Consider the following 48,443-nt stretch of genomic DNA (forward strand, 5'->3'; position numbering starts at 1 on the left):
AGGATATTTATGAGGAGGAGGTAATCTCCGTTCCTACTTTCATGGATCAGGAGGAAGTGGCAGAAATCATGCGGAAGTATGATTTGGAATCAGTGCCTGTGGTCAATGCAAAAAATAAACTCGTAGGTAGAATTACAGTTGATGATATCTTGGATGTTATCATGGAGGAAGCGGAGGAGGATATTCAGGCGATGACTGGTATTTCAGATACTGTGGATGAATATGATTCTGTTATAAAACTCTCAAAAGCTAGACTTCCTTGGCTTTTGATCGGTATTGTAGGAGGTCTTCTTGGAGCTGGATTTATAGGTTTCTTCGAGGAAGGACTTAGTAAAGTGACTGCTTTGGCATTTTTTATCCCTTTGATTACCGCGACTGGAGGAAATGTAGGAATTCAATCATCTTCCTTAGTGGTTCAGTCATTAGCGAGTAAATCTATTTTTGATGACTCCCTATCGAAACGATTTGTGAAGGTTTTTTTGGTTGCAATCTTAAATGGTCTGATTCTGGCGACCTTTGTTTTTGGCGTGGTGGTTTTGTTTTATCGGAGTGAAGTTGCCTTTGCTTTAGTGGTTTCAATAGCATTGTTTTCAGTTGTATTGCTTGCTTCTTTTATGGGTACGATAACACCTATCGTTTTAGATAAAATTGGTATAAATCCAGCATTGGCTTCTGGGCCGTTTATTACTACGGCAAATGATTTATTGGGCCTAGCTGTTTATTTCTTGGTCGCTATGTCCTTGCTGAATATTTGAGATTCTTATGAAGATTCTAATTATAGACCAAATGCATGAAAGCATTGTTCCGATGCTTGAATCTATTGGGCATCAGGTTACTTATTCACCTGATATCAAAAGAGATGAAATCATTCAAATTATTGGGCCTTACGATGGGCTTATTATCCGTTCCAAAACTCCAATGGATCGGGACCTACTCCAGAATGCGCCAAATTTGAAATTTATCGGAAGAGCAGGTGCTGGACTTGATCAGATTGATTTGGAATATATGGAGTCAAGAAGTATCAAGCTTTTTCATGCTGCAAAAGGAAATAGAGATGCGGTTGCTGAACATGCTTTGGGAATGCTTCTCTCACTTTTCAATCATTTAGGAAAGGCAGATTCGGAGGTGCGAAGAGGGATTTGGGACAGAGAGGGAAACCGGGGGCATGAATTAGCCGGTAAAACTGTGGGAATTCTGGGATTTGGAAATATGGGTAAATCTTTCGCCAGGAGACTTAAGGGCTTTCGCACAAATGTGATTGCATATGATAAATACAAAAAGAATCTGGGCGGAAAATTTGTCAAAGAAGTTTCCTGGGAAATATTGAAAGAAAAATGTGATGTATTGAGTATTCATGTGCCTCTGACTTCAGAAACGAGAGGATTTCTTACAATAAATGAACTTGAAAGTTTTGCTAAACCTTTTTGGCTAATCAATACTGCTAGGGGAGAAGTGATTACCTTTAAAACATTGAATGAAGCTTTAGATCGAGGCTTGTTAAAAGGCGCTTTATTAGACGTTTTAGAGAATGAGAAATTCAACAGTTTTTCTGAAGAGCAAAAAGAAGAATTTGAAATTTTGGCAGCAAGAGATAATGTGCTTTTTAGTCCTCATGTAGCAGGTTGGACCTTTGAGTCCTATGAGAAGATCAATAAAGTTCTCGTAAAGCAGATTAAAAAGGAGTTTTTATAAATGTGAAGGGCTATAATTTTAGCAAAACCGAAACTGTTAAATTTAATTCCCTGACATCTATTGGAATAAAAAAGGGAGCTTAAAGCGCTCCCTCTGGTGCTACGAATGTAATATTTTTAAATTCCATGGATTTTAAGGTGGTCGATTGACTACCTGTGCTGGTTACTTTTTCTGTTATACCGTTAATTCCTTCAAAGATTCCAACCAGAGTTCGCTTTCCCTGTTTGATTGCATCTTCTGTGATCTCGATTTTCATGGATCCTGAAGTTTCATCACTCGAAAATCGATGGAGTGTCGAACTGAAATTCCCTCCTGAGATATTGATTTCTTCCTCGAAAACCCAAAAAGAATTGGAGTTTACTTGATAGGATCCTTTCCCTGTGTACGGTTCTATTCGGATCAAAAGCTGCTTGCCATTAGAAGAAGGTTTATTGAAACCTTCAAAATCGCGGCGCATCACGATATAGGCTGTCTCTGAACCATTGGAAGAGGTTACATCTGATAGGATAACGGTAAAATCCACAGGCGCACCATTTAAAGTGCCTGATACTGTTGGGCTAGAGAGGTCCCCACTTTCCGATTTGTCGCAAGCAAATGCCAGTGAAAGTAAAGGAAGGAAATAATAAATTAGTTTTTTCATGTTTTTTTTCTCAAAAATATCTCTTGGGAAAAGACCATTCTATAAGGCAAACTGCGTATTCCGTTCCTTCTTTCTTTTAACATCAATAAATCATGAGTGGATAGTAATTACAGAAATCTTTAAAAAGCTTGTAGCTTTTGTTTTCTGATTAGAGATTTTCTATTTTTGCCTATCAAATAAGGTCAGATAAAAGGTAACGGTCCCGTCATGCGACCGTTATTTTGTTTTTAGTGGCTATCTAAAAGAATAAATTAAAATGGGACAAGTACAATACTACACTGAGGAAGGACTCCGCAAGTTGAAGGATGAACTTCAAGATTTGAAAAGTAGAGGAAGACAGGATATTGCAAAGCAAATCGCAGAGGCAAGAGACAAGGGTGATCTTAGTGAAAATGCAGAATATGATGCAGCTAAAGATGCTCAAGGTCATTTAGAACTGAAGATCGCTAAGCTAGAGGCAGTAGTGGGGAATGCTCGTATTTTTGATCAGTCTCTTATTGATACCTCTAAAGTGGGGATTTTGAGTACCGTAAAAATAAAGAATGTTAAAAACGGAATGACGGTTTCATATACTTTGGTTTCTGAAGAAGAAGCAGATCTGAAATCTGGAAAAATCTCTCTAGGTTCTCCGTTTGGAAAGGGCCTCGTTGGGAAGAAAATCGGTGAAATCGCAGAAATCAATGCTCCTGCCGGACTACTTCAATTCGAAATTCTACATATATCTTATTAATTCATATCCCGGTTTACTGGGATTTTTTTATTTAATTCTATGGCTACTATTTTCACTAAAATCATCAACAGGGAAATACCCGCAGAGATTATCGCAGAGGATGAGAATTACATCGCATTTCTTGACATAATGCCATTAGTAAAAGGTCACGTCTTAGTAGTCCCGAAGGTTGAGGTGGATTATATTTTTAACCTTTCGCCAGAAGCACTTTCAGGATTACATCTATTCGCACAGAAAGTAGCGAAAGCGATGGAAAAGACGATCAAATGTACACGTATTGGTGTTGCTGTGATTGGGTTGGAGGTTCCGCATGTACATGTTCATTTGGTACCCCTCCGTACGATGGATGACATTAATTTCACTCGTCCCAAATTGAAATTAAGTAAAGAAGAACTTGCGGAAGTCGCCGACAGAATTAGAGCAGGTTTTTGATTGAAATCCCACTTTGAATTTTAATCATACTAAGCAGATTATTATTCACTGCTCAACTGAATATTAGTGACATCATACTTTGGTGTCCCACCTTTTTGAGTAGCAACAAAAGCTCCAATTCTACAGGCGAAATCTAAGGTTTCTTCTATTGTCTTTTCCTCTAAGTAACTTTTAACGAATCCACTTAAAAAAGCATCTCCGGCTCCGATGCTATCTTGAACTTTTACTTTATAGCCAAGGTGAGAGGTTATCTTTCCTTTTTCATAGACCATCGCACCTTTTGATCCTTGAGTAATACAAATCAAATCCATGGGGAAATGCTTGTCAAGGTATTCGCAAACAGTTTCAATATTTGAGTCCAAATTGAAATAATCTGCAAATATTTCTAATTCATCCTCATTGATCTTTAGAATATCAGCAAAGCCTAAAAGGGTTTCAATTACCTCAAAATCATAAAAAGGAGGTCGAAGATTTGCATCAAAGACTCGAACTACTTGATAATGTAATAGTTTGATCAATGTGCTTAGACTCTCAGTATTTCTCACTCCAAGGGTGCCAAATACAAAAGCATCTGCATTTTTTACCGCTTCATCCATTTCAGCATTCCAATGGATAAAGTCCCATGCAACTGGGGAAATTATGGTGTATTTAATGTTTTCTTTATCCGAATCATCTACCAAAACTTTGGAGGTTTCATGGCTTTGACTCACTTGAATAAGATTCAAAGGCAAGTTAAAAGTCTTCAAAAAGTCAATTAGCTTAACTCCGTCAGCATCATTTCCTACAGCTGAGATAAGTTCGGAGTCTAAGCCCATCTGATGGAGATTTAAAGCAACATTCATTGGTGCGCCTCCGGGAACAGCACCTGATGGAAGGCAATCCCAGAGCATTTCTCCAAATATGACAACTTTGTTTTTCATATGATTAAAATTTGATTTTTAAAGGCCATATGGAATCTTCGCATCTATTATAATCATACCTCTGTGTGTCGCTACGGCTCATGCTCGATTTCATAGATCAGTGAATGTTTTGATGAATTTCTTCTAAAGACTTCCCTTTGGTTTCTGGCATCTTAAACCGTACCCACAGCAGTTGCCAAACCATCATAATTGCAAAAAATGCAAATATATAACCTGGGCCGAACTGGTTTGCAAAGAAGGGGAACACGTTTGCAATTATAGCTGCAAGAATCCAATGGGTAAAAGATCCAATGGATTGTCCATAAGCACGGAGGTCATTTGGGAACATTTCGGAAATGAAAACCCAAATCACAGAGCCTTGCCCAATGGCATGTGAAGTAATGAATCCAAAGACAAAAATAGGAAGCCAAAAAGAAGGAATCCCTGGACCAAGAAAGTTATAAGCCATAAGTGAAAGGGAAATGATGTAACCAAGGGATCCGATATACATCAGTTTTTTTCGTCCAATCCGATCTATTAGATAGAGGCCCAGAAAAGTGCCTAATAAATTAACAACCCCAATTCCAATAGTGGAAATCAAAGCATTCTCGGTGGAAATTCCAGCCATTTCAAATACTCGAGGAGCAAAATAGATTATCGCATTGATACCGGAAACCTGATTGAAAAATGCAATCATAATTGCAAGAATGGTTGTGGGTAGGAATCGTTTTGCGAAAATGGCCGAAAAGCTTCCTTTTTGTTTGATTTTCTTTTCCTCTTCGATTGCTAATCGAATAGCTTCATCGACACCCTCAGGGTCTGTACGAGTCAGAATTGCCCTTGCTTGTACTTGATCGTTGAATTTGGCTATCAGCCATCTTGGACTTTCAGGAATGCGAAAGATCATAGCTGAATAAATCAATGCAGGTATTGCCTCGACTCCAAGCATCCATCTCCATTCCTGTGCTATTTCGGCTGTTCCGATCAAATAGTTGGAAACGTAGGCAACGACTATTCCAAAGACAATGTTGAATTGATACAAAGCCACTAAAAGACCTCTGTTTTTCGCAGGTGCAATCTCAGAAATATACATCGGAGCTACCACGGATGAAGCGCCGACCCCTAAACCACCGATAAATCTAAAAATGGTAAAAGAAGTTATGTCCCATGCCATTGCTGACCCAAAAGCGGAGATAAAATATAAAAGGCCTATCCAGAGCAAACTCTTTTTCCGACCAAATCTATCAGCAGGAATGCCCCCGAATAAGGCACCGATCACAGTACCGTAAAGCGCTGAGGCAATCGCCAGACCATGAATCCAATCGCTCAGTTGCCAAACTTCTTGAATATCTCGCTCAGCTCCTGAAATTACGGCTGTATCAAAGCCAAATAAAAAACCGCCCAAAGCGGCTGTAATGGATACAAAGAAGGCGTAATTTTTAGAATTCATGGATTTTGGGCTTTTATACTTACGCTAAACTAACCAGATCCCGAATATTTTAAAATCTTCGTAAAGAAATCTCACTTTTTAAGGAATTAGATTGAAGGTTTTCAAACGCAAAATATTGGCGTTTTTTTAAGTTTTTGATCAATTGTAATAGCCAAAATCCACACTTTTCTATTAAGTATAAAATTTTGGTACCGCCGCAAATAATCCATTGACCGATCACCAAATAATATTTTGTTTTCTTACGAAATACTAAGGTCCGTCTTTTTGGAATTCTGTATATTCGCAAAGCTATTCCCAATATGAATTTCTCATTTGAAATTCACTTTAACTATCAAATAGAATAACCCAAATTCATGACTACTACACAGGAGATTTATAAACCCAAAAATCACATTCGAATTGTAACAGCTGCTTCACTTTTTGATGGGCATGATGCAGCTATTAATATCATGCGTCGTATCATCCAATCAACTGGTTGTGAGGTGATTCATTTAGGACACAATAGATCTGTACAGGAGATAGTGGACTGTGCGATTCAAGAAGATGTGCAGGCGATTGCAATAACATCCTATCAAGGCGGGCACGTAGAATTTTTTAAATATATGTATGATTTGCTTCGCGAAAAGGGGGCAGGTCATGTCAAAATCTTCGGTGGAGGAGGAGGGACTATTCTTCCTGAAGAAATCAAAGAACTCCATGAATATGGGATTAATCGAATTTATGCTCCTGATGATGGACGTGCACTAGGACTTCAGGGAATGATAAATGACTTAGTGAGTCAGTGTGATTTTGCTATTGGGGATGAGTTGCCAGAAGGATTTATTCTGGACAAGACTCACAAGGAACATGTTGGTCGAGCAATATCGGCTTTTGAAAACTTTCCTGAGAATTCTAAGGCACTTTTGGATAAAGTAAGAAAGGAAAGTAAAAATTCAGAAATCCCAGTTTTAGGAATCACCGGTACAGGAGGAGCAGGGAAATCATCACTGGTGGATGAATTAGTTCGTCGATTTGTAATGGACTTTGATGATAAGACTTTAGCTATTATCTCAGTAGATCCTTCCAAGCGGAAAACAGGAGGTGCGCTTTTGGGGGATCGAATCCGAATGAATGCCATTCATCATCCACGGGTATACATGAGATCTTTAGCTACACGACAGTCAAATCTCGCGCTTTCGAAGTACGTGCAAGATGCTGTAGACACAGTCAAGGCTGCCGGGTTCGACATGGTCATTCTTGAGACTTCTGGAATTGGCCAATCTGATACAGAAATCATTGAGCATTCTGATCTTTCCTTGTATGTAATGACTCCAGAATATGGTGCAGCATCGCAATTGGAAAAAATAGACATGCTGGATTTTGCAGATGTTATCGCTCTGAATAAATTCGATAAGCGAGGTGCTTTAGATGCGATTCGCGATGTTAAAAAACAATACAAGCGAAATCACAATCTATGGGATGTTGAGGACGATCAAATCCCTGTTTTTGGCACCATCGCTTCTCAGTTCAATGATCCTGGAATGAATCAACTCTATCGGGCTCTGATTGGCAAAATCAGCGAGAAACATTCCGGCTGGGAAAGTACCTTTGAGTTGACTGCAGGCACTTCAGAAAAGATTTACATCATTCCTCCTTCCAGAACAAGATACCTTTCTGAAATAGCAGAGGTAAATCGTAATTATGATTCTTGGGTAGAATCCCAAAAAGATATCGCGCAAAAACTTTATAGTATTTCAAAGTCGATCGAAGCCATTCAGAATTTAAAGGTTGATGATAAGGATCGATTGATCAAAGAATTGCAAGAAGTTTACGCTCAAGTTGAACTTGACTTTGATCCGAAAAATAAAAAGTGGATCGAGGAATGGGGAGAAGAAGTACAACGATATCAGGATGATTTCTATGTATTCAAAGTCAGAGACAAAGAAATTAAGATTCAAACCTATACTAAGTCTCTTTCTGATTCGCGTATTCCGAAGATTTCTTTACCAAAATATGAAGCTTGGGGAGATTTGTTGAAGTGGGGCTTGCGAGAAAATGTCCCTGGGAAATTTCCTTTTACTGCCGGAGTTTTCCCTTTCAAAAGGGAAGGCGAAGATCCTACCAGAATGTTTGCTGGAGAGGGTGGACCTGAGCGTACCAATAAGCGCTTCCACTATGTTTCAAAAGATATGGAGGCAAAGCGATTGTCTACTGCATTTGATTCAGTGACCCTTTATGGAGAAGACCCTGATTATCGTCCAGATATTTATGGGAAAATCGGAAATTCTGGGGTCAATGTTTGCTGCCTGGATGATGCAAAGAAATTGTATTCAGGATTTAACTTGGTCAATCCTATGACCTCTGTTTCCATGACTATAAATGGACCAGCTGCGACTATGACGGCATTTTTTATGAATGCTGCTATTGATCAACAATGCGAGGTTTACATCAAAGCCCATGGACTGGAAGAAGAAATAGATAGAAAAATTGAGGCGATCTATGCCGAGAAAGGTATCGAACGACCTAAATACAATGCTGAAATTCCTGCGGGGAATGATGGGTTGGGATTGATGCTTTTGGGGGTCACTGGAGATCAGGTTTTACCTGCTGACGTGTATGCAAAAATCAAAGCGGATACCGTAGCCAAGGTTAGAGGAACAGTTCAAGCGGATATCTTAAAAGAAGATCAAGCACAAAACACTTGTATTTTCTCCACAGAGTTTTCTCTTCGATTAATGGGAGATATGCAGCAATATTTTATTGAAAATGGGATTCGGAATTTTTACTCCGTTTCTATTTCTGGTTACCATATTGCAGAAGCTGGTGCCAACCCGATTACACAATTGGCATTGACCCTTTCCAATGGATTCACCTACATTGAATACTATGTAAGCCGAGGAATGGATATCAATCAATTTGCACCAAATCTATCCTTCTTTTTCTCCAATGGAATCGATCCGGAATATGCTGTCATAGGCCGAGTCGCAAGAAGAATTTGGGCGAAAGCCATGAAATTGAAATATGGCGCAAACGAGCGTTCTCAGATGTTGAAATATCATATTCAGACTTCGGGAAGATCGCTTCACGCCCAAGAAATCGACTTCAACGATATACGGACTACACTTCAGGCATTGTATGCGATTTATGATAATTGCAACTCGCTACATACTAATGCTTATGATGAGGCCATTACGACTCCGACTGAAGCATCAGTTCGAAGAGCAATGGCTATTCAATTGATTATCAATAAGGAATTGGGATTAACAAAGAATGAAAATCCTATCCAAGGTTCTTTTATTATTGAGGAATTGACGGACTTGGTTGAAGAAGCTGTGTATGTTGAGTTTGATCGAATTACTGAGCGGGGAGGAGTTCTTGGCGCTATGGAAACAATGTATCAGCGCGGAAAAATTCAGGAAGAAAGTCTTCACTATGAGATGCTCAAGCACACTGGGGAGTACCCAATAATTGGAGTGAATACCTTCCTTTCATCGGAAGGATCACCTACGGTTACGCCAGGAGAAGTAATAAGAGCTACCCAAAGCGAAAAAGAAGCTCAAATTAAAACACTTCAGACCCTACATGCTGCACATTCAGAAAAAGTAGCTGCTGAACTTCAAAAATTGAAAGCTGTAGCTGTAAGAAATGAAAATGTTTTTGCCGAATTGATGGAAGCAGCTAAGTATTGCTCGCTTGGTGAAATCACAAATGCCTTGTATGAAGTAGGTGGTCAATACAGAAGAAACGTGTAATTCATTCTTTTGAAGAAGTGAAATAAGAATCAAAAAAATAAATCTAAAAATATGTCAAAGAGAAATGTAACGGTTCGAATGAAAGCGGACTACGAGTATGAGTCTGTCAATCCACAAGGAAATGTTGTCCAAATTGACATGTATGATGCTCCTGAAAAGAAAGCTCAATCCCCGATGGATTTATTACTTTCTGCGCTTGGTGGGTGTGCCTCAGTAGATGCCGTGCTGATGATGCGAAAGAAGCGAAAAACAATCACTGACTTTTATGTGGAGGTTGAAGGGAATCGTAATGATGGCACGCCGGCATTTTACACAGATATCAAGCTGATGTTTACGATTGTTTCTCCTGATGCCAAAGAAGAGGAATTTATCAAAGTTGTAGCGCTATCAGTAGAGAAATATTGCTCTGTTGCTTCTTCCTTGAAATCAAAAATTAGCTTCTCAGCTCATGTAAAAAGACCATAATGCGAGTAGTTAAAGAGTTTATTATAGATGAAATTAGGATTAGTGTTTTCTCTTGGAACAATAAGTTCATCCTTAAATATGAGTTTGGTCCGATGGAGCAGACATTTAAGGTGAGTGAATTGGATATTCTAGAGGAAACTGATTTAGATTCCTTTTTGGAAGGGGAGTTTTTTGAAAAAGTTAAATTAAGGTTTGAAGAAATGGGAGATTCATTTCGTTCCGAAATGGAAAAATTATAATTTTCAGAAGAAACACTTCTATTTGGTATGGTTTTAAGAATTTTAGTTTTTTCTCTGCTCTCAATAATTTTTTTTGCTTGCACAATAAGCAATGAAAAAAGAGAATTGGCAGATATTTCTAAACTCGAAAGCTTTGTCCATGAGATGGAAGAAGAGTTATCCCTTCTAGAAAAGGAAATACTAGACCTAAGAGATTTTCATATATCTCTGCTTTCCAATCGAGAAACTATTCTTAAACAAGCTGATCGAAATAAATACAACTTTAAAAACGGTTTTTCTACTAATAGGCCAGGTAAAGATTCAACCTTGAGTTCGATTGCATTGCTGCGATCCGATGAGGACTTTAATAAAAGACTTTTAGATGTATTTCTAACCAATAGACTGGATTCTGCATTTAGTAAGATTTATTATAAATATGATTTCATAGCTCAGGTTTATACCAATTCTTCAAAGCAGATTTCTAGAGTTTTTCCAGCTTATGATATAGAGGATCTTATATCTCAAGATATAGACGTTACTAGTTTTAATTTTTATTACAAAGGGAATGCGGAAAATAACCCTACAAGAGGGCCTGTTTGGATTCCAGAAGTATATGTAGATCCTGTGGGCCGTGGATGGATTTTATCTTTGATTCAGCCGGTTTATCATAATGATAGCCTCTATGCTGTATTGGGTATTGATATTACCGTGGATGAAATCATCTCTAGGTATCTTGAAAAAGGAGATGAAGACTACCTTATCGTTACAAAAAATGGAGATATTGTCGCAGGAAATTCAGAATCAATCGAACTTTTGAGTTTTCCTCCACTAAGAAATCACGTATACAGGGAAACTATCCAGGAGGATAATTTCAGAATTTCTGACTTCAATCTTTTTAATAGTAAAAATCAGGAGGTGAGAGAAATGGCTGAAAAACTACTTTTTGAAGGCCAAAATCATTATTTTTTTAATGAGATTTTTAGTCCTTATTCGGCTTATAAGGTTTCATTTGACTTGTTAGACTGGATTTTAATTGAAATTAATCCAACTCCTCCATGAAAACATCTCAAAGCTATCGTAGAGATTTTTATTGGACAATTGGCCTAGGGTGCATCCTGATAGTATTGATTTTAATTTTAGGGGTAAGTTTTTTTAATGCCTTGAATAATACCCAGATTAATTCTAGAAAAGAATTTCTTAGAAAGCAGACAGAACTCGCTGCTATAGATTTAGAGATAGAAATAAGCCGTTTCATGGATTATGCCAATTCCCTAAGTGACTATTTAGAGGATTCGGATCTGGACGAGCAAGATTATAATGCTGATTTTACAAAATCCACCAAAAGAGTATTCATAAATTACTTTGGTCTGATTGATACCGTTTTAGTGGATTTTAAGGACTCCGTTATTTTCATGACTCAAACTCCCAGAAATGATTTTATAAGGGGTGTCTACAAATCAGATGTAGAATCTTTTAGAAATTCAGAATATCATTATGAATTACAGGGAAAAGAAATAGGGATTAGAATTATTTTTAAGTTGAACCCTGTGGCTTTTACCAAGGATTTTGTAAAAAATTATTACCTGAATCCAGAAGGGAATAAGAGTTTATTTCTTAATGGGAAATTCCAAAATATAAATCCAGGTGATGGGTTTTCTGATTTAGAAATAGATTCGGAGTCCTACCAAAAATTAATAGAAGATATTAAAATAGGGATTTTAGGAGTTTATGAACTGGGCTGGACTTATGAAAATGTTGAACATAGAGGAATACTAGCCCAGTACCCCTTTCGATTTGGAGATATTTCTCCAGGTTCCTCTTTATTATTTATGATTGAGTCTGAACCGATTACCGAAGGGGTTTATAGAACTTATTTTCTTTTGTTTTTGGGATTGGTTTTTCTGCTGGTGGGGATTATTATCCTATTTACTTTTTTCTTGCGTAATAGAATTAAATCCGAACGCCTATTGATCAAACGATCAAAAGAAATTTCAGAACTTTTTGATCAGCAGAATTTATTGTTGAAGGAATTACATGGATTCGTATTCTTTCATGATCACAAAGGCAAAATCATTCGAGTAAGCGATGAAGTATCAGAGGTGTTGGGGGTTTCAAAAGATCGCTTTATATCAGCTTTTAATGATAAAAAGGATCAAAAAGATGCAGGGAAAATTAGAGATTTAGTCAAAAAAGCACTCCATGATAAAGCCTCATATATTGATTTTGAATATGACTTTATTAAGGCGAATGGGAAAGTTATTTATTTAAGAATTTTCGAAAAACTAGTCTTTGATGACAATGGCAAATTCACAGGAGGAATTGGAATTTGTACTGATATAACAAGAAGTCATATCGCCCAGCAAGATTTGGTTCAAAGTGAAAAACGCTTGAGAATTTTAATTGAAAATATCCCGGATTTTATATTTATCTATGATAATGAGGGTTTTATCATAGATTATCAAGTCCAACTAATAGATGATTTAGTAAAGCCTGGTTTCAATCTTTTGGGGAAAAATTTCAGCGAAGTAATTCCTGAAAATCAAATTGAGCATATAAAGTCAGCTTTTAAGCTTGCACGAAAAACCGGAACGCTTCAGTCTGTAGATTTAAAGTCAAGAATTAATTCAATCGTGAAATATTTTGAAGTTAAAATATTTCCCCTTGATGAAACCAAAATGATGTCTATTTCCAGAGATATCACTAGTCAGCGAATTTGGGAGCAAGGACTTTTGGATGCTATGAATGCTGCAGATCAAGCAAATAGAGCCAAATCCGATTTTTTGGCAAATATGAGTCATGAGATTCGAACTCCTATGAATGGGTTGCTAGGGATTATTGACTTACTGGAGCAAACAAAAATGGATGATACTCAAAATGAATATCTGAAAATCATTAAAAACTCCGGGAATTCTCTTTTGAATATTATCCGAGACATTCTAGATTATTCAAAGATTGAATCCGGGAAAATTGAGATCCATAATTCGGTTTTCATTCCTAAAGATGAATTGGAAAAACAGGTTCAGATTTTATCTGGACTAGCACAAAAGAAAAAAATAGAGGTCAGTATCTCGTTTTCAGAAGGAACTGATCTTGCATTGGAAGGTGATATTGAAAAGATTAAACAGGTCTTTTTGAATATTCTTGGAAATGCTTTAAAATTTACTCCTGGACATGGGAAAGTAATAATTTCGGTATCCACAGAAGAGGTTTCGGATGACCTTGTTTTTCTGAATGTATCTGTAAAGGATACAGGAATTGGAATTCCCAAAGATTTGATTCCACATCTTACAGATCCCTTTTTTCAAGTCGATAGCTCAAAAACACGTTCTTTTCAAGGAACAGGTTTGGGACTGGCCATCTCTAAAAGAATTGTGGAAATGCTGGGTGGAGAGTTGAAAATAATAAGCGAAGACAGATTAGGCTCAGAATTTATTTTTAATGTTCTTTTAAAGATCTCAACAAATTCAGTTACTGACCAAAGCTCAACCTTCGATCAAAATAGAAAAAGTTGGATTGGAATGGCTAGTGAATATCCTCTTAGACTTTTATTGGCAGAGGATAATGACTTGAATCTTCAGTTGATGAATCTAATGTTAGAACAGTTGGGATATAGTTTTGACATCGCAAAAAATGGAAAAGAAGCTGTTGAATTAGTGAATTCCAATGATTATGACTTGATCTTAATGGATGTTCAAATGCCGATATTGAATGGACTAGAGGCCTCTAAATTGATTAAGTCAATGCCTTACTCACATCATCCTTATATAATAGGGCTTTCGGCTAATGTTTTTGATGAAGATCGAAAGATGGCTTTTGAATCTGGAATGGATGATTACTTGACTAAACCGATTCGATTGATTTCACTTGCCGAAAAGCTGAAGTTGTTTTCTACCCGAATTCAACAAGAAGAAAAATAAAAAAAGGCTGATTTTTTAAATCAGCCATTTTGATTACAATGATGTATTGATATCGAATGATTCAAGGTAGTCTGCGACTTTTCTGACGAACATCCCTCCCAAAGAACCATCCACTACCCGATGGTCATAGGAGTGAGAAAGGAACATCTTATGTCGGATAGCAATCACGTCACCTGTAGGAGTTTCTACCACAGCAGGCTTTTTGACAATAGCTCCGACGGCCATAATAGCAACCTGTGGTTGAGGAATAATTGGAGTTCCCATGACGTTGCCAAATGATCCCACATTAGAAACTGTATATGTTCCACCAGCCAGGTCATCAGGACTTAGTTTATTTATTCTAGCACGATTGGCTAAGTCATTTACTTTCTTTGAAATACCTACAAGGTTCAATTGATCAGCATTTCTAATGACAGGAACTATTAGATTTCCAGATGGAAGTGCTACAGCCATTCCAACGTTAATATCTTTTTTACGAATAATTCGGTCACCATCAACAGAGATATTGATCATCGGGAAATCCCTTATAGCTTTTGCTACCGCTTCGATAAAAAATGGGGTATAAGTGATTCCCTCTCCATACTTTGCTTTGTATGCGTCCTTGTTTTTATTTCTCCAAAGTACAATGTTAGTCATATCTGCTTCCACAAAGGAAGTTACATGAGCTGAAATCCTCTTGGATTCAATCATGCGCTGGGCAATCATCTTGCGCATACGATCCATTTCGATGATTTCATCAGAAGCTGAAATACTAATCTGAACTTTTGGGGCAGAAATAGAAGGTGAAGCAATTGCAGCAGAATCAGAAACGCTTTTGCTTCTTTTATCCAAATAAGAAAGCATGTCTTGCTTAGTGACACGGCCTTCTTTTCCAGTTCCTGGAATTTTGCCTAGTTCACTTTTTGAAATGTTTTCCGCCTTAGCAATGCTTTGCACAAGAGGAGAGTAAAAGCGATCATCCTCAATAGAATTATTCTGGACTTCTGAATTTTCAATTATGGAATTAGTAAGTGCTGGAGCTACTTCCAAAATCTCTTCTTTTGGATCCGGTGATTGTGTAGGAGTTACTGCCGGTTCAGAAACTTCACCACTAGTCTCAATAATTGCTATCGGAGCTCCAACAGCTACAACATCACCTTCTTTGACAAGTATTTTTTTTAATACTCCTCCATGTATAGTTGGCACTTCCGTGTCTACTTTATCAGTTGCTACCTCTAAGACGGATTCGTCTTGTTCGATTACATCTCCTTCCTTCTTCAGCCAGGTGAGCACTGTACCTTCTGTGATACTTTCGCCCATTTTGGGCATCAGCATTTCTACACTTGCCATGATTTTGATTTTATAATTAAATTGGGTTTATATTCAATCTTTAAAATTAAATTTTATCAAATACTATCCCAAACCTTTCAGTTAAAATTTTATTTGCTATTTATTCGAAATACAAATTCTCAGTAAATTTAATACGGCCACCCCTGTCAATTGAATATTTAACGCTCGATCCTGCGTCAATTGAAGTTTTTTTGTTTCTATTTGGTCGCCATAGGCACATGCAATCCAGACTGTTCCTACGGGTTTCTCATCTGAACCACCATCAGGACCGGCTATGCCACTACTCGATAATCCAAAATCTGCATTAAACTTATCTTTAACTCCTGCCGCCATCTCCCTCACGGTCTCTTCACTGACTGCACCATGTAAAGCCAAAGTTTCCTCTTTTACTCCTAGAAGCTCTGTTTTAAACTGATTGTGGTAAGGGACGATAGCACCCTGGAAATAGGTGCTGCTACCTGCAACACTGGTGATTAAATGGGATATATAACCTCCTGAGCAGCTTTCCGCTAAAGCTATGGTTTTCTTTTGATCCTTCAAAAGCTTAGCTATAGCAGTTTCTAATGTTTCAGAATCATAGCCATAGACATACTTTTCTATTTTGGGCAAAACTAGGCTAATTTGCTCTTCTATCGCCTTTTCAAGTTCGGACTTGGATGTTCCGAATCCAGTAAGTCGAAGCTTCACATGTCCAAGCGAAGGAAGATAAGCCAGTCGAATATTTTGAGGTAAAGCATTTTCCCAATCTGCTATTAAATCTGCCAACCAACTTTCCCCAATCCCTACAGTTTTAATAACTCTATGGAAAATCACCGGTAACGGGAAGATTTTTGGCAATTGAGGTAAAACGAAGTCCTTCATGAGCTTTTTCATTTCATGAGGCACGCCAGGCATGGACATCCAATACGTATCATTTCGTTCAAACCACATTCCAGGTGCGGTTCCAACCTCATTTGGAACATAGGTACAACAAGCTGGCAAATGCCCCTGAAGTACATTCAAAGGGGTCATTTCTCTACCCCTTCTTAGAAAAAAGTCAGAAACTGCTTTAACAGCCTCAGGAACTTCAACGATCGGACATGAAAAATATTCTGCAAGCAATGGCTTGGTTAGATCATCTCTGGTGGGTCCGAGTCCGCCCGTGATTAGGATAAGATCTGCTCTTGATTCGGCCGCTGAAAATGCAGCTAGGATATCCTTTCTATCATCTCCTACCGTCGTTTTTCGTACCACCTTCACACCCATCAAATCAAGCTCTTGACTTATCCAGTGACTGTTCGTATCGACGATTTGTCCGTAGAGTAATTCATCTCCAATTGCTATAATTTCTGCTCTGACGACTTTCATTAATTGAGTATTATCGGACATTTGATTTTCTGAGAATTTTTGAAAAAAGTGTGGGGAAGAAGCGCTTTAAATAGACCACATAGGTTTCTTTTCCTCCTATGTAAACTTCCTCCTTTTTGGAATTCAATGCTTTAAATATTGCTTTAGCACAATCTTCTGGACTCATGCCATTTGCCTGAGCTTCGTCCATTTCATTAAGTGCCGAACCATCAGCAGTAAGTGCGTTGATTGAAACATTGGTTTTTATAAATCCTGGGCAAATCATGGTCACAGTGACGTTTTCCTCAAAAAGCTCTGCTCTTAAAGATTCAAAGAATCCATGCAGGGCGTGTTTTGAAGCTGCATAACTGGATCTAAATTGAGTTCCAAACTTTCCTACGAGTGAAGTGACTACTCCGAATTGACCTGATTTATTTTGTATGAAATGGGGGAGAAGGGCTTTTGTTAATCCCACTGTTCCAAAGAAATTCACTTCCATCAATTTTCGGTCTACTTCCAGTGTTGTTTCGTGAATCAGAGATCGTTGACTGATTCCTCCATTATGAAGCATGATATCTATTTTTCCAAACGCCTGGATAGCTTCCTTTGTTTTTGAAGGAAAAGAACCCTGATCAATCAAGTCCAAAGGCAAGACATAGCATCGTTCTGGAAAAGTGCAAGACTTTTTGACACTTACTAATGCCTCTTCATTTCTGGCGGATAAGATGACATTGTATCCTTTTGAATTGAATAATTTAGCAGCTCCTTCTCCGATCCCTGAGGATGCACCAGTGATCCAGATAGTTTGATTAGGCATTTTCTTTTTGGATTCTTTCGTAGTTTACAAATGAAAATGAATATTGATGTTTTTCATCCTTTGGGTGAAATTCACGGAAAGTCTCCTTCCACTCTTCCCTGCTAAACTCAGGGAAATAAGTATCTCCTTCTGGAGAGACATCCACTTCGGTGAGTAATAATTCATCGGCAAGGTTTATAGTCTGATTGTAAATCTCACCACCGCCAATTACATAGAGTGTATCTATTTGTAGTTTGCTTGCAAAAATAAATGCCTCTTCTACAGTTTGAAAAACATAATGGCCCTCAGGAACGGTGTAATTTTTATTTCTGGTGACAACTAAGTGAGTCCGGTTGGGTAGAGGATTCCCAAGTGACTCAAAAGTTTTTCTCCCCATCAAGATGTAATGTCCTGAAGTAATAGATTTAAACCGTTTGAAATCTACTGGTAATCTCCAGACTAAATCATTTTCCTTTCCAATGACATTGTTCTTTGCCAAAGCTGCAATAAGTGAAATCTTCATTTTTTAATCTTATATGTCATGAAGATAACACGCCTCAGTGCTTTAAAAAATAATTAAAGTCAGAATTACTGTTGCTTCATACTTTGCATCATGTTTGGATAATCTGACATTTTGAAAGTCTTGGGCTGTGATGCTTGTATATCAATCACTTTCATCATTACCTCAGATCCATCTGTAGATGTGAAATCCATTTCCATGAAATTTCCTTTTGGCATATTTGCAAAATGGTCAGCATATTTTTCCTGCATTTTGCTACTTGCAAATGGACTGTTACTGCTCCAAAATGAATTTGATCCATTGATCAGATCTTCTGTAATCCAATAGGTACCTTGACCATCTTCACTTTTTACAAAATATTCGTCACAGGTATAGCCAAGGATTTCTTTTGTATTGCCTGTTTTTTCAATTTTAAAATTTGACTCTTCTACTGAGACTGCGGTATCATCTAAGACATCATCAAAATCCAATTTATAGGCAAAACTGTTTTTTGTCTCCTCATTATCCATCAATAGAATGGAAGCTTTATTTTCCATATCAAAGATCATGGTGGTAATGGTGCTTGGATTCTTTGGGTCTGAAATTTCCATACCTGTGTACTCCGAATTTTGACCTAAATAAGATTTCATAGTCATTGGATCCATAGATTTACCTTTTTCATCTTTTGTCTGAAGTTCCATTGTCACGAATCCAGTGAACTCATAAGAATCTGCTGTGGGCACTTCTTCTCCTATTCCAGCTAAAATCTTGTCCATATCGAAATTGACTGGAGCTCCCTGAGCATCCTCACCATAAAGTCCCGCCAATTGTTTTTCGAGTTGACGAGCCATCATCTTCTGAGCTTCCTCTTCGACCTTTTGTTCAATGGCATTTTCCATTCCCTGGGATGCCGCTTTCTTTAATTTCTTGATAAATTGAGCTTCTGAGGCAGTTGAAAGCCCAAATAGTGAGGAAAAAAGCAAAATTTTAATTCCAATAGTTTTCATAATGGATAGATTTAAAAGTGAATGAATAACAATTCAAGTTCTAAAAAATCAATTGAATATTGAAATAATTACGAATTTATCTTGCAAGCAAAATTATTTAAGCTGGCTCCTAAATCTCTAAACTTATTAGTAATCTCAGCTTGAAATTTAGTAGTTCGAGAAGTACTGATTAAAAATTATACCCTCTCAAAAAATCACCAATATTCATTCGCTTTTTTCCTTCCAATTGAAGCTCTAAAATTTCCAATACTCCATCTCCAGTTTGAAACTTCAGAAAGGTCTTTCCATCTGTGCTATAACCCCCAACTTCCGTTTTTGATAAATTGCTCTCTGACACTGCGGTTTTAAAAATCTTACAGTTTTTTCCATCCAAACTGGTCCATGCTGCGGGATAAGGAGAGAGTCCACGCACCAAATTGTGGATAGACTCTGCAGAATTCCCCCAATTGATTTCACAGGTCTCTTTGAAGATCTTCGGAGCATGGTGGATTGCTTTGGATTCGTCCTGAACTTGAGGAAATACTTTATTCTCGGCAATTGCTTCTACCGTCCTCAAGACCAGTTCTGCCCCTTTGGACATCAGTTTTTCATACACAGAGCCCAAATCATCTTCTGGAAGAATAGCTACTTTTTCCTGAAATATGATGCTTCCCGTGTCGATCTCATGCTTGAGGAAAAAAGTCGTAACACCTGTTTCTTTTTCGCCATTAATAATAGCCCAATTGATTGGTGCCGCACCTCGATAATCGGGTAGAAGGGAGGCATGTAAATTAAATGTTCCGATAGGTGGCATATTCCAGACGGATTCCGGAAGCATTCTAAAGGCCACCACAATTTGAAGATCGGCATCCAAAGCCTTCAATTCAGCCTGGAACTCTGGTGATTTAAGATTTGTGGGTTGAAGTACCTTTAGGCGAAGATTTTCGGCAGCTTCCTTGACAGGTGAAGGAATTAATTTCTGACCTCTTCCTTTGGGTTTATCGGGAGCGGTAATCACCCCCACTACATTCCAGCCATTTTTCACTAAAATTTCAAGTGAAGGAACCGCAAACTCCGGAGTTCCCATATATACAATTCGTAAATCCTTTTTCATATTATAACTTGAAACTGCTCCTTTTAATTTGTGTTTATACTTTAATTGATACTTTCATAAAAAATATAAAATAATCTGAAATTCAATTATTTATAAATCAGATATTTATTTCTCATAGCTTTGTATTCTTCGAGATCAGACTGCCAAGAAGCTTTGATTTCTGATTCAGTTTTCCCTTCCAAGATCATCTTTTTCAACTCATCTGTCCCAGCTAGAGTATTGAAATAATTTGTGAAAAAAGCTTTTCCTTTTCCTGATTTCTGAAAAGCATCCATTAGATATTTCAAAGTGAACTGGTGGCTGAGTGGTTCATTTCTTAAATCAACCCCATAGCAAAGTTTGTCCTGAAGTGGGGGTGTTTTAGACATCCCATCAATAGATACTGGAGTGAAAGTAAAATCGCCAAAAGCAGGATCAGGATAGCCATAAACCTGGAATGGAAAGTAAGTTCCCCTACCTAGCGAGACGATAGTTCCCTCAAAAAAGCATGTGCTAGGATACAATCGTATTGAAAGATCATTAGGAAGGTTGGGAGAAGGCTTTACAGGTAGGTTATATGTTTTATCATGAGACCAATTGGCTACTGGGATAACCTTAAGGTTTGCAGTCAACCCGCCTTTTAGCCATTTCTCACCGTTGATCATTTGCGCTAATTCACCCACCGTCAACCCGTGTACGACTGGGATTGGATGCATTCCTACAAAGCTTTGAAATCCTTCTTTTAATACCGGTCCATCAATGTAACTGCCATTTGGATTGGGTCTGTCAAAAATAATGACCTCTTTGCCATTTTCTGCTGCAGTTTCCATGACATAATGCATCGTAGAAATGTATGTAAAGAATCGTATTCCTACATCCTGTAAATCAAAAATGATCACGTCGAGATCCTTGAATTGTTCTGCAGTAGGTTTTTTATTATTTCCGTACAAAGAAATGATGGGCAATCCGGTTTTTTCATCAATCGTGTTATCGACTTTTTCTCCAGCATCGGCTTTGCCTCGAAATCCGTGCTCTGGAACAAATACTTTTTTAAGATCTACACCTTCCTCCAAAAGAAAGTCGACCACATGTTTTCCAGGTGTATTGGTAAGAATACTGGTCTGATTTGCAACGATTCCCACCTTTTTACCTTTCAGCAAAGGAAGGTAAAGAGATGCCTGGTCAGCTGCAGGTAAAATACTGCTTTGCTGCGCTGGATAATTGAAAGCTGAGAAAAATAAAGCGGTACATAAACCGAAAATGGAAATAAAGGATGTTAGTTTCATTTGCTTCATGCTATTTTGCGTTCAGATTAAACAAATTAAAGCAGTCAATTGAACCTTTCCTATTTCATTGCCAAAAGAATCAGCTTTAAAGGCTCTGGAGGGTTTTCGGTGACCATCCATCGGATCGCTGTCGGAAGTCTTGCTTTAGGGCTTGCCGTTTCTATTATAGCCTTTATGGTTCTTGGAGGTTTCCAAAATACCATTTCTGAAAAGGTTTATGGATTTACAGGGCATTTTCAAGTGCAGCGCTTTACAATGAGCAATGCTTTTGAGGAAGCTCCGTTTTCCCTTAATTCTGATTTTTTAAGAGATTACCCCACCTTATCTTTTATCAAAGGTGTTCAGTCTTTTGCTCATAAAGCTGCTTTGATCAAAGGAGAAGACGAGGTGGAAGGTGTATTGATGAAGGGCGTAGGAGCCGATTTTGACAGCCTGCGTTTCAAGCCTTATTTGAAAGAAGGAAGATTGCTTCAAATTCCTGATTCAGGAACTTCCAATGAAGTGATGCTAAGTTCTTTTATTGCAAATAAGCTAAATCTGAAAGTCGGCGATAGAATCACTTTGTATTTTGTACAGGAGCCACCAAGATATCGGCGGGTAGAGGTTGTGGGGATTTTTCAAACTTATCTTGAAAACTTCGATGAAAAGATCATCATCGGTGAAATCCAAACGATTCGAAATTTGAATAATTGGCAATCAGACCAAGTGGGAGGATTGGAGATTTTTGTAGATGATTTTAGAAATCGAAAATCTTATTTTACTGATATTGAGTCTATAATGGATTTTGACTTAAAGTTGATTGATAGTCAAGATAAGTTTGTTGAGATTTTTGATTGGTTGATATTATTGGATACCAACGTGTATGTGTTCATCAGTCTAATTGGCTTTGTCGCAATTTTCAATATGGGGGCTGTACTCTTTATTTTGATCATGGAGCGTACACAAATGATTGGGATTTTGAAATCACTTGGTGCATCTAACCGACAAATTCGTCGTATTTTCTTTTGGAATGGAATCAATATTTTACTCCGGGGAATTATTATTGGAAATGTAATAGGATTAGGACTAGGGTTTATTCAAGATCAGTTTAGGTTTATTCCACTTGATCCAAATAGTTATTACATGAATTATGTACCGATCGATTGGAATTGGCCAGTTTTCTTACTGATCAATATCGGAATTGTGATTTTGACAGCCCTAGTACTTTGGATCCCGGTAATGGTGATCTCAAAAGTTGATCCGATTAAATCGATTCGCTTTGATTAAGCTGATAGGGTGAAAAAAGGCTTTTTATTTTCATCCAAATTACCCCAAGAACAGCCTCTTTGAAGATGCCGCTGCTCATTTTTGAAGTGCCTTTAGTGCGGTCTGTAAAAATAATTGGTACTTCAGTTATTTTGAAACCAAGTTTCCAGGCAGTGAATTTCATTTCAATCTGAAATGCATACCCTATAAACTTAACTTCTTTCAATTTGATACCTTTTAAGACGCTTCTATGGTAGCATTTGAATCCTGCTGTGGCGTCTTTGACTGGTAGTCCTGTGATGAAGTTAACATAGACGCTGGCAAAATAGGACATCAACACTCTTCCTATTGGCCAATTGACTACGTTCACCCCAGTAATATATCTTGACCCTATAGCCAAATCATATCCTTGAACTGCACATGCTTCATATAGCCGGATTAGATCATCAGGATTGTGTGAAAAATCGGCATCCATCTCAAAAATATAATCATAATTATTCTTCAATGCCCATTCAAAACCAGTGATATAAGCAGTACCTAATCCTAGTTTTTCTGCCCGCTCGATTAGAAAAAGCCGGTTAGGAAACACCTTTTGAAGAGATTTGACAATGGTAGCAGTCCCATCTGGACTTCCATCATCAATGATCAGCAATTCAAATTCACCATCCAAATTCATCACTTTTAATATCATATCGCTGATATTTTCCAGCTCATTAAAAGTGGGGATTATAACGAGTTTTTTGTGGTTCATAGGGTTAAGCAAGCCCAAAAGTAAGGTAATGCAATCATTTTTTAAGAATGGTCCATATAAATTTTGGTTAAAGTTTAGCTTTGTCAAAAAATTGAACTATGCAAAAACCTGTTGCTATCGTCAGCTACTTTTCTGTTGGAGCCTATGATACGAATACGGTGGATGAGGATAAGATTCTTTCTCAGGTCCTTACCGAATTAAATATCCCTAATGAGATTGTTCCTTGGTCTACCCCAGACGAAGATTGGTCTCGGTTTTCTTTTTTGTTGATCAAATCAGTTTGGGATTATTTTGATTTTTATCTGGAATTCCTGGATTGGGTCAAGCACATAAAATCCTTGGATTTACCAGTGTTGAACGACTTGGATTCCATATTATGGAATTCTGACAAAACTTATTTGCTGGAAATTCAGGAAAAAGGCTTCCCGGTTATTGCTGGAAAATTACTTGAAAAAGGAACCAAGTTTAATGGTGAAGCTTTCAAGGAATCAATGAAATCAGATACCTGGGTCATAAAGCCCTTGGTAAGTGGTGGGGCTAAAAACACCTTAAAAATCAAAGCAAATGATTGGAAATCTCAGGAGAAAAAAATAAACGATCTTCTTCAAACAGAATCCTTTTTGATCCAACCATTCATCAAAGAAGTAGCTGAAGTAGGAGAGTATTCCTTGATCTTTTTTAATGGCAAATTTTCCCATACGGTGCTTAAAACTCCTGCAAAAGATGATTTTAGAGTCCAGCATTACTTCGGTGGGACTATCGCTACGATTCAGCCTTCGGCAAAAATGCTGGATTCCTGTCAAAAACTTGTCGATGAATTCGCTTCCGATAGCCTTTATGTCAGGGTTGATGGGGTAGAGGTCGATGGTGTGTTTCATCTGATGGAACTGGAGATGATCGAACCCTACTTATTTTTGGTTCTGGATGAAAAAGCTATTCCAAACTACAAGGAAGCTTTGAGAGAAAGATTGAAGTAAGAATTTAAAGGTATATCTGCAATTATACTAATAGGGAAATTTCATTGGATTTTTGGGCTGGAAGACAGATGACCGAAGACCGAAGTTTGCCAAAACGGAACTTCAATCGGACTTTTATCCCGTTAAATCAAGCTACTGTTAAGAAAGCTGATAATTATAAAGAATAATTTGGTTATCCACATTGATTCCAGTTGGCTTATTTTCTGGATATAAGACTAATGACGTAATGACAGCGGCCTAAAACCCAGAGCTTAATTTAATTATTTGTTGGGTTAAGACATTTGTTTGCCTAAAAGCGGATAAAAATTTAAATACAGACTTCAGCTTGGTTTCTAGCATACTCGCTGCCTTTTGAGGCGGCGAGTTGGAGGATTTGACAACCCGCATCATCACCCAGCTTTGCCATGCAATAGCCTTTTTTGGCAAGTGCCTCGATATGGTTGGGATTAGCCTTTAAAACAGCTTCAAAATCATCCAAAGCCCATTCTATATAGCCAGCTTTCATTAGCGCAAAACCTCGGTTATATTTTCCTACAGTATTATCCGGTTCTAACTGTACATAGGAATTAAACGAAGCAGCACAGCCTAGGACATCCCCTCGGAGCGCTCTCGCCATACCTTGATAATAATACACTTTGGCAAATTTTGGATTTAGATCTTTAGCCATTTCGAGAAAATTCTCCGCAGATTCATATTTTTCAAGCATCAGATGTGTTCTGCCAACTAAGTAAAGAATATCAAAATCTTCATAATCTAAGGTTGCCGCCCGAAGTAAGTACAGTTCGGCCTCTTTATATTTCTTTTGTTCAAATAGAATTTTACCCAATCCTGCAAAAGCTTGTGCATATTCAGAATCCAAATCGATGATTCGCTCATAATCTGATTTTGACTTTTCGATTTCACCAAGTTCCTCATAGGATCTAGCTCGAATATGAAGCGCTTTTAAATCTGTTACATGAAAAAATAGATAGGCATTCAATTCTGAAACAGCTTCCTCATAATTCCCCTTTTCATACAATTTTTCGATAGAATTGAGATCTTCTGAACAAGATGAGACTGTGAAAAGTAACAGCGATATAGTTATGATATGTAGAAGTCGTTTCATAACTAAATAAAGGCAAAAAAAAGACTCAGTAAAAATTATTGATGTTAAATTTTACTGAGACTGTTATATTTTAGAGTACTCCCTTGGTACTAGGCAGTTGATTGATATTTCTAGGGTCCCGCATCACCGCCATTTTAATAGCACGGGCAAGTGACTTGAACATTGCCTCGATCTTATGATGTTCATTATCTCCTTCTGCTTTGATATTCAAATTACACTTTGCCGTATCAGAAAATGACTTGAAGAAATGATAGAACATTTCAGTAGGCATATCTCCAACTTTTTCGCGACTGAATTTCGCATCCCATACGATCCATGGTCTTCCACCAAAATCTATTGCAACCTGCGCAAGGACATCATCCATCGGAAGAAGAAAACCATAACGGTAGATTCCCTTTTTATCACCAAGCGCTTTCAAATAGGCTTCACCAAGCGCTAAGGCAGTGTCTTCAATCGTATGATGCTCATCAATATGAAGGTCACCATTTACTTTAATTTCTAAATCTGTGCTTCCATGCTTGCCTAATTGCTCCAGCATATGATCGAAAAAGTGAAGTCCAGTGGAAATGTTACACTGACCACTTCCATCCAAATTCAATTTAATTCGGATATCAGTTTCAGATGTTTTTCGAATAACTTCAGCAGCACGAGGAGGCATTTTCAAAAATTCATAAATCGCATCCCAATCAGTAGTAGTAAAGTCTGCTTCCTCTGCCTGTTCACCAATGAAGATTGACTTTGAACCTAGATTTTTAGCAAGTTGAATATCAGTCAATCGATCTCCGATTACATAGGAATTAGCAAGATCATATTCTTCAGAGAAATATTGTGTGAGTAATCCTGTCCTTGGTTTTCGAGTAGGTGCATTTTCATGCTCAAAGGTTTTATCTACGTGGATAGCTTTGAAAATTATATTCTCCTGCTCCATCGTCTTAAGCATTTTGTATTGAGCTGGCCAAAAGTCTTTCTCGGGAAAAGAATCTGTACCCAAACCATCCTGATTGGTCACCATAACTAACTCATAGTCAGTTTCCTCTGCTATTTTCCTCAAGTTCGAGATTGCTTTAGGTAGAAACTCCAATTTTTCCAGACTATCTACCTGAAAATCTGTAGGTGGTTCCTTGATTATTGTGCCGTCTCGGTCGATAAATAATACTTTCTTCTTCATCGATATTTTATTTTTTGGAGGAAAAGATTTTAGAAAGTGCTTCAATCAAGCGCTCATTCTCAGTTCGGGTACCAACAGTGATCCGAAGGCAGTCTTCACAAAGGATTACTTTTGATCGATTCCTGACGATAACCTTCTGATCGATCAACTCATCATAAACCAAATTTGCATTTGGCATTTTAACCAAAAGGAAGTTGGCATCTGAGGGATAAATTTTATTTACAAAGTCCAAGGATTCTAATTTTGTTTTTAGAAACTCTCGCTCTACAAGAATGTCTTTGACCATGGCTTTTACTTTCTCATAATTATCCATCGCCGCCAAAACTGTCTCCTGAGTCAAGCCTGAAATATTATAAGGAGGCTTGATCCGGTTTAGAATCTTGATCAGATCTTTGGAAGCGAAAGCCATTCCCAGTCGGAGGGAAGCCAAGCCCCAAGCCTTGGAGAAGGTCTGCATTACGAGCAGATTCTTGAAATTCTTTAACTCTGTAGTGAAGCTTGGCTCATCGCTAAAATCACTATAAGCCTCATCCACTACAACCAATCCTTTGAACTTCTTCAAGAGATGCAAAATGTCTTCTCGATTGACCTTATTTCCACTTGGATTATTTGGTGAGCAAATAAAGATGATCTTGGTATGCTTATCTACTTCATTGAGAATTTTGTCAGTTCTAAGCTGAAATTCTGCTGTAAGCGGTACTTTTCTAACATCCACATCGTTGATCGAAGCACTCACTTCATACATCCCGTAGGTAGGAGGGAGAAGGATTACATTATCTTTTCCAGGATTACAAAAGGCTCTAAAAAGCAAGTCTATTGCCTCATCTGATCCATTTCCCAGGAAAATCTGCGAAGGTTTTACTTCCTTGATTTCAGCTATTTTCTGCTTCAGTTCCTCTTGATATGGATCTGGATATCGGTTGAAATCCTGATCTGTAATCGAACCAAAAGGATTTTCATTTGCATCCAAAAAGACCCCTTCTTTGCCGGTATATTCATCACGGGCAGAAGTATAAGCCTGTAAAGTTGCGATGTGTGGTCTAAGTAATTTCTCTAATTTGAAGCTCATTTTTTCTTTGATTTCAAATAATTTAATCGGATAGTAACAGCATTTTTATGAGCATCCAAAAGCTCATTTTCAGCCATGATTTCAACAGTAGGCCCTAGATTTCTAATTCCTTCTTCAGAAATTTTTTGATAAGTGATTTTCTTCAAAAAGCTATCCAATGAGACCCCACTGTAATTTCTTGCATAACCATAAGTTGGCAAGGTGTGGTTTGTCCCGGAGGCGTAATCACCTGCGGACTCAGGGGTGTAGTTTCCAATGAAAACTGATCCGGCATTGTATATTCCTTCTATCGCTTCTTCCTCATTTTCTACACTGATGATAAGGTGCTCAGGCGCATATTGATTAATGATTTCCAGAGCCATAGAGGTAGAATCCAAAACTACCGCTACAGAGTTTGAGAGGGCCTTTTTTGCAATATCTTTTCTGGATAGGGTTTTCAATTGTATCTCAACTTCCTTAAGTACTCTTTTAGCGAAGGACTCCGAGTTTGTAATCAAGACTACTTGAGAATCTACTCCATGCTCTGCTTGAGAAAGTAAATCAGAAGCTACGAAAGATGGAATAGCCGTTTCGTCTGCATATACTAAAACCTCAGAAGGTCCCGCCGGCATATCTATGGCCACACCATATTTGGTTGATAACTGCTTCGCAGCAGTCACATACTGGTTTCCAGGACCAAAGATTTTATCAACTTGAGGGACTGATTCTGTTCCAAAAGTCATGGCAGCAATAGCTTGTGCTCCGCCAGCTTTCACGATTTTGTCGATTCCGATAAGTTTTGCGGTATAAAGAATTGCTGGGTGAACTTTTCCTTCACGATTTGGAGGAGTACAAAGTACGATCTCTGAGCATCCGGCTAATTTGGCAGGAACGCCTAACATCAACACGGTGCTAAATAGGGGAGCGGTTCCTCCCGGAATATAAAGTCCTACTCGTTGGATTGGAACGCTTTTTCTTCGGCATACCACTCCTGGCATTACTTCCTGGATCAGTTCGGGTGTCGCTTGCGCTGCATGAAAGCGTTCTATGTTGTCTTTTGCCACTTGGATTGCAGTTTTCAATTCAGGGGAAACAAGCGCTTCACCTTCATTGATCTCTTCAGTTGAAACTAAAAGGGATTTTAATTGAATATGATCGTATTCTAAAGCAAATTTAAGTAGTGCTTTATCTCCATTTTGCTCCACTTTTTTCAAAATGGGCTTAACAATTTTATTGATAGCTTTGGTTTTAAAGGTTGGTCTGGCCAATTCCTTTTTCCAAGTGTTCTTTACCGGATTAAGTAGAATTTTCATACTTGAGAGATTCTGGTTGAATTTTTTCTGAAAGCTGAAATCAAATGATCATTTTTTCAATAGGAACTACTAAGATCCCTTCTGCACCGGCTTCTCGAAGCTCCTCGATATTTTCCCAGAATTGATCCTCCTGCAGAACCGAGTGTACGGAAGACCAACCTGGCTGTGCCAATGGTAGAATCGTAGGGCTACGCATACCTGGAATCAAACTGATGATTTTATCAATCGATTCATTGGGTGCATTTAATAAGACATACTTATTGCTTTTTCCTTTTTGAACCGCATTCATCCTGAAAAGGAGCTTTTCAACAATGGCCTTTTTCCAGTCAACAAGGTTTTTGTTTGCAATTAGTACTGCTTCAGATTTGAAGATTTCCTCGACTTCTTTCAGACCATTCATCATCAAGGTAGATCCTGAGCTGACGATATCACAGATCCCCTCAGCCAAACCAATGCTAGGGGCGATCTCTACCGAACCACTAATCTCATGAATTGCTGCGTTTATTCCTTCTTTATTCAAGTAGTCCCCTAAAATTTTGGGATAGGAAGTGGCGATGTTTTTTCCTTCGAAATAGGAAACGCCAGTATATGCCTGTCCTTTGGGAATGGCTAATGAAAGTCTGCATTTGGAAAAGCCTAATTTCTTCAAGGTGACAACTTCTTTGTCCTTTTCCACTAATTCATTTTCTCCTACAATCCCCAAGTCAGCCACTCCGTCGGCTACATAGCCTGGGATATCATCATCTCGAAGAAATAGAAATTCGATTGGAAAGTTGGTGGAAGTGGACTTGAGTTTCCCGGTTCCATTATAAAATTTGATACCACATTCTTTGATGAGGCTAAGTGAATCGTCGGATAGTCTGCCGCTTTTCTGCACGGCAATACGGATTATTTGTTCCATGTTGGCATTTACGCTAAGTATTAAAAGAGGTGAAGTAAATTTTGGCGAACCGCAGAATCCCTGTCATCGACGGCGCCGGGTAGTAAAAAACATTCCTTAAACGGAATGATGGAAATGATGCAGCAAATGCGATTGCTGGCAGCCAGATAAAAATACACTATTTCTAGTCTTGTTTTCCATTGTTGTTTGCAAATATAGGGATGGGGTCACAAGATACAAATCCATTCCTACTATAATTTGTTTGAAAAAATTGACGGGTAGTAAATAAATCCGATTTCAATATTCATATTTTTATTTCTGACCATTTCAGCCTTGGGCGGCTTAAAGAACCCATGACAAAACCATGCAAACTTCAAAAAGAACTCCTGTTTTTCTAGGCACAGTTGTATCCTGGATGCTTTTCGCCTTTATCGCTTTGGGCATGTGGGGTTGTCCTACTTACAATGTTTGGCAACAGGAAATGAGCGGAAGAGCAGAATTTGCCAAAGCAGAACAAAACCGTAGGATCCTAATCGAGGAGGCAGCTGCCAATCTGGAAGCTGAGAAACTCAATGCTCAAGCTGAAATCGAACGTGCCAAAGGTGCGGCCGAAGCTATCAAAATCGAAAATGGATCTATCTCCGAAAAGTATATCCAATACCTTTGGGTAAGGCAGCAGAAGAACCTTGGGGATAAGACAGTAATCTATATCCCTACAGAAGCAAATCTTCCGATTCTCGAAGCAGGAAGACTGCCAAAGATCCCGAACTATTCCGATCCAGAAAATTAATTTATTCAATCATAATAGGCTCAGATCTTCGGATTTGAGCTTTTTTTATTTACTACAAAGGCCACGAAGGTTGTTTTAACTGTTGGCTAATATAGGAGAAAACATAGCTTTATTTTCTATCTCGCTAGATAGCCATCGAGTCTCCCAATCTCTTTTCCTAAACCTTAATCCCTAATTACAAAAATACTTTTAACCATAATTTTCACGAAAGATTTTTGCTCCAAGAATTGTCTTGGTTAGTTTCTTCACAAAGCGAAAACCTGATAAAAAATTTTCTGAGATAGGAGCTAGTACTCCAGAAAATTCCATCCTTGAATTATTTTCCATATTTTAAGTTTTTGGAAAAGCTTGGAGAAAGGAGCAATTCAAAATTAGCCACTTAATTTTCTGCCTAGTTCTATCAACCTTTAGCTAAAAACCCAAAGATGACTAAAGCGAATTACATCGTGATGACCGCCCTAATTGTTGCATTAGGAGGTCTCCTAATGGGCTTTGACGCCTCTGTAATCTCAGGTGTGGTCAAGTTTATTGAACCAGAATTTAACCTTACTTCGCTTGAAATAGGTTGGTCTGTCAGTTCACTCACTTTGACAGCCACACTTGCCATGCTGTTGGCTGGTCCTTTAAGTGATCGATACGGTCGACGTTTGGTTTTGAGATATGCAGCAATACTTTATGCCATTTCTGCCATTGCCTCTGCATTAGCACCTACCTTTTGGTTTTTGGTAGTAGCTCGAATGATTGGAGGTTTTGGTGTCGGGGCTTCCTTGATTTTAGCTCCTATGTACATTGCTGAAATTGCCCCTCCAAAAATTCGTGGAAGAATGGTTTCCTTTAATCAATTAAATATTGTAATTGGAATTTCCCTAGCCTTTTTCACCAATTATCTGATTCTAAAATATGGTACTTCGGATGCTGGCTGGGCAAAAACATTGATGTTGGGAGAATACCAATGGCGCTGGATGTTAGGCTTGGAAACCTTACCAGCTGTGCTTTATTTTCTGGGTTTATTCTTCGTTCCAAAAAGTCCACGATGGCTCATTATGAAGGGGGAACTAGATCAGGCCAAAAAAGTAATGAGCCAATTTAATTCTGAGGAGCAAGTAAAACAGGATTTGGAAGCGATACAGCAAAGTATTGAGAAGGATAAATCCAAAAAGAAGGAATCCTTTGCCGAACTGTTAAATCCTACACTCAGGTTAGTCCTTACCATAGGAATAGTGGTGTCCGTGCTTCAGCAAATCACCGGGATCAACTCGGTCTTTTTCTATGCCCCCATGATCTTTGAGCAATCAGGAATAGGTACAGATGCTTCTTTTGTTCAGGCGATTTTGGTTGGTTTGGTCAACCTGGCGTTTACTGTATTAGCGATTCTTTTCATAGATAAACTGGGACGGAAACCTCTGCTTATATTTGGAGTGGCCGGGATTGTTATTTGCATGTTTATCCTAGCTTATGGGTTTAATTCGGCTACTTACACCCTGCCAAAGGATTCGCTGACTGAGTTGGTCGATGCTGAAAGTAAATTAAAACTGGAAAGCCTTTCAGAGATTACCTACACCGACGATACCGGCTTCAAAGCGGCCATCGTAGATGCGATCGGTAAGGAGAAAGCCACGGAATATTCGGCAGCATTGATTACCGCTGCGATCAAGATGAACCCAACCTTAATTCTTGCTGGAATCATTGGCTTTGTAGCCTCATTTGCGATTTCTATCGGACCAGTGATGTGGGTGCTATTTAGTGAGTTGTTTCCCAATTGGATCCGAGGAATTGCCATCTCTTTTGTAGGATTGATCAACTCAGCTGTCAGTTTTATTGTGCAGTTGGTTTTCCCTTGGGAACTGGAGGTGTTGGGAAGTGCGACGACATTCTTGATTTATGGGATTTTTGCACTACTTGGACTTGTGTTTATTATCAAAGTGGTTCCAGAAACCAAAGGAAAATCGCTTGAGGAATTAGAGGAGATGTTGGTATCAAAGTGATGATTTGATGGTTTTTTAACCACGGAGTTCGCAGAGGTTTTCACGGAGTTCGCATAGGATAGAATTCGAAAATTGAAAAATTCAGATAAACATCATCTTCATAGAAGCTCCAAAGTAGCGCTCTGTTTGTAGCCCCGGCCCCGATAGTTATCGGGGTCAACCCGGGGTAATCGAAATGCCAAATCTCCCCGTCTTCTCCGCAGGATTCGTTTTACTATGAGCTACGCCCATGGTCATGAATGGTTCAGTGCCTTCTGCACCGAGTACAAATTAGTTTTGAGTTAATTTTTCAATTTTCAAATCTTTCAATTTTTAAATTAAAAACCTTCGTGGTTAAAAAAATTCGTGGTTAAAAAAAACTATTCTTCACCTTGCAAATATTCCTTAATCCCTTCATATGTAAACTCAGCGATCTTTTGGTAGCCAAGGTCGGAAGGGTGGATGCCGTCAGTGGAGAAAAAGTCAGGGACTAAGTCCAAAGAGATTTCCTGGAAGATTAAGCGGTTGTTTTTTGAGGCGAGTTTTTTCATTTCATTTCTTAAAAACTCCCGCTGTCGGTACAAATAGCTTTTCATCAAGGAAGAAAATGCAGGGAAGAGATGAACTGGAGGAATATCAGCAAGGTATATCCATTTAGGTTCAAATTGGGTTTGAAGGCTTGCTACAAGACTTTGGAGCGATTTATAAAAAGCACTGGGATTGGTTAGTTTAAAGCAGTCATTGGCTCCCAAAAAAAGTAGAATTCCCTCTTTGGTAGAATTGAGTTCTGCTAAGTCAGACTTGAAATGTGGTAAAACTTCCCCCACTCGAATCCCATTCTTGCCCAAATTATAAAAGCTATATTTTTCTAAGAATAACTGATGGAGATAGCTTGAAAGTGTAAACCCAGCAGCGCTTGCACCCACGCCAGCGGCTGTGGACTCGCCTAAAATCAAGATAGATTGCTCTTGACCAGCTAGAAATACTTTTTCGGATTGAGGAGAGAGTTTAGGTCCAGTCTTGCTGATCTTACCTGCTTCATAGATTAGGTAGGGGAGCAAGGGAAAAAGTCGGGATTGAAAAAGTAAGTAGGAGGGGTTGATGCCAGCCATCAGCCCCCTGCTTTTTTGGCTTTGTATCCTTCTGCCTGAAGAATCTCAACCACCTTATCCCGATGATCTCCTTGGATAAGGATCTCGCCATCTTTGGCAGAACCGCCTACGCCGCATTTGTTTTTCAGAAGTTTACCGAGGAGTGCTAGTTCAATCTCGTTCCCAATAAAACCCTCGACCAAAGTAACCTTCTTTCCTGCTCTTGCTTTTTTATCCAGCATGACCTTGAGGTTTTGCTGATTTGGTGCTAAAGTTTCCTGATCTTCTGATGAAGGAGTTTGAAATTCGAACTCATCACTGGTCGAATAGACCATCCCGTCACGCTTTTTCCAGTCGTTATTTTTCTTCGCCATAGCTGATTGTTTGATACCCATTACGGTTGTCGGTTGTTAGTTGTCGATTATCCGTTGACTTTATTGACTATAACCTTCCAACTTTATACTTAAAACTTCCTACTTCCAACCTCCAGCTTCTTATTTCGTCTTAAATGTCCAAACAGGTCTTTTAGAATGATTTACCACGTCTTCGGCGATACTTCCCGTAATCAAATGTATAAATCCTGTCCGGCCATGAGTGGCCATAGCTATTAAATCGGCATTTACATCTTCAGCAAATTCGATAATACCACTTTCTTCTGAATTTGAATTATAGATCTCTGCTGTAACATCATTGAATCCATATTTATGGGCAAAGGCTCTAATTCTTTTTATGGAATCCCTGCTGGTTTCGAAATTTCCTGGGGTATTTACAATAACAAAATAAAGTTGCGCGTCCAAAAGATCCTGAAGTCGTTTCATCCGGGAAGCAACCTCATCATTATCTTCCCTAAAATCACTCGCAAAAACGATTTTATTCAAATCATCTGGGGCTACAGCTGATTTTATGGTGATGACTGGACAGGAGGCAGTGCGGACAATTTTTTCTGTGTTGCTTCCTATTAGAACCTCTTCGATTCCACTAGTTCCTTTTGAACCCATCACGACCAGATCTGGATTTTCCTCATTGATCGATTCTGAAATGTTTTTGAAGGCATTTCCAAGTTTGATTTTTGCAGAAAAGGTAAAAGCATCAGAGAGATACTTTTCTTTTAATTCATCAATTTGAGATTTCCTTTTGTTCATCAGTTCTATGAAGAAAATCTGATTTTCCATATCTGGCATCATTTCACCTCCTCCCATTGTACCTACTGTAGTTGAGGTTGGGACTTCCATGACATGTACTACTTCAAGATGTACGTTATTGAATTTCTTGGCGATGGCAACGGAAAAGTCTAACGCATAATTTGCCTGCTCAGAAAAGTCGAAAGGAATAAGAATCTTGGTCATAATTCTGGATTTTTAGTTTCTCCAAATTACCTGAAAATGGAGAACAAAAAAAGGATTTTTATCAGCTTTTGCCCAAATAAAAAAAACCGATCAATTCCAGATAAGGATTTAAATGGTACTTGAAATACAACTCTAAAAGCTAAGTCTTTGAGAAGGATTACTGACTTAGAGGTTAAAGTCTATTTGGATTTAAGAAAGAATTCTGTGTGGTCTTGTTTTCGACTTGAGGGTGAAAAAAATAAATTTTTAATTTTAGCCCATTACGTTTCGCGGCGACACGAACTGCGGCGAAATTAATTTTTTAATTTTCAAACCTTTCAATTTTGGAATTTTATCTTTTGTGTACTTGGCGATTAAAAAAAACTAGAAAAATATTAACCCTATTCCAAATAGGATTGTCCATAAAAGTGTGCTCAAAGCCATCTTTTTCAGATATGGATCAATGCTTTTAGAGTCTTTTCCTCTCTGTACTCCCAAACCTACTGCGATCATTATTGGTAAGGCCAGCAATGCTAAAAATGAACTCCATGATCCACTGCTAATTGCAAATATTCCAAGAGAAAGGTTTCCTCCCAGAATTAAAAACCAGTTGTATCGAATGGCAGCTTTCTTTCCAATTCTGACCGGGATCGATTTTTTACCGGCTGTAGAATCAGACTCTATATCCCTAATATTATTTATGTTGAGTACGGCAGTGCTAAATAATCCCAATGCTATGGCAATCCAAAGTGCATTAAAATCCAATGAAAGGCTATGAAGAAAAAAGGTGCCAAATACACCCAAAAGCCCAAAGAAGATGAATACGGATATGTCTCCCAAGCCGGCATAGCCATAAGGATTGCTTCCGGAAGTATAAGTGATTGCGGCCCAAATAGCAGCTAAACCCAAACCCAGAAAAATTCCAAAAAGCACCAGATTTTGAACTGCGAAGAAAAGCAATAGCAAACCAGAAATCAATGATAAAGCACCAAACAGATACATTGCTTTCTTCATTTCGGCAAGTGAAATCAATCCTGACTGTACGGCTCTGACAGGGCCTTGACGCTCTGCATGGTCGGCTCCATTTATTGTATCTCCGTAATCATTGGAGAGATTAGAAAGAATTTGGAGAAAAATGGTGGTCAATGAAGCTAATACCAGAATCTCCCAACGAAAGACATGGAGATTTGCTGCCAAAAAAGAACCGGCAAAAATACTAGCCAGTGCAAGTGGTAAAGTGCGAAGCCTGATTGCGTGCAACCAGGCTTCTTTTTTGGTATGAATAATAGCTTTCACTAAGTCAAATTGATCAATCAAACACCTACAAATTCAAGGATTTCTTCGTCCAAAGGAGCTACTGAAGAAGGCAAGAACTTGATTAATTCACCTTTCTCATCTATCAGATACTTACAGAAATTCCATCCTGGCTCTTTGTCATTCCAGCCATTCAGCTGAGGATCAGAAAGCCAACGGTAAAGAGGATGCTTGTCAAAACCTTTTACAGAGATCTTTTCAAACATTGGGAAAGTCACCCCATATTCTGTAGAGCAAAATTCTTTGATTTCTTCATTGCTGCCTGGTTCTTGGCCACCAAAATTATTTGCAGGGAAACCTAAAACAACAAGATCATCGCCATGAGCAGCATACAATTCTTGTAGGGCGGCATATTGATTAGTGTAACCACATTTGGAGGCTACATTGACAATCATGATTTTCTTTCCTTTGAAAGAACTGAAATCAACTTCTTTGCCGTTGATGTCTTTCATTTTGAAATCGTAAAAAGAGCTTTCCATTAAGTTTTCGGAATTTGAGGTGAGTTTGGAGTCCAGTCCTTCAGGACGAGTAGCAGGTTGCTGACACGCAAAGAAGATTGCCGAGATGATAATTAAGATACTTCTCATAGTTTATGGGCTTATAATTTTACATTCTTTCTGGTACTGAGATACCAAGTAAACTCATTCCTTTTTTGATTGTTTGAGCAGTAAGCTCGGAAAGTGCAACTCGGAAAGCTACTAGAGCCGGGTCATTTTCAAGGAAAATCGGAACATCTGCATAGAATCGGTTGTATTCTTTGGCCAAATCAAAAAGATATTGCGCAATGATGGAAGGAGAATAGGACTCTCCAGCCTGAGCAATTTTCTTTTCAAAATCATTCAAAAGGAAAATAAGTGCAGCTTCAGAATCTTCAACCTTGCTCACTTTAGAAAAATCTACCTGATTGTACTCAACGCCGATTTGCTTGGCTTTTCTTAAAATAGATGCGATTCGAGCATGCGAATATTGAATAAAAGGCCCTGTATTTCCCTGAAACTCGATGGATTCCTGCGGATTGAAAAGCATTCGCTTTTTCGGATCAACTTTAAGTAAGAAATACTTCAAGGCACCTAAGCCCAACATTTCATACAATTCGGTTGCTTGCTCAGGATTAAAGCCTTCGATTTTACCAAGTTCTTTGGTGTGGCTCTCTGCTGTATCCACCATTTCCTGCATCAATTCATCTGCATCCACGACAGTTCCCTCACGGGATTTCATTTTACCAGTGGGAAGATCTACCATTCCATAAGAAAGGTGAAAGAGTCCATCTCCATAAGAGCGTCCTAATTTCCGCATGATCTTATACAATACATCAAAGTGGTAATCTTGCTCATTACCAACGACATAAACAGACTTATTAATCTTGAAATCTTCGTACTTCAAATCCGCTGTTCCCATATCCTGCGTGATGTAAACCGAAGTGCCGTCACCACGCAGCACCAGTTTTTCATCTAATCCTTCTGCAGTCAAGTCTACCCAAACGGAACCATTTTCTTTTTTGAAGAAAACTCCTTTTTCAAGACCCTCTTCAACGATGTCTTTCCCTAAAAGGTAGGTGTCAGATTCATAATAAAACTTATCAAAATCGACCCCCATGCGCTTGTAGGTTTCATCAAAGCCAGCATAAACCCATTCGTTCATAAGTTTCCAAAGTGAAACGACTTCCTCATCATGCGCTTCCCACTTTCTTAGCATTTCCTGTGCTTCGAGTAGGATAGGAGCATTCTTTTTTGCGTCATCCTGACTTTGGCCTGAGGCTACTAATTCTGCGATTTGCTTTTTATATTCCTGATCGAAAATCACGTAATATTTTCCAGCCAAATGATCTCCTTTTAGGCCTGAACTTTCGGGAGTTTCTCCGTTTCCAAAGTGCTGGTAAGCAACCATGGACTTACAGATATGGATTCCGCGATCATTAACCAGATTGGCCTTGATGACCTCGTATCCATTGGCTTTCAGTATTTGGGAAACAGAATATCCAAGGAAATTATTTCGTAAATGGCCAAGATGGAGTGGCTTATTGGTATTTGGAGAGGAGTACTCAACCATTACTTTTTGCCCATTTGGAGGCAGTTGACCAAAGTTTTTATTGGAAAGTAACTCTTGAAAAACCCCGATCCAGATTTGATTATTCAACTCAAGGTTCAAAAATCCCTTTACGACATTGAAACCGGCAACCTCCGGGACATTTTCCTGAAGGTATGAACCGATTTGGTTTGCTGTATTTTCAGGAGTTGTTTGAGAGATTTTCAAAAACGGGAAAACCACAAACGTATAGGTACCTTCAAATTCTTTTCGAGTAGGGGCAAGTGCCAACTGATCCAAAGGAACATCAGCATTGAAGATATTCTGAAATGCCAGTTGTACCCCGGCTAGTATTGATTCTTGTATATTCATTTCATATAACCACTAAGGACACGGAGGTTTCACAGAGTCCACAGGGAGTTTAATTTTAAACTAATTGGTATTTATTACTCTTTTTATTCCGAATTTAAGTCTCGTTACATTGAAATTAATTATTAGCCCAAGCTTGAATTTTCCGAGTTTCAAATAATTCAATGTTTGTGCAAAATGTACTTCTGAAATACTTGAAACAGATTTTAATTCAAGTACTAGTTTTTTTTCGACTAAAATATCAACGGAATAAGCAGATTCAATTCTTAAGCCATCGATTATCAAAGGTATTTTCTTTTCAACTTCTATGAAAATACCATTTTGTTCTAATTTGTATGCAAGCACTTTCTGGTAAGCTGACTCTAAAAGACCAGGGCCCAGTTGGGAATGAATATCCATCGCAATGCCAATTACTTTAGTGGCTAAATCATCTTCTACGACTAAGTCCGGATCTCCCATTTTCAATTACTATTAAAAAAGCATTTATTGAATCTGATGATTTCATTTAATAAAGCCAATAGTTGGTATGATTTCATCTGATATCAATTTCGCTTTGTGTCCTCCGTGTATTTCTCCGTGAACACATTGGTTATAAAATATTTAGAAGTTTGCAACCAAAGAGTTGGTAGTGATTTCGAGGACTTCAAAGGCTGCTTCAGCCATGGTGTTTTCTGAATCGAGGGTTGGATTTACTTCTACGATTTCCCAGCAGCAAACCCGCTTATCCTTGATTAATTCGGCATTCAGAGTAATTGCTTCTTCCACTGTCAATCCATCTGGCACTGGAGTTCCAGTGCCCATGGAAATAGAACTATCCAAACTATCTACGTCGAAAGAAATATAAACCTGATCACAGTCTTTGAGGATTTCCAAGGTCTCTTTTGCAATCTGGGTGATTCCCTTTGTTCGGACTTCGCTTGTTTTGAAATTCTTGATTCCATATTTATCGATCAGGAAATTCTCAGGCTCTTCGGTATCACGAACTGAAATAAAAACGATATCGCTAGGAAGGATTTTCGGAAAGTCTCCTCCGATGGTTTTGATTTTTTCCCAATAGGTAATGGTATCTTCTGTTGGCTCATTTACCTTGCATTCTAGGTTATCCAACTGGCAAACCATTGCTAATGGCATTCCGTGCATGTTACCTGATGGCGTAGTATATGGGGTGTGTAAATCTGCATGCGCATCTATCCAAATGACTCCAAGTCGTTTTTTCGGCTCTGCTGCTTTGATTCCCATGATGGTACCAGCTGCGGTGCTATGATCACCAGCCAGGATGATGGGAAATTTCTTTTCCATTCGAAGTGATTCTACCGTAGAATAGACATTTTTTAAAACTTGGTAGACTCCGTCAATGTATTTGGCATTTGGGAATTTATTCCCTTTCCAGAGGTAATTATTGGCGTCTGGGACATTTATCGGGTCAAACTGGGTGAAGAAATTTGACTTTTTATCTAGGCTAGCAATCTTCAATGCATCTATTCCTAAGCTAGCTCCTCTTGTGCCTGCGGCGATTTCGGATCTGACTTCTACTAATTTAATATCACGCATTTTGGAGAAATAGTTAAGTTATATCTGGGTGTATTGTTGGCGCAAAAGTAGGGAAATTTGGCTGAAATTTAGGTTTTGACTAAAGTCGGATTTCAGCAAAAAATGAGGATTGGAGTCAATTTTTAGAAAAAAACTAAGTTTTGAAGGAATTCAGACTATTTTTAATCTATACTTTACCAATAGACCAAAAAATAGAAATCTATGTTGATTGAATCCAAATTACCAGAAGTTGGCACCACAATTTTCACCATAATGTCTAAGTTGGCCGCTGACCATCATGCAATTAATCTCTCTCAAGGTTTTCCTGGATTTAACGCTCCTCAAGATTTATTGGATTTGGTGACTACCCATATGCGTCTGGGAAACAATCAATATGCTCCTATGAGTGGGGTGCCTATTTTGAGACAGCGAATTGCAAAGAAGGTTCAGCTTCAAACTGGAATTCAATACAATGAAGAGGAGGAAATCACCGTGGTTTCTGGTGCGACAGAAGCGATTTTTTCAGCGATCACAGCTACGGTCCGTCCTGGTGACGAAGTGATTGTCTTAGAACCCGCCTATGATTTATATGTGCCTGTGATTACTCTTTCTGGCGGGGTTCCGGTTTTTGTTTCGTTGAATATGCCAGATTTTTCTGTGGATTGGGAAAAGCTAAAATCTGCTGTGACTAAGAAAACTAGATTGATCATGGTCAACACCCCTCATAATCCTGGAGGCTATATCTGGACTCAGGAGGATTTGGATAATCTGGCTGATCTTATCAAAGACAAAAATATCTTAGTAATCTCGGATGAGGTTTATGAACATATTACGTTTGACGGACGGCCACATTTATCCCTGATGGCCCATCCTGTTTTGCGAGAGCGTACTTTTGTTTGTTGTTCTTTTGGGAAGACCTTTCATGTGACGGGCTGGAAAGTGGGTTATTGTCTTGCTCCTAAGGAACTAACGGCAGAATTTCGAAAGGTCCATCAATTCGTTACATTTTCTACGCCTACACCTTTTCAATATGCCTTAGCAGATTTTATTCAAGATCCTGATACTTATTTGTCACTTCCGAAATTTTACCAAAAGAAGCGTGATTTATTTTGTGAGGGCTTAGAAACCACTGATTTTACATTTACACCAGCTCAAGGAAGTTTTTTTCAATTGGTGTCTTATAAGCATTTATCCGATGAACCAGATTTGGTCTTAGCCAAGCGGTTGACCACCGATTACGGAGTAGCTTGTATTCCTATTTCAGTCTTTTTCCAAGACAAAACCGATCACAAGATTCTTAGATTTTGCTTTGCAAAAAATGATTCAGACCTATTTGAGGCGCTAAACCGTTTGCTAAAGGATCCGATTTTTTGAAGTGATTAAAAATTCAAAATTGAAAAATTGAAAAAAACATCTGCCCTAAACACCCAAATTCAGGTTCAATGATTGGATCCTTGAACAAAAACAATCAAAATAAAAGAAGATGAACTTTTGGGATTTGTTCCCATTCATTTGAATAAACCTAATAAATAAGCAATTTTTGCACAGCATTAATTTTACACAAAACTACCTGAATGAATTCTTACAAAGACCTTATTGAGCAGACTTTTGATTTTCCTACCAAAGAATTTCATGTTGAGAATAATGAATTGTTCTTCAATGGAGTCAATCTAAAGGAGATCATTGATACTTATGGTACACCTTTGAAATTGACTTATCTCCCAAAAATCTCGGAGAGCATTCAAAATGCGAAGAATTTCTTCAATACAGCAATTGCCGCTCACGATTACAAAGGAAAGTACACATATTGCTATTGTACCAAATCTTCGCATTTCAGCTTTGTGTTGGATGAGGCTTTGAAAAACGATATTCATATAGAGACATCTTCTACTTTTGATATCCCTCTTGTAAGAAGTCTATATGAAAAGGGGAAAATCACTAAGGAGAATTACATTATCTGTAATGGTTTCAAAAGGGATTTGTATAAGCAATATATCTCTGAATTATTGAACGATGGCTTTGTAAATTGTATTCCGATTTTGGATAATATCTCAGAGATCGATTATTATTTGGAGCATGTCAAAGTCCCTTTTCAGGTAGGAATCCGGATCGCAGCTGATGAGGAGCCCAAGTTTGGTTTTTATACATCAAGACTGGGGGTTCGATACAATGATATCATCAGTCTCTATGAAGAGAAAATCAAGGATCATCCGTTAGTTAGTCTGAAAATGCTTCACTTTTTCATCAACTCCGGAATCCGTGATACAGCCTATTACTGGTCTGAATTAACTCGCTTTATCCAGAAATATGTTGATCTGAAAAAGGTGGCTCCTTCACTGGATACCATGGATATTGGTGGTGGCTGGCCAATTAAAACCAATTTGTTTTTCGACTATGACTACCAATACATGGCAGATCAGATCGTGAAAAATATCAAATGGATGTGTGCTAAAAACAATACTGTTGAGCCACATATTTTTACGGAGTTTGGAAGTTATACAGTAGGAGAAAGTGGGGCAGTGCTTTATTCTATCTTGGATGAAAAGCTTCAAAATGATAAAGAGCTTTGGTATATGATCGATGGTTCGTTTATCACTCAACTGCCTGATAGCTGGGGATTAAACCAGAAGTACATCATGTTGGCTATCAATAATTGGGATGAACCTTATCATAATATCTCGCTAGGTGGATTGACTTGCGATAGCATGGATTATTACAACTCCGAGGCCAATCAATACAATATTTATTTGCCTAAAATTGAACCTGGAAAGACACAATACATAGGTTTCTTCCATACTGGAGCCTATCAGGAGTCGCTTGGGGGATATGGAGGGATACAGCATTGCCTAGTTCCAGCTCCAAAGCATGTATTGATTGATCGTGATGAGGATGGAAATGTAAGGCATCGGCTTTTCGCAAAAGATCAAACGCAAGAGAGTATGTTGAAAACTTTAGGGTATTGATTCAAAAAAGATTGCTAAAAGAGAAAGGTTTGAATTTCATTTAGAGATTCAAACCTTTTTTTATTTTCTGTTTCATTGAGTTTTGATCAATGGTGAAACTTTCTGATTTCAATGGAGTAACTTTTAGAGTCAAATCATAAAATTCAAATTCTCCTGAAGAAAATATCATTTGTCCTTTTTTTCTACTTTTTCTCTTACGCATTTGTTTTTTCACAAGTATTGCGGGGGAAAATCATGGACGCCAAGACTGGAGAAGCCTTGCCTTTTACGAATGTGTTTATCAATAATACAACCATAGGGGCGATTACCGATTTGGAAGGGAATTATGAAATCAAAGGCAAAATCCCCTCAAATTTAGAACTAGTTGCATCTTTTGTGGGGTATGTGACTAAGGTAGAAGAAGTCATCGTAGGAAATAGAAACTCTGTTACTGTGAATTTTTCGCTGGAACCTCAACAATCCGTTCTTTCAGAAGTCGAATTGAAATCACGAAGAGACCGAGTTTGGGAGCGGAGTCTTAAGAGGTTTGAAGATGTCTTTATTGCTGTGCCCGATGATCCTATAGGAGGAAGGCTGGCCAAGATTCTGAATCCTTGGGTGATTGACTTTGAGCAGATCAAGGTAAATAATGGGGCCAATTATGTAAAAGCGACAGCTCAGGAACCGATTATAATTGATAATGATGCACTTGGCTATAGAGTTGAGTTTCACCTTCAAGACTACCGATGGTCAAGGACGAGTTCGCGCTATTATGGGCAGGTTTTTTATACCGAAAAAACGCCCAAAGATGAGAAAGAAGCTCAATTATGGCGGGATAATCGGGAAAGTAGCTATCAAGGATCCAGTCGCCATTTGATTCAATCCATCATTCTGAATCAAGCAGACGCACAAGGTTTTCGTATGTATGAGTCCGTCGAGGCTCCGTTGGGCAGGGAGCGTACTAATAGCTTTGATGTGGAATTTGGGGAAACCATCCTTCCATTTCCTGTTGATTCTGTTCGGAGGGTTTCACTTGAAAATGGGAATTTTCGTATTTTTTGGCCTCAGCGGGTCGAGATTCATTACTTAAAGAAATATGCACTCAATGAATATTATGTAGATTTCTATCATCCAATTAGTTGGATCATTGCTCCAAATGGTTATTTCGATGTGTATCGAGATGGAATTCCGGCACACCCTACTCAATTGGTTCTTTCAGGAAGAATGGGAAGGCAACGCGTGGCGCGATCGTTACCCTACAATTTTGTCCCAGATCTGGATTTTGATGATTTTGTAACTGAAGTGGATAGTACCAAACGGGCCTTCAATCAATGGAACAAACTCCGAGAGCAACCTTACTTCAGTACAAATAAGGATTTCTATTATCCCGGAGAAGGAGTCTGGTTAGGAGGTCGGATGATTTATCAAAATCAACTTTTAGCGGACTCGCTCAGCCGAGTAGTATATGTAGACTTATTGGATGAAAAATCCACTATAATTCAAAAAGAAATATTTCCGATTGTCTCAGGCCGGATTGCAGGAGGATTTACTTTACCGGATAATTTGAAAGCGGGAGATTATTTTTTACGAGCCTATACCCGATGGATGCTGAACTATCCTGAGCAGGATATTTTTCTTAGGCCAATTCCAGTTCTTGAAAAAGGTTCTGAAATTATTACTCAGGAGCTTAATGAGGTCGAATACTATGGGGATATAAACATCACACAGACAAATAAAAAAAAGGTAGTTCCCAAAGGAATTGAACTTCAGATCGATCTTTCTATCCTTGATGAATTGGATCAAGCAATAGGAGCGGAGTTTACGGTTTCGTTAACTGATGGGGATTTGGTTAGCCCTATTACAACTAGACCAACAATTTTATCTGCTTTGGAATGGCTCGACCAAGAAGAAAAGGACGATCAAACCTTAACAATACAGAATCAAATCGAATACGGGATAACCGTTCAGGGGCGATTTGTCAGCAACCGAAAGCGTGATCCAATAATTAATCCTATCACACTTGTATTGGATGACTTAGCAGATTTTGGCTTGGTAAATACTGACTCTTCGGGCTATTTCAGAGCTACAGGATTGAATTTTACAGACTCAGCCCGATTAGCAGCAGCTGCTTTGGACAAAAAGAAAAAGTCCTACGGGTCTATTGAATTGATCCGAGATTCCAGCCTGATTCATCGAGGTTCTTTCCCAAAACTAAGCTACCAACTGGCTCAAGCCAAAGTCGGAAATCAAATCTATGACATCAAAGGCGAATACATTTTGATGGAAGAATTCATCAAAGAGGATCTGAAGATTAAGCGACTGCAGGATTCCAATTACGGATATGGTGAGCCTGATCGGCAAGTGACTCAAGAAATGCTACAAAACTGGCCGGGATCAACATTATCTTCTATTGTTGGAATGCAGTTTGGGAATGGGAAACTTGGGAATTTCAATTATGGGATCAAGGCTGGAAATCCTTTGATTATTATCGATGGCTCGAGATACTTGTATGCCGAAGGTGAATCATATACCGATGTGTTGGATCGGTATATTACTGATGAAGTGACATCACTTTCAATTTATACCTTCAACGCTCCTGTATTCGGTATGGCAGGATTTGCCGGAGTGATTATGTTTGAAACGATACGAGGGGAGCGCTTTGGCCCCACTACTGAGACTAAGTTTGATAATACCGGTTTTCAAAGTTTCCGGATCCGGGGCTATTCTCCAGTTTCAGAATTTGAAAATTCAATCGCCAAAGATGCTCCAGTTCAAGTCCGACCCACTATTTATTGGGATCCAAAAGGGAAGGTGACGGCTGAAAACGGGGTGTATTCAATCAAAACTTTACTTTCTCGCGAGGTAGAAAAAGTCAACCTAGTGATCGAAGGTATCACCCAGGATGGACTGGGATTTGTAAAGACTTTTCAAATAAAAGTAGAAAATTAAGATTTGAATTTTCTTTTTAAGCTGGGGCTTAGAATAACTGGTCTAGTCTAGAGAAGCAGGAATTGCTTTTTTCATCGATTAAATGTTCAAAAAGGAGAGACTCAATTTTCTTTAAAACCGGGGCCTTTGACTGCTCTGCCAGGAAAAGCACCTGTATGTTCTCCATCTTTCAAGACCTGAGTGCCATTCACAAAAACATGAGAAATGCCAGTAGAATATGCGTGAGGCTTTTCAAAAGTAGCATTATCCTGTACTTTCATCGGATCAAAGATGACAAGGTCTGCGAAATAGCCAGTTTGGATTAAGCCCCGCTTTTTGATTTTGAGATTACTTGCTGGAAGGCCGGAAAGTTTATGAATTGCTTCTTCTAAGGAGATGACTTTTTCTTCTCGGACATATTTGGCCAAAAGTCTAGAGAAATTCCCATATGCTCTTGGGTGGGTGCTACTTTTCAAGAATACTCCGGAAGTTGACATTGAGGCTCCGTCAGAACCAAAGCTCATGTAGGGTAAAGCGATTTGCTTTTTCACATTCTCCTCAGTCATTAAAAAGTAAACTGTTCCCACCCGGCTTCCGTCTTGAATCACCAAATCCATTGCGGTTTCCTCTGGGCTTTTTCCGCGCATTTTGGAGACTTCAGTTAGTGTTTTCCCTGTTAAATATTTTAGGGAATCATTATTAAAACCGACTAAAAGTATGTTGTCTGTAGTTCCTGCTGCTTGCATCAAGCTTTCCCACTTGACATTGGGATCTTTCATCTCAGCAGCTACTTTCTTTCTGATTGCAGGGTCCTGAAGTCTTTTGCTCCAAGCTTCAAATCCACCTTCCTGAACCCATGGGGGCATAGCGGCATCTAATCCGGTTGCTCCCGCCACATAATTGTACATGTCTGTGGTGATGTGTAGACCAGCTTTTCTCGCAGAATCAATCTTTTGTACCACTTGATCATACTTTGACCAATTTTTTTGACCACTCATTTTGAGATGATAAACTTCAGCCCTGATATCCGCTTCAGCTGCAATTCGGATAAGTTCATCCAGACTTTCCAAAAGTCGATCTCCTTCACTTCGCATGTGAGAGATGTACATGCCGTCGTATTTAGAAGCTACTTTACAAAGTTCGATCAGTTCCTCAGTGCTGGAATAAAATGCCGGTGCGTATATTAAGGAGGAGCCAATTCCTAAAGCACCTTCTTTCATTCCCTTTTCCACCATGGCACGCATAGTATCCAACTCAGTAGGGGTTGCTTGTCGATCTTCAAAGCCAATCGTATTGATTCGAAGAGTGGTTGCGCCAAGAAAAGAAGCCACATTAGTGGAAACACCTTTTTGTTCCAAGAAATCCAGGTATTCAGCTAAGCTTTCCCAGGTGATATCATATTTAATATCTCCTTGAGAAGCAAGCAAAGCCTGCCTACTCACTTCCGTAAGAGGTCCTAAGGATTCACCTTCGCCAAAAACTTCTAAAGTCACTCCTTGTCGAATGTCACCTTCGGACTTTCCATCCTCGATTAATGATTCCACCGCCCAGCTAAGCATATTGATAAATCCCGGCGAAACTACCATTCCCTCAGCGTCGATTTCTTCACTGCCTTTTGCTTTACTCAAATCACCGATTGCAGCAATGGTATCTGCCCTTATACCTACATCACCCAAATAGGAGGCATCACCCGACCCATCTATGATTCTGGCATTTCGGATTAATATATCGTAATTCTCAGGACTGGAGCAGGATAAAAGGTAAAATGAAAAAAATGTTAGGCTGAGAAAAATTTGAGTTTTCATAGAAATGTTGTTTTTGAATAAAAAAAAAGTATGTATATCCGCAATCTTGCCAGTATGATTAAATCGAAGCAATAATGAGTCTGTCAAAGAGTTTTTGACCGAAATATCTTCTGTTGAGTTTGTAACAAAACTCGTCCAGGTAATTCTGCATCATTCGTTCACTGATCATATGGTAAGTTTGCAAGTGTTTCTTTAAGTTACTGATGGCAATGTGAACCCATTTGAGGTTAAAATTACCTTCCTCGGTTCCGGAGACCTCTCTGACATGAACATCAATACAATCACTCAGATCTGAGAAGGTGGTACTCTTATCTGTTTGAAGCACGGAGTTAGAATCAATGTATTCTTTGATCAAAGCCTGTGCAGTTTTAGCCTCCAAGTTCT

General features: G+C 38.6%; 42 protein-coding genes (1 of these 42 only partly in view). 16 read left to right on the plus strand and 26 right to left on the minus strand.

All coding sequences use genetic code 11. The features are described 5' to 3' along the window. Both mgtE and P8O16_RS03770 read left to right on the plus strand, forming a co-directional pair. A protein-coding gene (gene mgtE, locus P8O16_RS03765; RefSeq protein ID WP_300311009.1) for a magnesium transporter crosses the window boundary here: on the plus strand, positions 1–755 show its 3' portion. The gene continues 613 nt to the left of window position 1, outside the view; only the last 755 of its 1,368 coding nucleotides appear in the window; the start codon falls outside the window, past its left edge; the stop codon is at positions 753–755. A 7-nt stretch (positions 756–762) separates the two neighbouring features. Next, positions 763–1,692, plus strand: a complete 930-nt coding sequence (locus tag P8O16_RS03770) for an NAD(P)-dependent oxidoreductase (RefSeq protein WP_300311011.1) — start codon at positions 763–765, stop codon at positions 1,690–1,692. Positions 1,693–1,771: 79 nt separating this feature from the next. On the opposite strand, the gene P8O16_RS03775 is transcribed toward P8O16_RS03770, so the two are convergent. Next, positions 1,772–2,332, minus strand: a complete 561-nt coding sequence (locus P8O16_RS03775; protein ID WP_300311013.1) for a hypothetical protein — start codon at positions 2,330–2,332, stop codon at positions 1,772–1,774. Between the two features lie 256 nt (positions 2,333–2,588). On the opposite strand from P8O16_RS03775, the gene greA reads away from it, so the two are divergent. Together greA and P8O16_RS03785 are read left to right on the plus strand one after the other, a co-directional pair. After that, the gene (greA, locus tag P8O16_RS03780; protein ID WP_300311015.1) at positions 2,589–3,062 is read left to right on the plus strand and encodes a transcription elongation factor GreA; all 474 of its coding nucleotides are present in this window, start codon (positions 2,589–2,591) and stop codon (positions 3,060–3,062) included. A 39-nt stretch (positions 3,063–3,101) separates the two neighbouring features. Further along, the gene (locus P8O16_RS03785; RefSeq protein ID WP_300311017.1) at positions 3,102–3,494 is read left to right on the plus strand and encodes an HIT family protein; all 393 of its coding nucleotides are present in this window, start codon (positions 3,102–3,104) and stop codon (positions 3,492–3,494) included. Between the two features lie 41 nt (positions 3,495–3,535). On the opposite strand, the gene P8O16_RS03790 is transcribed toward P8O16_RS03785, so the two are convergent. Together P8O16_RS03790 and P8O16_RS03795 are read right to left on the minus strand one after the other, a co-directional pair. After that, the gene (locus tag P8O16_RS03790) at positions 3,536–4,414 is read right to left on the minus strand and encodes a carbohydrate kinase (RefSeq protein ID WP_300311019.1); all 879 of its coding nucleotides are present in this window, start codon (positions 4,412–4,414) and stop codon (positions 3,536–3,538) included. Between the two features lie 97 nt (positions 4,415–4,511). Next, positions 4,512–5,843, minus strand: a complete 1,332-nt coding sequence (locus tag P8O16_RS03795) for a sugar porter family MFS transporter (protein WP_300311021.1) — start codon at positions 5,841–5,843, stop codon at positions 4,512–4,514. A 353-nt stretch (positions 5,844–6,196) separates the two neighbouring features. Between P8O16_RS03795 and P8O16_RS03800 the strand changes: the two genes are divergently transcribed. The 5 genes from P8O16_RS03800 to P8O16_RS03820 all read left to right on the plus strand — a co-directional run bounded on the left by P8O16_RS03800 (position 6,197) and on the right by P8O16_RS03820 (position 14,174). Next, positions 6,197–9,574, plus strand: coding sequence for a methylmalonyl-CoA mutase family protein (locus P8O16_RS03800; protein ID WP_300311023.1), 3,378 nt, complete (start codon positions 6,197–6,199; stop codon positions 9,572–9,574). A 51-nt stretch (positions 9,575–9,625) separates the two neighbouring features. After that, positions 9,626–10,039, plus strand: a complete 414-nt coding sequence (locus P8O16_RS03805) for an OsmC family protein (RefSeq protein WP_300311025.1) — start codon at positions 9,626–9,628, stop codon at positions 10,037–10,039. Continuing rightward, positions 10,039–10,278 (plus strand): hypothetical protein, encoded by a 240-nt coding sequence (locus P8O16_RS03810; protein WP_300311027.1) that lies wholly within the window; start codon positions 10,039–10,041, stop codon positions 10,276–10,278. The genes P8O16_RS03805 and P8O16_RS03810 overlap by 1 nt, the downstream gene beginning before the upstream one ends. A gap of 105 nt (positions 10,279–10,383) precedes the next feature. Further along, entirely contained in the window at positions 10,384–11,316 is a 933-nt protein-coding gene (locus tag P8O16_RS03815; RefSeq protein ID WP_300311029.1) for a Cache sensor protein, read from the plus strand. Then, positions 11,313–14,174, plus strand: coding sequence for a PAS domain-containing hybrid sensor histidine kinase/response regulator (locus tag P8O16_RS03820; protein ID WP_300311031.1), 2,862 nt, complete (start codon positions 11,313–11,315; stop codon positions 14,172–14,174). The genes P8O16_RS03815 and P8O16_RS03820 overlap by 4 nt, the downstream gene beginning before the upstream one ends. A 33-nt stretch (positions 14,175–14,207) precedes the next feature. Here the strand turns inward: P8O16_RS03820 and P8O16_RS03825 are convergent, their stop codons facing one another. The 7 genes from P8O16_RS03825 to P8O16_RS03855 all read right to left on the minus strand — a co-directional run bounded on the left by P8O16_RS03825 (position 14,208) and on the right by P8O16_RS03855 (position 21,498). Continuing rightward, positions 14,208–15,503 carry a dihydrolipoamide acetyltransferase family protein gene (locus P8O16_RS03825; protein WP_300311033.1) on the minus strand — a complete coding sequence of 432 codons (1,296 nt, stop codon included), beginning with the start codon at positions 15,501–15,503 and terminating at the stop codon, positions 14,208–14,210. Positions 15,504–15,599: 96 nt separating this feature from the next. Next, positions 15,600–16,850, minus strand: coding sequence for a competence/damage-inducible protein A (locus P8O16_RS03830; RefSeq protein ID WP_300311035.1), 1,251 nt, complete (start codon positions 16,848–16,850; stop codon positions 15,600–15,602). A 10-nt stretch (positions 16,851–16,860) separates the two neighbouring features. Then, positions 16,861–17,646, minus strand: coding sequence for an SDR family oxidoreductase (locus P8O16_RS03835; RefSeq protein WP_300311037.1), 786 nt, complete (start codon positions 17,644–17,646; stop codon positions 16,861–16,863). After that, entirely contained in the window at positions 17,639–18,148 is a 510-nt protein-coding gene (locus P8O16_RS03840; protein ID WP_300311039.1) for a dihydrofolate reductase, read from the minus strand. The genes P8O16_RS03835 and P8O16_RS03840 overlap by 8 nt, the downstream gene beginning before the upstream one ends. 65 nt (positions 18,149–18,213) lie before the next feature. Continuing rightward, on the minus strand, positions 18,214–19,131 hold the full coding sequence (locus tag P8O16_RS03845) for a DUF4412 domain-containing protein (protein WP_300311041.1): 918 nt from the start codon (positions 19,129–19,131) through the stop codon (positions 18,214–18,216). A gap of 169 nt (positions 19,132–19,300) precedes the next feature. Beyond that, the gene (gene fmt, locus P8O16_RS03850) at positions 19,301–20,224 is read right to left on the minus strand and encodes a methionyl-tRNA formyltransferase (protein ID WP_300311043.1); all 924 of its coding nucleotides are present in this window, start codon (positions 20,222–20,224) and stop codon (positions 19,301–19,303) included. A gap of 86 nt (positions 20,225–20,310) precedes the next feature. Continuing rightward, positions 20,311–21,498, minus strand: coding sequence for a DUF1343 domain-containing protein (locus P8O16_RS03855; protein WP_300311045.1), 1,188 nt, complete (start codon positions 21,496–21,498; stop codon positions 20,311–20,313). A 39-nt stretch (positions 21,499–21,537) separates the two neighbouring features. Here P8O16_RS03855 and P8O16_RS03860 point away from each other — a divergent pair, with 39 nt between their 5' ends. After that, positions 21,538–22,755 carry an FtsX-like permease family protein gene (locus P8O16_RS03860; protein ID WP_300311047.1) on the plus strand — a complete coding sequence of 406 codons (1,218 nt, stop codon included), beginning with the start codon at positions 21,538–21,540 and terminating at the stop codon, positions 22,753–22,755. Here P8O16_RS03860 and P8O16_RS03865 read toward each other — a convergent pair. After that, positions 22,733–23,485: a polyprenol monophosphomannose synthase gene (locus P8O16_RS03865; protein ID WP_300311049.1), complete on the minus strand. Its 753-nt coding sequence runs from the start codon at positions 23,483–23,485 to the stop codon at positions 22,733–22,735. The genes P8O16_RS03860 and P8O16_RS03865 overlap by 23 nt on opposite strands. Before the next feature lie 98 nt (positions 23,486–23,583). Between P8O16_RS03865 and P8O16_RS03870 the strand changes: the two genes are divergently transcribed. Further along, positions 23,584–24,462 (plus strand): glutathione synthetase, encoded by an 879-nt coding sequence (locus P8O16_RS03870; protein WP_300311051.1) that lies wholly within the window; start codon positions 23,584–23,586, stop codon positions 24,460–24,462. Positions 24,463–24,769: 307 nt separating this feature from the next. Here P8O16_RS03870 and P8O16_RS03875 read toward each other — a convergent pair whose 3' ends face one another. From P8O16_RS03875 to hisG, 5 genes are all read right to left on the minus strand, one after another. Beyond that, positions 24,770–25,567: a tetratricopeptide repeat protein gene (locus tag P8O16_RS03875; protein WP_300311053.1), complete on the minus strand. Its 798-nt coding sequence runs from the start codon at positions 25,565–25,567 to the stop codon at positions 24,770–24,772. Between the two features lie 70 nt (positions 25,568–25,637). Continuing rightward, positions 25,638–26,735: a bifunctional histidinol-phosphatase/imidazoleglycerol-phosphate dehydratase HisB gene (gene hisB, locus P8O16_RS03880; RefSeq protein WP_300311055.1), complete on the minus strand. Its 1,098-nt coding sequence runs from the start codon at positions 26,733–26,735 to the stop codon at positions 25,638–25,640. Between the two features lie 7 nt (positions 26,736–26,742). Then, the gene (gene hisC, locus P8O16_RS03885) at positions 26,743–27,804 is read right to left on the minus strand and encodes a histidinol-phosphate transaminase (RefSeq protein ID WP_300311056.1); all 1,062 of its coding nucleotides are present in this window, start codon (positions 27,802–27,804) and stop codon (positions 26,743–26,745) included. After that, positions 27,801–29,096, minus strand: coding sequence for a histidinol dehydrogenase (gene hisD, locus P8O16_RS03890; protein ID WP_300311058.1), 1,296 nt, complete (start codon positions 29,094–29,096; stop codon positions 27,801–27,803). Before hisD ends, hisC begins: the two co-directional genes overlap by 4 nt. 40 nt (positions 29,097–29,136) lie before the next feature. Then, positions 29,137–29,997 (minus strand): ATP phosphoribosyltransferase, encoded by an 861-nt coding sequence (gene hisG, locus P8O16_RS03895; RefSeq protein WP_300311060.1) that lies wholly within the window; start codon positions 29,995–29,997, stop codon positions 29,137–29,139. A 343-nt stretch (positions 29,998–30,340) separates the two neighbouring features. Between hisG and P8O16_RS03900 the strand changes: the two genes are divergently transcribed. Continuing rightward, positions 30,341–30,766: a hypothetical protein gene (locus P8O16_RS03900; RefSeq protein ID WP_300311062.1), complete on the plus strand. Its 426-nt coding sequence runs from the start codon at positions 30,341–30,343 to the stop codon at positions 30,764–30,766. Positions 30,767–31,191: 425 nt separating this feature from the next. Continuing rightward, a complete protein-coding gene (locus P8O16_RS03905; RefSeq protein ID WP_300311064.1) occupies positions 31,192–32,751 on the plus strand; it encodes a sugar porter family MFS transporter in 1,560 nt (519 codons plus the stop codon). A gap of 359 nt (positions 32,752–33,110) precedes the next feature. On the opposite strand, the gene P8O16_RS03910 is transcribed toward P8O16_RS03905, so the two are convergent. The 8 genes from P8O16_RS03910 to P8O16_RS03945 all read right to left on the minus strand — a co-directional run bounded on the left by P8O16_RS03910 (position 33,111) and on the right by P8O16_RS03945 (position 40,405). Beyond that, positions 33,111–33,842 (minus strand): GDSL-type esterase/lipase family protein, encoded by a 732-nt coding sequence (locus tag P8O16_RS03910; protein WP_300311066.1) that lies wholly within the window; start codon positions 33,840–33,842, stop codon positions 33,111–33,113. Further along, positions 33,842–34,195, minus strand: a complete 354-nt coding sequence (locus tag P8O16_RS03915; RefSeq protein WP_300311068.1) for a translation initiation factor — start codon at positions 34,193–34,195, stop codon at positions 33,842–33,844. Before P8O16_RS03915 ends, P8O16_RS03910 begins: the two co-directional genes overlap by 1 nt. Positions 34,196–34,315: 120 nt before the next feature. Next, a complete protein-coding gene (locus tag P8O16_RS03920) occupies positions 34,316–35,167 on the minus strand; it encodes a universal stress protein (protein ID WP_300311070.1) in 852 nt (283 codons plus the stop codon). A 363-nt stretch (positions 35,168–35,530) separates the two neighbouring features. Further along, positions 35,531–36,442, minus strand: coding sequence for a 1,4-dihydroxy-2-naphthoate polyprenyltransferase (locus P8O16_RS03925; RefSeq protein WP_300311072.1), 912 nt, complete (start codon positions 36,440–36,442; stop codon positions 35,531–35,533). Positions 36,443–36,459: 17 nt separating this feature from the next. Next, complete coding sequence (locus P8O16_RS03930) at positions 36,460–37,047, minus strand: glutathione peroxidase (RefSeq protein WP_300311074.1); 588 nt, start codon at positions 37,045–37,047, stop codon at positions 36,460–36,462. A gap of 19 nt (positions 37,048–37,066) precedes the next feature. Continuing rightward, positions 37,067–38,857, minus strand: a complete 1,791-nt coding sequence (argS, locus tag P8O16_RS03935) for an arginine--tRNA ligase (protein WP_300311076.1) — start codon at positions 38,855–38,857, stop codon at positions 37,067–37,069. Positions 38,858–38,917: 60 nt separating this feature from the next. Continuing rightward, on the minus strand, positions 38,918–39,313 hold the full coding sequence (locus P8O16_RS03940) for a GxxExxY protein (protein WP_300311090.1): 396 nt from the start codon (positions 39,311–39,313) through the stop codon (positions 38,918–38,920). Positions 39,314–39,454: 141 nt separating this feature from the next. Next, positions 39,455–40,405, minus strand: coding sequence for an arginase (locus tag P8O16_RS03945; protein ID WP_300311078.1), 951 nt, complete (start codon positions 40,403–40,405; stop codon positions 39,455–39,457). A 201-nt stretch (positions 40,406–40,606) separates the two neighbouring features. Between P8O16_RS03945 and P8O16_RS03950 the strand changes: the two genes are divergently transcribed. The 3 genes from P8O16_RS03950 (at position 40,607) to P8O16_RS03960 (ending at position 46,275) form a co-directional block, all read left to right on the plus strand. After that, positions 40,607–41,758 carry a methionine aminotransferase gene (locus P8O16_RS03950; protein WP_300311079.1) on the plus strand — a complete coding sequence of 384 codons (1,152 nt, stop codon included), beginning with the start codon at positions 40,607–40,609 and terminating at the stop codon, positions 41,756–41,758. A gap of 200 nt (positions 41,759–41,958) precedes the next feature. Further along, positions 41,959–43,347: an arginine decarboxylase gene (locus tag P8O16_RS03955; RefSeq protein WP_300311081.1), complete on the plus strand. Its 1,389-nt coding sequence runs from the start codon at positions 41,959–41,961 to the stop codon at positions 43,345–43,347. A gap of 219 nt (positions 43,348–43,566) precedes the next feature. After that, the gene (locus tag P8O16_RS03960; RefSeq protein ID WP_367182795.1) at positions 43,567–46,275 is read left to right on the plus strand and encodes a carboxypeptidase-like regulatory domain-containing protein; all 2,709 of its coding nucleotides are present in this window, start codon (positions 43,567–43,569) and stop codon (positions 46,273–46,275) included. 101 nt (positions 46,276–46,376) lie between these two features. Here P8O16_RS03960 and P8O16_RS03965 read toward each other — a convergent pair whose 3' ends face one another. Together P8O16_RS03965 and P8O16_RS03970 are read right to left on the minus strand one after the other, a co-directional pair. After that, positions 46,377–48,059 (minus strand): amidohydrolase family protein, encoded by a 1,683-nt coding sequence (locus P8O16_RS03965; RefSeq protein WP_300311085.1) that lies wholly within the window; start codon positions 48,057–48,059, stop codon positions 46,377–46,379. A 58-nt stretch (positions 48,060–48,117) separates the two neighbouring features. Next, positions 48,118–48,443 (minus strand): IS1595 family transposase (locus tag P8O16_RS03970; protein WP_300311087.1); only part of this gene is annotated, 326 nt, incomplete at its 5' end.

The sequence above is a fragment of the Algoriphagus sp. genome (genome assembly GCF_029254265.1).
GTDB lineage: Bacteria > Bacteroidota > Bacteroidia > Cytophagales > Cyclobacteriaceae > Algoriphagus.

Coding starts and splice junctions, on each gene's coding strand:
- P8O16_RS03770 (WP_300311011.1), top strand. CDS start 763: ATGAAGATTCTAATTATAGACCAAATGCATGAAAGCATTGTTCCGATG.
- P8O16_RS03775 (WP_300311013.1), bottom strand. CDS start 2,332: ATGAAAAAACTAATTTATTATTTCCTTCCTTTACTTTCACTGGCATTT.
- greA (WP_300311015.1), top strand. CDS start 2,589: ATGGGACAAGTACAATACTACACTGAGGAAGGACTCCGCAAGTTGAAG.
- P8O16_RS03785 (WP_300311017.1), top strand. CDS start 3,102: ATGGCTACTATTTTCACTAAAATCATCAACAGGGAAATACCCGCAGAG.
- P8O16_RS03790 (WP_300311019.1), bottom strand. CDS start 4,414: ATGAAAAACAAAGTTGTCATATTTGGAGAAATGCTCTGGGATTGCCTT.
- P8O16_RS03795 (WP_300311021.1), bottom strand. CDS start 5,843: ATGAATTCTAAAAATTACGCCTTCTTTGTATCCATTACAGCCGCTTTG.
- P8O16_RS03800 (WP_300311023.1), top strand. CDS start 6,197: ATGACTACTACACAGGAGATTTATAAACCCAAAAATCACATTCGAATT.
- P8O16_RS03805 (WP_300311025.1), top strand. CDS start 9,626: ATGTCAAAGAGAAATGTAACGGTTCGAATGAAAGCGGACTACGAGTAT.
- P8O16_RS03810 (WP_300311027.1), top strand. CDS start 10,039: ATGCGAGTAGTTAAAGAGTTTATTATAGATGAAATTAGGATTAGTGTT.
- P8O16_RS03820 (WP_300311031.1), top strand. CDS start 11,313: ATGAAAACATCTCAAAGCTATCGTAGAGATTTTTATTGGACAATTGGC.
- P8O16_RS03825 (WP_300311033.1), bottom strand. CDS start 15,503: ATGGCAAGTGTAGAAATGCTGATGCCCAAAATGGGCGAAAGTATCACA.
- P8O16_RS03830 (WP_300311035.1), bottom strand. CDS start 16,850: ATGAAAGTCGTCAGAGCAGAAATTATAGCAATTGGAGATGAATTACTC.
- P8O16_RS03835 (WP_300311037.1), bottom strand. CDS start 17,646: ATGCCTAATCAAACTATCTGGATCACTGGTGCATCCTCAGGGATCGGA.
- P8O16_RS03840 (WP_300311039.1), bottom strand. CDS start 18,148: ATGAAGATTTCACTTATTGCAGCTTTGGCAAAGAACAATGTCATTGGA.
- P8O16_RS03845 (WP_300311041.1), bottom strand. CDS start 19,131: ATGAAAACTATTGGAATTAAAATTTTGCTTTTTTCCTCACTATTTGGG.
- fmt (WP_300311043.1), bottom strand. CDS start 20,224: ATGAAAAAGGATTTACGAATTGTATATATGGGAACTCCGGAGTTTGCG.
- P8O16_RS03855 (WP_300311045.1), bottom strand. CDS start 21,498: ATGAAGCAAATGAAACTAACATCCTTTATTTCCATTTTCGGTTTATGT.
- P8O16_RS03865 (WP_300311049.1), bottom strand. CDS start 23,485: ATGAACCACAAAAAACTCGTTATAATCCCCACTTTTAATGAGCTGGAA.
- P8O16_RS03870 (WP_300311051.1), top strand. CDS start 23,584: ATGCAAAAACCTGTTGCTATCGTCAGCTACTTTTCTGTTGGAGCCTAT.
- P8O16_RS03875 (WP_300311053.1), bottom strand. CDS start 25,567: ATGAAACGACTTCTACATATCATAACTATATCGCTGTTACTTTTCACA.
- hisB (WP_300311055.1), bottom strand. CDS start 26,735: ATGAAGAAGAAAGTATTATTTATCGACCGAGACGGCACAATAATCAAG.
- hisC (WP_300311056.1), bottom strand. CDS start 27,804: ATGAGCTTCAAATTAGAGAAATTACTTAGACCACACATCGCAACTTTA.
- hisD (WP_300311058.1), bottom strand. CDS start 29,096: ATGAAAATTCTACTTAATCCGGTAAAGAACACTTGGAAAAAGGAATTG.
- hisG (WP_300311060.1), bottom strand. CDS start 29,997: ATGGAACAAATAATCCGTATTGCCGTGCAGAAAAGCGGCAGACTATCC.
- P8O16_RS03900 (WP_300311062.1), top strand. CDS start 30,341: ATGCAAACTTCAAAAAGAACTCCTGTTTTTCTAGGCACAGTTGTATCC.
- P8O16_RS03905 (WP_300311064.1), top strand. CDS start 31,192: ATGACTAAAGCGAATTACATCGTGATGACCGCCCTAATTGTTGCATTA.
- P8O16_RS03910 (WP_300311066.1), bottom strand. CDS start 33,842: ATGGCTGGCATCAACCCCTCCTACTTACTTTTTCAATCCCGACTTTTT.
- P8O16_RS03915 (WP_300311068.1), bottom strand. CDS start 34,195: ATGGCGAAGAAAAATAACGACTGGAAAAAGCGTGACGGGATGGTCTAT.
- P8O16_RS03920 (WP_300311070.1), bottom strand. CDS start 35,167: ATGACCAAGATTCTTATTCCTTTCGACTTTTCTGAGCAGGCAAATTAT.
- P8O16_RS03930 (WP_300311074.1), bottom strand. CDS start 37,047: ATGAGAAGTATCTTAATTATCATCTCGGCAATCTTCTTTGCGTGTCAG.
- argS (WP_300311076.1), bottom strand. CDS start 38,857: ATGAATATACAAGAATCAATACTAGCCGGGGTACAACTGGCATTTCAG.
- P8O16_RS03940 (WP_300311090.1), bottom strand. CDS start 39,313: ATGGGAGATCCGGACTTAGTCGTAGAAGATGATTTAGCCACTAAAGTA.
- P8O16_RS03945 (WP_300311078.1), bottom strand. CDS start 40,405: ATGCGTGATATTAAATTAGTAGAAGTCAGATCCGAAATCGCCGCAGGC.
- P8O16_RS03950 (WP_300311079.1), top strand. CDS start 40,607: ATGTTGATTGAATCCAAATTACCAGAAGTTGGCACCACAATTTTCACC.
- P8O16_RS03955 (WP_300311081.1), top strand. CDS start 41,959: ATGAATTCTTACAAAGACCTTATTGAGCAGACTTTTGATTTTCCTACC.
- P8O16_RS03965 (WP_300311085.1), bottom strand. CDS start 48,059: ATGAAAACTCAAATTTTTCTCAGCCTAACATTTTTTTCATTTTACCTT.